This is a genomic window from Streptomyces sp. NPDC041122 (assembly GCF_055592445.1).
This window is the reverse complement of record NZ_JBVIYQ010000006.1, coordinates 436,168-491,300: the sequence shown is the minus strand read 5'-3', so window position 1 is coordinate 491,300 and position 55,133 is coordinate 436,168. Positions and strand designations below refer to the sequence as shown.

The window sequence follows — 55,133 nt, the reverse complement described above, 5'->3', positions numbered from 1 at the left end:
CCGTCGCCGTGAGGCGGCGCAGCAGGTGCCGCGCGAGGCCGCGGTGGCGCAGGTGTTCCGCGACGACGATGTCGTGCAGGTGCAGGTTGCCGGTGGGGCGGACCGGCCCCCGTTCGGTGCCGCGCAGCTCGGGGTACTCGCTCTCCGGATACGGCAGGGCCAGCAGATAGCCGGCCAACTGCCGCCCCACGTCCAGCGCGAAGCACGTATCCGGGGAGGCTTGTGCGCGGGACTCCAGCGCGGTCCGCCCCTCCGACAGGCCGAGCGGGCCGTAGGCGCGGGACTCCAGGGCCGTGATGGCGTCCCAGTCCCCCACGGCGATGGGGCGCACCCGTATCTCCTCGGTCATGCGTCCTCGCCCCGGTCGTCGACGCAGACGTACGGCAGGGGCCCGAAGCCGTTGAAGCCCTGTGTCATGTAACTGGTCGCGTAGGCCCCGCAGGAGAGCACCCAGACCGGATCGCCGGAGGCGAGCCCGGCGGGCACCCGGACCAGGCCGCCCTCGTGGGAGTACGCGTCGTCGCTGTCGCAGGTGGGTCCGGCGACGACGGCGGGCACGGACGGGGCGCCGGCGTGGGTGGGGAAGACCAGGCGGTACTGCAACTGGTCCATTTCGTAGAGGCCATTGAACTTGCCGCAGCTGAGGTAGAGCCAGTGCCGGCGTTCGCCGTCGGGGCGGCCGCGTGCGGAGAGCCGGGAGACGTGGGCGCGGATCGCGCCGTGGTCAGCGACGAGGTGACGTCCCGGTTCCACGACGAAGCCGAGCCGGTGCCCGGGGATGCCGCCGAGGCGGGCCATGCCCTCGCGGATCACGGTGAAGATCTTGTCCATCGGCGGATCGAGGGGCCTGCCGTGCTTGTCGTGGTAGCCGCGGGCGGGCAGGCCGCCGCCGAGGTTGACGTGGTCCAGGGAGATCCCGCGCGCCGCGAGCTCGGTCAGCACGTCGGCGATGCGGTCCACGGCGCCCTGCCAGGCGTCGGCGGTCATCTGCTGGGAGCCGACGTGCACGGAGAGACCGGCGGGTGTCAGGCCCAGCTCGCGGGCGGTCTCCAGGATCGCGACGGCGTCCTCGGGCGAGCAGCCGTACTTGTTGCTGAGCCCCCAGAGCGCGCCCTCGCCGGTGGTCGCGAGCCGGCAGAACACCCGGCTGCCCGGGGCGTGCGCGGCGATGGCGCGCACGTCCTCCAGGCTGTCGGTGGCGAAGTCCCTGATGCCGATCCGGAACGCGTCGGCGATGTTCCGGTCGGACTTGACGGTGTTGCCGTAGTGCATCCGCTCGATCGGCACGCCGGCCCGCAGCGCCTGTTCCACCTCGGTGGGTCCGGCCGCGTCGACGCCGCAGCCGCGTCGGGCCAGCAGGGTGAGGATCTCGTCGACGGGGCAGGCCTTCATGGCGAACCGGACGGCCACGCCCGGGAGTTCGCGGAGCAGTGCCGCGTAGGCCTCCTCGATGCCGGGGAGGTCGAAGATGATCCGGTCCTCGGGGGCCGCGGCCAGCGCGTCCAGGAGGCGGGCGCCGTCCTGCCAGGGCGCCGGGGTGCGACGGCGCTGTTCTCTCTCGTCGATCGTCGTCGCGCTCACGCCGGGTGTCCCGCCGTCAGGGTGGGTCCCGTGTCCTTGCTCGCGCGCACCAGGGGCTGCCACGCCTCGGTGAGCAGGGCGAAGTCTTCGATGTCGCGGCGCGCCTCGTCGAGCAGGCGCTCGCGCCGGGCGGCGAGGTGGTCGGCGAAGTCGGCGTACCGGCCGCCGAGCGTGCGGTAGGCGGTGTCGATCCGGTCCAGTCGGCGGTGGTTCCCGGCCTGGTCGAGCAGGGCGCTCTCGCGGGCGAACCCGGCGATGACGCCGGAGCGCACCTGCCCCTGTCCGTCCAGCAGAGCTTCGCCGGCCGCGGTCATCCGGTCGTAGATGTGGTTGAAGTAGAGCATCGACAGGAAGAACTTCACGAAGCGCGTCTGGTACGCGAGGAAGCCGGCGTCGGTCCTGCGCTCCGCGGTGTAGTAGTTGACGATGTTGCGGTTGTGCAGGACGCCGGGGAGCGCGGCGTCGTGGACCAGGTGGATGAGGAAGTAGTCGCTGCCGATGGTGTCGGTCGCGGGCGGCAGCGGCACGCTCTCCTGCACGCCGTGGAAGCTGATGTTGCACATGTCGACGCGCATCGGGTCGACCAGGCCGAGCGTCGCGTGGTCGCCGGCGAAGGGCTCCGTGCCCGCGCCCCGGAAGGAGTCCTCGACGAGGTCGCGCTTCTGGCTCTCGGACCAGTCGTCGGGCGCCCAGAGGCTGACGACATCGTGGTACACGTCCGGGTCGAGCCGGCGGATCTCGCCGATGTCGACGGAGAGTTCCCCCACGAAGGAGCTGCCGACCATAGCCACCCGCTTGTGCGCGTGGCGCGGTTCGAGGGTGTTCTCGGTGACGCCGGGGGCGGCGTCGGCCGCGGTCCTGCCGAGCGAGGCGAGTTCGTGGTGGACGGGGAAGACGGGCTCGCCGTCGACGCTCTGGTAGCAGCTGTCGGAGTCCCTGCGGTGGACGGACTCGCAGCCGAGGGCCGCGCCGATGAGGAAGGCGCGGTTGGTGCAGGCGCCGTAGGAGAGGCCGTCCGGGAGCATCAGCTCCAGCATCAGCTCCGGCTTGGCGACCTGGGCGGCGGCGATCACCCGGCGCAGGAAGGCGCGCTGCGCGGCCTCGTCCAGGTGGTGCACGACGACGCGCGGCACGTCGGGCAGCGCCTGTACGGCCCGGGCGTGCGCGGCGAACGTGGCGGGGTCGGAGGAGTCGAGGATCAGCAGGTGGGCCTCGACGTCGAAGTGCCCGGCGGCGTAGGCGGCTTCCTCGCCGATCGCCGCGATGGTGTCCGGGCAGGCCCGGTTGGTGGGCAGCGTCAGGCAGATGCGGCGCATGCGGCTTCCTCGTTCCAGGACTTGAGGCCGAGCAGCTTGGCGCCGAGGTCGTTCAGCGCGGCGGTGCCGTAGCGGAGCGACTCGGGCTTGTGCGCGTCGCCGAGCAGGGTGGCGTTCCAGTCGGGCGTGCTCAGGTCGCGCCAGGAGTCGACGCGGGAGCGGCGCAGCTCCTCGTGGCTCTCCAGCGCGGGCATCATCGAGAGGTACTGGACCGCGCGGACGCCGTTCTCGGAGGTGTTGGGGGCGACGCCGTGCGCGAGCAGGCCGTTCCAGATCAGCAGGTCACCGGCGCGCAGCTCCGGCCGTACGACGGGCATGTCGTCCCGGTCGATGGCGGGGCGGATGGGGTCGCGGTCGTCGGGCTGGAGCGCCTTCCACCGGTCGAAGCGGCGGAAGAGCTCGGGGCAGCACTGGAAGCCGCCGTGGTCCTCGCGGGTGTCGTCCAGGGCGATGATCCCCTGGACGCGCTGGGGCAGCACGCCGAGCGTGGTGTCGACGTCCCAGTGCAGGTTGATGTCGAATCCGCGTTCCGTGGGCGCGATCAGGGAACGGGAGCGGTTCTTGACGTTGGGCGGGTTGAGGTTGAGCCGGTCGAGCGTCACCCAGAGCTCTTCGCAGTCCCATACGTCGACGAACGCGTCGTAGACCCGCTGGGCCTGCCGGCTGTCCCAGATCAGCTGGTGGTGGTAGGCCTCGACGAAGCCGTAGACGTGCAGCTCACGGTCGAGGTCGGAGCGGAACTCGCGCTCCTCGTACCAGGTCTCCGGGCGGCCGCGGTCCAGGCCCTGGAACTCCCAGGCGAAGTCGAGCAGGTCCTTCGCCGCGCCGGCGGGTATCGCCTCCTTCACGACGACGTAGCCGTACGTCTGCCAGTGGGCGAAGTCCTCCTCCGAGAGGACGCGCAGGGGCCGGGTCTTCTGCAGGTCGCGCAGCTGGGTCTGCGCCAGGTACGTGTCGCCGTCGGCGCTGAAGTAGGGGACGTCGCAGGGGGCGCGGTGGAGGTAGCGGTCGCTCGCTGGCATGTGGTGCTCCAAGGTTCGGTTCTGTCGTCCGGCGGCAGGACTCCACGCCGGGTCGGGCCACGGAGGGCCCGCCGGGGCAGCGCGTTCACACCCGCCCCCTGTCGAACTTGCGTAGCACCAAAATGGACTAGACCAACTCCTCGTGTCAACAATTGAATTGGGCGCCTTGAGACCCAAAAGGGCGATATTTACCCCGCGTTCACGCGCCCGCCATAAGGGGATGTGGCGAAGATTCCGCAGCTCAACTGCGGTCTACTGGAGGGTAGTTGGTCCAGACCAGCGGAACTTGTTGAGCGATGAAGGGCATCACGAAGCGCCGTCGGGCGGGGGGCGCCTCGGCGGGAAACATGGGTGGCCGGGAGACATGGGCACGAGACGCAGAACGCCCCCTGCCGCATGCGGACGGACCGCATGCGGCAGGGGGCACGTGCGTGGGCGGCCTCCGGACGCGGTGGTGAGCACGTCCCGCGCTGCTGCGGAGCCGCCCGCTCACCACCAGTCCCGGAGGTCTGCCCCTCAGGGCATCGGCCTCACTCGTCGATCGCCGCGCCGAAGGCGGACCCGGTGGCCGGCGCCCCCAGCGAACCCGCGCCGTACGTCCACGAGCCGGAGCCGGTCACGCCGCCCGATCCGGCGGAGAGGACCCACACCACGCCGTCGCCGGCGTTCTCACCGGGCGCGGCCGCGAGAAGCCCGAAGCGGCCGTCGCGGTTCGGGTCGGAGAGCCGCACCTGCCCGCCCCACTTGTCGCCCTTCTCGGCCGCACCCGGGATGTCCGCGTCGTCCTGGTCCCACGACTTGGCGCCGGTGGCCGTCATGCCGTTCTCCGAGCCGTTCAGGACCCACACCGCGCCCGCGTCGGCGACCGTCCCGATGTCCTCGCCGGGGGCGCCGATCGCGACGTCGGCGAAGCCGTCCCCGTTGGTGTCCGCCACGGAGAGGTCGGCGCCCCAGCCGTCACCGCGCTCGGCGGTGCCGGGCACGCCGGCGGAGTCCTGCGTCCACCACTTGGCCTCCTCCAGCAGGCCGTCCTCGGTGCCGTAGCGCACGCCCACCCGGCCGCCGGTCAGCGTCGCGCCGCTGTCGTCCGGGGCGGCCGGTTCGCCGGTCACCAGGTCGTCGTAGCCGTCGTTGTCGATGTCGCCGGAGGCGGTGGCGGGGCCGCCCTTCAGGTCGTTCTTGTACGTGAGGCCGTCCGCGCCTCCCGCGAACTGCACGGACAGACCGCGGCCCGGATCGTCGCCCCCGGTCAGACCGGAGACGATGAGGTCGGCGTAGCCGTCGTTGTCGTAGTCGCCGGTGGTCAGCGCCTTGGGCTGGAAACCCTCCGCCGCGGCGGACGCGGCGAGCCGCTCGCCGGCCTGGCGGCGCAGCGGCGCCCGCTCGCCGGGCTGCGGCGCGGGCTCGTAGGCGAACAGCTGCATGTGGTCGCGGTCCAGGACGGCGAGCTCGTCGCCCGGCGTGACCCCGGAGAGGTGCCCGGCGGCGAGGGCCGAGCCGAACCGCGCATCCGCGGCGGGCTCCCCGGCCTGCAGCCAGTCGCTCGCGGCGCCGGACAGGCCCGACTTCGAGCCCCACAGGACGGCGACGCCGCCCGCGTCCGCCGTCGCGTCGAGGTCCTCGCCGGGGATGCCGATGACGGCGTCGTCGTATCCGTCGCCGTCCAGGTCGCCGGTGGCGACGGCCTTGCCGAAGGCGTCGCCCGCCTCCGCGGCGCCGGAGACGCCGGCCGTCGACTGGCTGAAGCGGGCGACGTTCGTGGTGCCGATGCCTCTGGTCGAGCCGTACTGGACCGTGACGAGTCCCGCGCCCTTGGCCCCGCTCACCGTCGCGCCGGGGGCGCCGACCAGCACGTCCTCGTACCCGTCGCCGTTGAAGTCGCTGTTGCGGTCGTCGGCGTGGGTTCCCCCAGGCGTGCCGGCGAGGGCGGAGGGGGCGGCGGCGATACCCGCCCCGGTCAGCAGGAGGAACGATGCCGCGGTGAGGGCGGCCGAACGGTTCTTGCGCACGAGCGGCTCCTGAGAATGAAGGTGGCCGGGCAGGCGCGGGGGGTGTCCGGAAAGGGCCCGTTCCTTGTCCGGCGTCCTGTTCGACACGGGATGCGGCGCGAGGGTTGTACGAAGTACCCGAGCTCCTGCCGCGCCCGGACCACGTTGATGCGGGCGCTGTACGCGCCGTACGTCATCTGCATGAGGGCGCGTGGTACGGAGCCCGGGAAGCGAGCGGGGCCGTCCCGGATCTCCGGGGGCCCTTCCCGGACGTGTGCATGGCCCGTCCCGGATGCGTGCGGGGCCCGTCCCGGATGGCGCAGTACTCGTCCTTTGCAGTGCTCTTCGGTTGAGGCGCGGACGGCTTCAGCGGTCGCGCCCGACAATCGTGCGAGCCTCCTCGACGTCTCTGTGATCACGTGAGGAGCTGATGTGCGCGTAACCTTCCCCTCCCTCATCCAGTCCGGCATGAGGTATCTGTGTCTCCTCGGCGTCGTCGCGGGCGGTGGCCTGTCGACCGTGCCCGCCGCCGCGCACTCCTCCCCGCACCCGGAGCACGCCCCGGCCGGGTCCTTCGTGGCCGCCGCCAAGCCCCTGCCGGGCGGGCTCGGCCCGTGTGTGCCGGGCACCTGCCCCGACGGCGGCTACCCGCCCGTCAACAACGACCGGATCACATACCGCGACAACGCCGTCAACATCTACGTCGGCGAGGACTTCCTGGTCCGCGGGCGGGCCGCGGAGGCCGAGGGCCGCGTGGTGGTCCTGGGCGACTTCGACATGGACAAGACGGCCGGCGCGAGCAGCATCTACAACGTCGGCGAGGCGGGCGTCGGGTCCCGGGTGGCGCCGCCCGTCGGCGCGGACTGGCTCACCACCGGCGGCGGCGTCACCGTCGCGGGCGGCCAGCGGCTCCTCGCCGAGGACGGCGTGGTGCGCCACGCGGGCGACGCCTCCGGCCGGATCCTCGGCACCCTGCGCAAGGACCCGGACGCGGCCACCCCCTACCTCCCCCTGCGGGACGAGCTGACGGCCGCGAGCCGGTGCTACGCCCACCCCGACGGCGGCACCCGCACCCCCACGGGAACGGTCCGGCACTCGGGCGGCGAGACCCTCTTCCGCGGCGACAACAGCTCGGATCTCCAGGTCTTCAACGTGGACTTCGACCTGATGGGCGGCAACGGCGGCCAGGAGGGCATCCGCTTCGAGGGGATCCCGGACGGAGCCACGGTCCTGGTCAACATCCTCGGCACGAACCGCACCATCAACACCTACAGCGGCACCATCGACGACAGCAGCGGGCTCAACAAGCTGCGCACCCGGCTGCTGTGGAACTTCCCCGACGCGACCTCGGTGGAGGTCAAGGGCACCGGCCAGTTCCAGGGCAGCCTCCTGATCGGCAACCAGGCGTCGCACACCACGGTCAGCGTGCCCGGCATCAACGGCCGGTTCTTCACCACCGGCTCGCTCACCCACACCAGTTCGGCGTCGGGCGGCGGCGGCCAGGAGTTCCACAACTACCCCTTCGACGGCGACCTGCCCGACTGCGCCACAGCGCCCACCTCGGGCCAGGTCAAGATCGTCAAGAAGGACGAGGACAGCGGTGAGCCGCTCGCGGGCGCCGAGTTCGAGCTGTGGCAGGAGTCCAACGGCGACGACGGCCTGCAGACCGGCGGAGCCGACCCGGACACCAAGGTGGGAAGCCCCTGCGTCACCGAGGAGCCGGGCGCGTGCGCGTCGAGCGTGCCGCTCGGCACGTACTACTGGCGCGAGACCAAGGCCCCGGCAGGCCACGTCCTGCCCGATCCGAACGTCTTCGGCCCCCTCGAACTGACCGCGGCCAACGCCGAGGACGGCGTGACGGTCACCGCCACCAACAAGAAGAAGCCGACCGTCGAGGACGGCACCGTCACCGTCGTCAAGAAGGACAAGAAGACGGGCAAGCCGCTGGCCGGCGCCGTCTTCCAGCTGTGGCGCGAGACCAACGGAACCCCCGGCCTCCAGCAGCGCGGTTCCGACCCGGACACCGCGACCGGCGAACCCTGCACGACGAACGCGTCCGGCGTCTGCCGCAGGACGGTCGGCGTCGGCACGTACTACTGGGTGGAGACCAAGGCCCCCGACGGCTACGAACTGCCGGACCCCGCCGTCTTCGGCCCCCTCGACCTCACCACCGCGGCCCTGGAGCGCGGGGTCTCCGTGGAGGCGCTGAACAGCAAGGAGTCCCGCCCGAACGTCACGGGCAAGATCACCGTCGTCAAGAAGGACAAGAAGACGGGCAAGCCGCTGGCCGGCGCCGTCTTCCAGCTATGGCGCGAGACCAACGGCCGCACGGGTCTCCAGACGTCCGGCACCTCCCGTGACACCCTCGTCGACGCGGGCTGCGCCACGGACGGCCGGGGCAGGTGCTCCTACCAGGGCCTCGACCTCGGCTCGTACTACCTCAGGGAGACGGACGTCCCCGACGGGTACGTCCTGCCGAGGAACAGGGTCAGCGGCCCGCACAAGGTGACCGCGGGCAACGCCGCCAAGGGCGTCACGGTGACGCTCACCAACCAGCGCGGCGGAGGCAAGAAGGGGAAGTGACGCACGCGGCCGTGGGCCGCGTGGTTCCCGCGCGCCGGGTACGGGTGGTGTCAGCCGCCCGTACCCGGTTTCGTGCCCCAGAGGTAGAGCCGGTCGCCCTTCAACAGCAGGTCGTACAGGCGTCTCGCGTCGTTCATGGCGAGGTTGACACAGCCGCCCGAGCCGGACGAGAAGAGATCCTTGCGGGTGCCGTGCAGGGCCTGGCCGCCGTTGAAGAACTGGGCGTACGGCATCTCGACGTCGTAGAGCGTCGAGTAGTGGTCGCGGTGCTTCCAGTAGATGCGCTGCCAGCCGCGGCGGGTCTCCAGGCCGTCCCGGCCGGTGCGGATCGGCACCGGGTCGAACACCAGCCTGCGGCCGCTCTGGGACCAGAGGATCTGCCGGGTGAGGTCCACACAGGTGATCCGGTACGGCCTGACGGGGCAGGCGCGCCGCGCCGCGGGGTCGCGCCGGATCCGGTCGGCGACGACCAGGCGGTACGTCCGCAGGGTCGCCCGCCCGTCCGCCGGACGGATGCCGAGCCGCTGCTGGAGCCGCCGGATGGCCGCGCAGTCGGCGGGCGACTGGCGTCCGTCGACCGGCAGCCGCAGCTCCCGCTCCAGCTCGCGTTGGTAGGGCGCGGTGCCCGCACGGCACGGCGGTTCCGCGCCGGGGACGGAGCCGGCGACCGCATGCGGGGCGGGCACGGCCAGGGACAGGACGGCGATCGAGGTCAGGAGCCAGCGCATCGCCCCAGCTTCACCGCTGCGCGGCCGCAGCCGGGGCGACACGGCTCGACAAGCCCACGATTGGTCCATCGGGGATCCTGCGCCCCCGCCGTGCAACCCTGTTGCAACGTGGCTGGAGGAAGAGTGATCCCATGGACCGTCATGAGACCAAGGACAGCGGGGGCGTTGACCCCCGGGTCGAGCTCACCCCGGCGGCCGCCCGGCTCCTGCGCCGGCTGCGCGAGCAGCACGGGCCGCTGATGTTCCACCAGTCCGGCGGCTGCTGCGACGGCAGCGCCCCCATGTGCTACCCGGACGGCGAGTTCCGCACCGGCGACTCCGACGTGCGCCTCGCGTCGCTGGCCGTCGAGGGAGTGGCCGAGCCCGTCGCGTTCTGGATGTCCAGGAGCCAGTACGCGGTGTGGAGCCACACCCGGCTGATCGTGGACGTCGTGCCGGGCCGGGGCAGCGGCTTCTCGCTGGAGGCCCCGGAAGGCGTACGTTTCCTCATCCGTTCCCGGCTGGTCGGTGCCGAGCCACCGGCGTCTGGTGAACTCCTTTGACTGCTGGGACAGTTGGTTCGCTGATCGGTCGACATCAGGGGGTACCTGTGGCACGTCGAACGCAACGGAGCGGCCGGTTCAGAACGGCCTGCACCCTCATCACGACGCTCGGCACGCTGGCCGGCGCGGCTCTTCTGGGAGCGGCTCCGGCCGGCGGTGCCGTCGGGACGGCGCAGCGCCCGGCGGAGAAGGCCGCGCCGAGCCCGATCGCGCCGGGCGTGGAGTACACGTACTTCGACATTCCCACCGCGCGCGGCACGGCCCGTGCCCACGTCCTCGACGTGGATCTGCGCGACCCGCGTACGAGCGTCGGTCTGCTCTATCCGGGCAAGGTCGCCGCACGGGCGCCCGTCTCCGCGCTCGCGGACGGCGTCGGCGCCGTCGGCGGCATCAACGGCGACTTCTTCAACATCACCGAGACCCAGCACCCCGGTGTCGAGGCGACCGGCGCGCCGGTCGGCCCCGCGGTCGCGAACGGGCGCGCCCTGAAGGCCGCCGTGCCGGACGGGCAGCGCTTCGGTCCCGCCATGCCGCCGGGCGTGACCACCAAGGCCGTACTCGGGGTCGGGACCGACCGCCGGGCGCGCCTGGACGACCTCGCCCTCGAGGGGCGGATCCGCACCCCCGGGGGCGGCCTCCCACTGGGCGGCCTCAATCAGTACGCGCTGCCGGTGGGGTCGGTGGGCGCGTTCACCGACGACTGGGGCTCCGTCTCGCGGACGCGGGCGACCTGCGGCACCGACACCAGCCGCGGCGCGCCCTGCAGCGCGGACACCCATGAGGTGACCGTCCGCGGCGGCCGGGTGGTGGCCTCGTCCGACACGCCGGGCACCGGGCCCATCGCGCGCGGCAGCACGGTCCTGGTCGGACGCGAGCAGGGCGCGCAGCAGCTGCGCAAGCTCTCGACGGGCGACCGGGTCTCGGTCAGCCACCGCCTGGTCGCGGCCGCCTCGCACGTCCCGTTCCGCTTCGCGCTCGGCGGCTTCCCCGTGCTCCGCGACGGCGTGCCCCTGCCCGGTCTGGACACCACCACCCCGGCGGTGCGCACGGCGGCCGGCATCTCCGACGACGGACGCCGGCTGCTGCTCCTCTCGCTCGACGGCGCCCCGGAGTTCCGCAGCGGTCTGACCATCGCCGAAGTGACCGACGTCTTGCGGGGGTTGGGCGCGCGGGACGGCTTCAGCCTGGACGGCGGCGGCTCCTCCACCCTCGTCTCGGCCACGTCCACGCTGGTCGCGCGGGCGCCGGGCGCCGATGCCGTGACGGTGCGCAACCACCCGAGCGGCGGTGCGGAGCGCCCGGTGCCCAACGGCATCGGCGTGTTCTCCCGGAAGTGAGCCGTGACCGGCCGGTCCGCTCCGCTCCGGGGCGGCCGGTCACCGCGTGTCGCGCACCGCGACAAGGCCGTTGAAGGCACCCACGTAGGCGGTCCCGTCGGGCCCGAGCGTCACCGGCGCCCAGTTATTGTCGTACGCGATGCCCGTGCCGGCGAGCCGCTTCCACCGGGTGTCGCCGGTGCGGAAGTCGACCGCCGTCAGGTACCAGGCGTCGACGCCGAGGCGGTTGGGCTCCTTGGTGTAGAAGTACAACAGGCCGTTGGCGGTGGAGAGTTTGGGCACCGTGGACGGTGAGCGTTCGGCGCTCTCCCAGACCGTGTCGCAGCCGCTGCCGTCCTCGCGCACATCGATCCGGCTGACGCCGCCGACGACGCTGCGCCCGAAGGTGAGCGACGTGATGTTCTCGTAGCCGTAGTTGTTCTCCACGACCAGGCTGTCGCCCCAGGTGATCAGGGAGTTGTCGGTGGTGGAGGCGCCGGAGCCGAAGACGGGGACCTTGCAGACGAGCCGCTCGTCGGCGGGCACGTCGGCGCCGCGCCGGTAGACGAGGACGTTCATGCGGTCGTCGGCGTTGTCGGTGATCGCCACGTAGTCGTCGTGCTCGCCGAAGAGGTCCGGCGTGGTGCCCGAACCCTGGTTCACCGAACCGGGCTTGGTGCCGGTGCCGCGGTCGTACGTCTGGCGCCAGATCACTTTCGGTGTGCCGTCCGGCCCGGCCCGGAAGCTGTAGAGGGCGTGGTCGGAGACGATGGAGACGCCGTCCTCGGCGACGGAGAAGGAGTTCTGGATCTCCTCGCCGTCGAGCCGGACGGAGCGGATGTCACCGCTCTTCGGATCGACGGTGCCGATGCGGCCCTGCCGGGTCACCCACCAGATGCGGCCCTCCCAGTCGGGCATCACGGAGGTGACCGGGTCACAGGTGCCGCTCGGGTAGAGGTTGGTCCAGCTGACGCAGTCGTGCGGGACGTGCGCCGTGAGGTCCCACTCCTTGTCGACGACGAAGCGCCAACTCCCGTCCGCCGTCTGCTCGTGCGCGAGCCGGACGATGTGCTGCCGGGAGTCGGCGAGGACGAGCCGGTCCTCGTCGTCGAGGTAGGAGTAGGCGCCGCCCGAGGTGTCCTTGAAGATCCTGGAGAAGTCCAGCCGGGTGATGGCCTCGATGGTGGAGGGCCGTTGCGGGAGCTTGTACTCGGCGAGGGTGTCCAGCGTCCCGGGGTCGAGCAGCTTGACCAGGAAGCCGGTGAAGGTGCCGCAGACGGTGACGATGCGCCCGGCGCGGTCGAAGGTGACGGTGGCGCACTCGCCGCCCAGCGCGGCCATCTTCTCACTGGTGACCGCGGGCCGCTGTCCGAGCGGCCCGTTCCAGGGGTACGTTCCGCTGCCCGCCGCGTCGGCGTGCATGCCGCTGCGGCCATTGGCGGCGAGATACGGGTGCTGGGGCGGCGGGGTGCCGGGCAGCGGGCGGGCGTCGGCGGGCGCGCCCTCGTAACTCTCGACGAGCCGGTGTCCGGGGGCGTTGGGGATCTCGTCGGCGTACGCGGGGACCGCGAGGGAGACGGTCAGGGCCACGGCGCTGACGGGAACGAGGCGGCGCAGTCTGCGGGACATGCGCCGAAGCTAGATCGCGGCTCGCGAAGTGTCCATGAAACGGCGTCAGTTGTTCATGAAGACGCAAAGAAGGTCATGGCTGGATTCCGCTGACGATGCCCGCGGTGGCGGTCAGCCCCTCACGGATGGTGGGGGCCATGCTGGTGCTCGCCAGGTAGAAGCCCAGCAGGCCGCAGACGATGGCGTGCGAGATCTTCAGTGCTCCGTTGCGCAGGAAGACCACCGCAAGGATCAGGAGCAGCAGTACGACAGAGATCGAAATGGCCACGGGAGTACCTCCTCCGCCACGCGACACCGCGGGCTCACGGCCGTCAGTGTGGCGTAACGGAGGGTGCGTCCGGGCGTCTGACCTGTGCTCCGAACGGGTGCTCCTTGGTGCGGTGTTGATCGGCGGGGTCAGCGGCGGTGCGCGTCGAGGAACGTCGCGAGGCCGGCGAGGTCGTCGGTGTTGAGGTGATCCACTCCGGCGGCGAGCAGCTCGCCCCAGACCGCGTCGCGCTGGGGCCCCGGCAGGTCCGGGGTCGCCCAGAACCGTACGCGCTGTCCGTGTGCGTGGGCCCCGGAGACGATACCGCGCAGCTTGTCCCGTTCGGCGGGGGGTATCGGGCCGGTACCCGTCCAGCTGAAGTTGAGGGACCAGTTGTCGCTGATCAGCGGGATGAGCGAGGCGGGTGCCGGGGTGCCGAGGTCGGTGAGCCGGCCGTCGTAGAAGGCGTACCGGACGCGCTGTGCCTCCATCGGGACGCGCGCCGCGCGGTCACCGGAGACGACGGCGGTGATCGCGCTGCGGCGCACCTTTCCGTGGACATAGGTGGTGAACAGCCGCCGGTAGGGCCGCAGATGCTCGTGGAGCGCGGTGTAGGTGGCCGCGCCCTCGGTTTTGATGTCGATGAGCAGCTGGAACGGGGTGCGGTGGTAACCCCGGTGCACGGAGCCGTGGTTGGCGCGCACCCGGGCGGCCAGCGGGTCCAGGTAGAGGGATTCGAGGGTGCGGGTGGGGTCGAGGTCGGCCGGGTCGTGGGCGACGAGCAGCCGGCCGTCGACGAGGTAGATGTCGGCCTCGACGCTGTGGAAGCGGTGGTCGAGCGCGTCGAGGAGGGGCCGCGGGTGGTCGTAGTCGTTGTGGGCGTGGGCGCGGAGCAGCGGCCGGGGGTGGTGACCGCGGTCGCTCGCGCGGGCGTAGGCGGGCGCCGCGATACCGCCGGCGAGGGCGGCTCCGAGGGTGGTGAGGGCTCTGCGACGGGTGGTGAGGGCCATGTCTGCCTCCCGGGAGGGCGGGTCGGTGCGGCGTCGGGTGTGACGGCGCGGGGGACGACGGGGCTGAGCCTCGGGGCATGAAACGCCGAGGCTCACCCCCGACCGGGCTACCACCAGGTCGCGATGGTCAACCCCCTGGAGGGAAGGTGAGTTCCCGCCGTGAACGACGGAGCGACGCTCCACAGGGAGCCCGACCGCCAGGGAAGTCTCAGCGCGTTCCTGTCGGGGACTCGTCAGGTGATCACCAGCAGGACCACCCACATAATGGCGGCGAGCGACGGCAGAACGTATACGAGCATGGCCGTAGTACCGACACCTCGTGGCGAGCAAGTGACGGTCGTCTCCGCATAATCGGGAAGAGCTCTCTTGATGCGGCGTTGAAGTGCAGCGCTGTACAAGCGGTGCCTATTGCCCACATAGACCCAGATGATGGTGAGCGCGATGCCGAACGCCGCGATGACCCGCGCGGGCCGTGTTCCACTGCCTGCAGTGAGAATCGTGCTGTAAGCCACCGCCAGCAGGGATTGTGCAACCAGAAAGAGGTTGCCTTGCTGGTAGCGCACGTTGTCCTCGTGCAGTCCGTGTTGCCAGAGCCGGTCCGCCACGGCCGCGCGTTCCTCGTCTCCGCCGGTCGAACGCCCCATGCCCCCACCTCTCCCTCCACCCATAGATGAAGGCACTACTGTCGGCGCCCCCCCTTCCGGACGGCCCCGAGCGGTGTAGCTAGATTCGATCGCGCGTATGCAGTGACGGCATGTCGTGGCCCGGCAGGACAGGTGCTCCGTAAATTTCCCTGATACGCCCGGCGATCTGTTCCTGAGCCCCTCGAAGGGCGTGCACCGCGGCCTCGTCGGACACCTTTCCCTCGACCGTTCGGTTGGTCAGGAGATGGGCGAGCTCGACCAGTCCACGGAGCTCGTCGTCCAGAACAAGTCCTTTGAGGCTCGCACACCGGAAGTTCGCCTCCCTGACGGCTTCGGTTGCGTCCTCGTCGGGCCGCCCTTCCTCCGTCAGCTGACGCAAGCGTCGGACGACGAGGTACACCTCGGAGAGGGAGGAGTGGACATCGAGCAGGTGCGTCAGCTCGAACGTCTCGCGCCGCTCCACGGAGGCCTGCCCGCGATCGAGCTCCCGGAGCTTCTGTTCACGTCTCAGTGCGGCGGCCTCCCTGCGTCCCTCACTCAACTGATTGAGCCAGGCGCCGAGCACGAGGGTGACGACAGGCAGGACAGCGGTGACCGTCCCTTCCCACTCCACGGGCGGAGCGTACGGCTGCGTCGCCGCTCTGCATAGGGGCCGACTCCGGCTACGCCGCCCTCCGGTCGAGGACCTCCGGGTCGGCGCAGTGGGCGAGCGGGTCGCCGCGCAGGAAGCGGCCGGCCCCGGCGGCGACGGTCCGGGCCGCCTTGTGCGCGACCTCCTGGCTGCCGCCCGCGATGTGCGGCGTCCTGACGATGCCGGAGGTCTTCAGCAGGCGCGATCCGGCCGGGACGGGTTCCTGCGGGCAGACGTCGAAGGCGGCGCCGACCACTGGGGAGCCGGTGGCAGATCGGCGGTCGTTCTAGCGGAGAAGCCGCTCCCGGCTCTCGCACACCAGCTCGTCCCAGTGCACCGTGCGGTCGCACCACCGCTCCAGCAGGACACGGTCGTGGCCGACCGCGAGAAGTCCCGCACCGCGCTCGGCCCGGTACTCCTCCACGACATGGACCAGGGCCGCCGTCGTCGAGGCGTCGAGCATCGCCGTCATCTCGTCGCAGATCAGCCAGCGCGGACGCAGCACCAACGCGCGTGCCAGGCAGGCGCGTTGCAGCTGGCCGTCGCTGACCTCGTGCGGGCGGCGGCCCAAGAGGTCCGCGCCGAGGCCGACGCGGGCCGCGAGCTCCGGGACAAGCGCGGCCGCCTCGGCGCCGCGGCCGACGGCCCGCAGCGGCTCCGCGATCAGCGCCGTCAGGGTCAGTCGCGGGTCCGCGGAGAGCCGCGGCTGCTGGAAGACCACGCCGAACGCGGTCCGCTGCGCGCGGGGCGCCCGGTGGCGCCACCCGGCGGCGGCCTCGCCGTCGATGACGACCTGCCCGGCGTCGGGGCGGTGCAGCAGCGCGGCGACCCGCGCCAGCGTGGATTTGCCGCAGCCGCTGGGGCCGAGCAGCCCCACGGACTCCCCGGGCGCGAGGGTGAGGTCGGCGCCGCGCACGACGGGCGCGCGCCGGTCGTAACCGGCCGTGATGGAGCGCAGTTCAAGCACGGGGCGCCTCCAGCACGTCCGCGTGAGGGTGGTGGCAGGCCGTGCCGTCCGTGAGCGCGGGCAGCGCCCGGCACGCCTCGTCGGCGCGGTCGCAGCGGGCGGCGAACGCGCAGCCCTCGGGGAGTGCGGACAGCTCGGGCGGCATGCCGGGGACGGGCGTGAACTCCCGCTCGGGCAGGGCGTTCAGGAGGCCTCGGGCGTACGGGTGGCGGGGGCCCGGGGTGCCGAAGAAGGCTGTGGCGTCGGTGAGTTCGACGATGCGGCCCGCGTACATGACGGCGACGCGGTCGGCGATCCGTTCGGCGGCGGCCAGATCGTGGGTGATCAGGAGCAGCGCGCGGTCGTCCCCGACGTGCCGGCGCAGCTCGTCCACCGTGCGGTCCACGAGGTCGCGGTCGAGTCCGGTCGTCGGTTCGTCGGCGAGCAGCAGCGGTGCGTCGCCGATGAGGGCGAGCGCGGTGGCGGCGCGCTGCGCGAGGCCGCCGGACAGCTCGTGGGGGTAGCGGTCGAGGTGGCCCGCGGGGAACGCGGCGCGCCCGGCGGCCGCCTCGGCCGCGGCCCGCAGCTGTGGCCTGCGCACCCCCGCGAGTTCACGCAGCGCCTCCTCCAGTTGGGAGCGCACCGTGCGGACCGGGGTGAGGTGGGCGGCGGGACTCTGCGGGACGAGACCGACGCGGCGGCCCCGCACGGTGCGGGCCAGGGTGCGCTCGTCGGCGGTGAGGAGGTCGACGCGGTCGCCGGCGCCGGCGGCCGGGAGGAGCGCGCCCCCGGCGGTCTCCGCGTTCTCCGGGAGCAGCCCGAGCAGCGCGGAGGCGAGCACGGACTTGCCGCAGCCGCTCTCGCCGACCAGGGCGAGGCACTCCCCCGCCGCGAGGTCGAAGGTGACGTCGGTGACGGCGCGGACATGGGTGCCGCCGCGCATGCGGAAGCGTACGGAGAGCCCCCGCACGGAGAGGACGGGGACCGTCACAGCATGAGCTCCGATCGGCGCCGGGGATTGATCCGCTCCCGCCAGGCGCCCGCGAGGCCCGCGATCGCCAGGGTGGGCACGATGATGAAGAGACCGGGGAAGAGCGTCGGCCACCAGTCGCCCGCGAGCAGCGAACCGCGCGCGCTCTGCACGAGCGTGCCGAGGCTCGCCTGGTGGGTGGGGAGTCCGAGGCCGAGGAAGGAGAGCGCGGACTCGTGCCAGATGGCGTGCGGCACCATCAGGACGGCGGCGAGCCCGGCCTGCGGCAGGACTCCCGGCAGCAGATGGCGCACGGCGACGCGGAGCCGCGAGGCGCCGCCGGATATCGCCGCGTCGACGTAGGGCCTGGCGCGCAGCGAGAGCACCTCGGCGCGCACGATGCGGGCGGTGGAGAGCCAGTGGGTGAGCGCCACGGAGACCACCACCGGCCAGACACCCGGCCGGAACATGGCGACGATGAAGATGCCGAGCAGCAGGTGCGGCACGGAGGAGAAGACGTCCACGAGCCGCATCACGAGCCGGTCCACCCACCCTCCTGAGGCGGCCGCGAGGGCGCCGACCGCCGTGCCGATGACGGTGGCGACGACAGCCGCGACGACCCCCACCAGCAGCGAGACGCGCAGTCCGTAGACACAGCGCAGCAGCAGGTCGCGCCCGACGTCGTCGGTGCCGAAGGGGTGCGCGAGCGAGGGCGCCCGCAGCTTCGCGGCCAGGTCGACGGCCTGCTCGTCGAGGTGGACGAGGGGCGGTACGAGGAGCACGGCGAGGACGACTGCGGCGACGAGCGCCGCGGAGGTGCGCACCCGCCATGCGCGCGTGGAGCGGCGCACACCGCCCCGGGCCCGCCAGACGATGTCGGTCGACCCGGTCGTCCCGGTCGTCTCAGAGGCGGCAGTGCTCTCAGCGCTCTCAGTGCTCTCAGCGGTCCGAGCGGTCTCAGCCATCGAATCCCACCCTCGGGTCGGCGAGGCCGTACAGGAGGTCGGCCACGAGGTTGCCGAGCAGCACCGCCGCCGTGGCGAGCGCGGTCAGCGCGGCGAGCAGCGGAAAGTCCACGGCGGTGGCGGCCTGCACGGTGGCCGCGGCGATGCCGGGCCAGCTGAAGACGGTCTCCACCAGAAGCGCTCCGGTGATCAGTTCGGGTACACGGGAGCCGATGAGCGTGAGCACGGGCAGCATGCCGGAGCGCAGCGCGTGCCCGAGGAGCACGGTGCGTTCGGCGAGGCCACGCGCGCGTGCGCCGCGCACGGGGTCGTCGCCCAGCGCGTCGCCGACCCCCTGGCGTACGTAGAGCACGAACCAGGGCAGCTGCGAGATCGCGAGGACGCCCGCGGGCAGCACCAGATGGCTCGCGACCTGTCCGGCGGTCACCGCCGAGCTGGCGGTGTCCGTCAGACCACCGGAGGGCAGCACGCCGAGCTTCAGGGCGAACAGCCAGACGGCGAGCAGCCCGAGCCAGAACGGCGGCGCGGCCTCCAGGGTGTACGCGAGGGACGTCACGGCGCGGTCGACCCAGCCGCCGGGGCGGCGCGCGGCGAGCACGCCGAGCGCCGTGCCGAGCAGGATCGCGACGAGGAACGCGGTCGCGGCGAGCAGCACGGACCAGCCGACCCGCTCGCCGATGACGTCGGCGACGGGCTGCCGCAGCGTGCTGGAGTCCCCGAAGTCACCACGGAGCGCGGAGGTCAGCCACGCCCACCAGCGGGCGGCCAGCGGCCGGTCGACGCCGAGGTTGGCGCGCAGCTGGTCGAGGTTCTCCTGCGAGGCGGTGAGCCCGGCCGTGCCCGCGTACGCCTTGACGGGGTCGAAGGGCGAGGCGGCGGCTACGGCGAAGACGCCGAAGGTGACGACGAGCAGCACGGGCACGGCGAACAGGGCCCGCCGTCCCGCGAGCCGGGCCATCGGCCCCCAGGGGAGGCGACGGCGTGCCGTCTTCCCCGGGGCCTCGGTCATCGCCGTGGTCACTTCTTCGGCTGCCAGTCCTCGACGTTCCACCACGGGCCGGACGCCAGGCCGTGGTCGTGCGGCTCGACCTGGGTGGTGAGGTCGCCGAACTTCTTGTCCACGACGTAGAGGTGGTCGATGTGGGTGAGGAAGGTGTAGCCCGGGTCCTTCACCAGCTCGCGCTGGATCGTGTCGTAGGCGGCCTGGCGCTCGGCGTGGTCGCCGCTCTTGCGGGCGTCCTCCAGGGCCTTGTCGACCTTGGGGTTGTCGTAGTGCGCCATGTTGTTGAAGCCGTCGCCCGCGAGGGAGGACTTCAGGAGCGTGTACTGGTCGAAGTCCGGGTCGGCCGGGGAGCCGCCGCCGGCCAGGACGGCGTCCTTGGGCATGCGGGGCTCGATGACCTCCCACGTGCCGGACTGCACCTGCACCTTGATGCCGAGCTTCTTGGCGTCGGAGGCGTAGGCGAGGGCGTGGTCCTGGCGGAGCTTGTCGCCGGAGAGGTACCAGAGCGGGAAGGCCGCCTTGATGCCGTCCTTCTCCCGGATGCCGTCCTTGCCCGGCTTCCAGCCGGCGTCGTCGAGGATCTTCTTCGCCCTGGCGGCGTCGAACGTGCGCTCGGTGCCCTTGGTGAACCACGGGCTGTCGGTCGGGACGGGCCCGTAGGCCTCCTTGCCCTCGCCGTACAGGATCGAGTCGACCATCGCCTTGCGGTCGACGCCGACGTCGAGAGCGCGGCGGACGGCGGTGTCGCCGGCGACCTTGTTGCCGGTGGGCAGGGTCACCACCCGGTAGTCGAAGGTCTTGGCGGCGTAGCTCTTCTTGCCGCTGTCGTTCTTGTACTTCTTCGCCAGGTTGGGCGGCAGGATCGCCCCGTCGAGCTCTCCGGCGTCGAGCCGGGTGGCGCGGATGTCGTCGTCCTTGATGATCGCCATGGTGAAGTTCTTGACCTTCGGCGCGCCGCCCCAGTAGTCGGGGTTGGCCTTGAAGGTCAGCTTCTCGCCCTTGGACCACTTGACCAGTTCGTAGGGTCCCGTGCCGATCGGCTTGGTGGTGAAGGCGCCGGTGTTCACGTCCTGCTTCGCCGCGATGTGCTCGGGCGCGATGGGCAGTACGGTGCGCTCGGCGAACGGCGCGTAGGGGTACTTCAGGTGGAAGACGACGGTGTCGTCGCCCTTCGCCTCGACGCTCTTGACCGCGTCGAGCTCGGTCTTGGAGGCGTTGTTGGTCTTCTTGTCGAGGATGGTCTCGTACGTGAAGACGACGTCCTTGGCCGAGAAGGGCTTGCCGTCGCTGAACTTGACGCCCTCGCGCAGCTTGTACGTGTAGGTCCTGCCGTCGTCGGCGACCTTGGGCAGCGCGGCGGCGAGGGCGGGCTTGAGCTTCATGTCGGCGTCGTGGGTGAGCAGCCCGTCGAAGATCTTCGAGTTGCCGTCCTTGCCGTAGCCGAGGAGCGGGCTGAGGGTCTCCGGCTCGTAGGCGATGCCGACGACCGCCGAGTCCTTCGCGCCGCCGCCGTCGCCCGGCGCCGAGCAGGCGGAGGCGGCGACCGCTATCGCGGCCGCCGTCGCCACCGCGCCTGCGCCCCGTGTCGATCGGGCCCTCATGCTCCACACCCCTACTGAAGATCATCTGTTATTGCGAGCAGTTCGCAATTATGCACTACGTAATGGGAGCGTAAAACGCGCAGCCCGCACCTGGTAGGTGCGGGCTGCATCGAGTTTCGCGACGGGATCTCGCGCGGGTGTGGCGGGCGAGGTCAGGGGGCCTGGAGATCCACCAGGGCGGCCAGCTCCTCGCGGTGGCGTCCGGCCGTTCCGTAGGCGATCGAGTCCGCCTTGGCACGCTTGAGGTAGAGGTGGACGGGGTGCTCCCAGGTCATGCCGATGCCACCGTGCAACTGCAGCGCCTCCTCGGCCGCGTGGACCGCCACGGCGGCCGCGTAGGCCTGGGCGAGGGCGGCCGCCACGTCCGCGTCGGCGCTGTCGGCGGCGAGGGTGTCGGCGGCGTTCCGGGCGGCGGCACGGACGCCCACGACCTCCAGCCACAGCTGGGCGAGGCGGTGCTTGAGCGCCTGGAAGGAGCCGACGGGCCGGTTGAACTGGTGCCGTTCCTTGACGTAGCGGACGGTCTCCGTCAGACACCATTCGGCGATGCCGAGCTGCTCCGAGGCGAGCAGCGCCGCGCCGGCCCGCAGCCCGCGCCGTACGGCGGCGTCCGCGTCGCGCGTCAGCTCGCGCGCGCCGGCCGCCTCGAAGGTGACCGCGGCGAGCGGGCGCGTGAGGTCGAGGGAGGTCTGCGGGGTGACGGTGACGCCGTCCTGCGCCGTGTCGACCGCGTACAGCACGCCGTCGGCGGGCACGAGCAGCACATCGGCGCCCACCGCGTCCGCGATGCCGGTCAACTCCCCGTGCAGGGCGCCCGCTTCGTGCCGTACCCCCTGGAACACGTCCCCGGGGGCGACGGCGAGCCCGACGGCGAGGGCGCCCACCGTACGGCCGGTGGCGAGCGCCGCGAGCAGCTCGGTGGCCTCGGCGCCGGCGCAGCCGAGCAGCGTCTCCGTGGCGACGACGGCGCTGGTGAGGTAGGGCACGGGTGCCACCGCGCGGCCCAACTCCTCAAGGACAACGGCGACTTCGCGGTGCGTGGCGCCCTGACCGCCCAGCTCCTCGGGCACCAGGAGGCCGGCCAGGCCCATGCCGCCGGTGAGCGCCTTCCACACTTCACGATCGTACGGGGCGTCGTGCCCGGCGGGTTCGACGCGGGCGAGGACAGTGGCGGCGTCGCAGCGGTCGGCGAGCAGGGCCCGCACGGCCGAGCGCAGCGCCTCTTCCTCTTCGGAGTAGAGCAGGTCGCGCTGTTCGCTCTGTGTCATCAACGGGCCAGGTCCTTCCAGGCGACGTCCTTGTCGGTGCGCGGCTCGGCGGGCAGGCCGAGGACACGCTCGGCGACGATGTTGAGCAGGACCTCGCTGGTCCCGCCCTCGATGCTGTTGCCCTTGGAGCGCAGATAGCGGTAGCCCGCCTCGCGGCCGGTGAAGTCGACCAGCTCGGGCCTGCGCATCGTCCAGTCGTCGTACAACAGCCCCTCCTCGCCGAGGAGTTCCACCTCCAGGCCGCTGATCTCCTGGTTGAGGCGGGCGAACCCGAGCTTCATGCCGGAGCCCTCGGGGCCGGGGTGTCCGGCGACGAGCTGCTGACGCAGCCGCTCTCCGGTGATCCGGGCGACCTCCGCCTCGACCCAGAGCTTCAACAGGCGCTGGTGGAGGTCGTGGGTGCGCAGGTCGGGCCGCTCGCGCCAGGTCGCGGTGACCGTGCCGATCATGCCGCCCTCGCGCGGGATGCGCATGCCGCCGATGGAGACGCGCTCGTTCATGAGGGTGGTCTGGGCGACCTTCCAGCCCTCGCCGACCTCGCCTAGCCGGTGGGCGTCGGGGACGCGTACGTCGCTGAGGAACACCTCGTTGAACTCGGCCTCGCCGGTGATCTGGCGCAGCGGCCGCACCTCGACGCCGGGGTCGGTCATGTCGCACACGAAGTAGGTGATGCCGCGGTGCTTGGGCAGGTCGGGGTCGGTGCGGGCGATGAGGATGGCCCAGCGGGCGCTGTGCGCGCTGGAGGTCCACACCTTCTGGCCGTTGACGATCCAGTCGCCACTCGCCTCGTCGCGGACCGCGCGGGTGCCGAGCGCGGCGAGGTCGGAGCCGGCGCCCGGCTCGCTGAAGAGCTGGCACCACACCTCCTCGCCGGTCCACAGCGGGCGCAGGAAGCGCTGTTTCTGCTCCTCCGTGCCGAAGCCGAGGACGGTCGGCGCGGCCATGCCGAGGCCGATGCCGATGCGCCGCGGGTCGTTGTCGGGCGCGCCCGCGGCCTCCAGCGCGGCGTCCACCACGGCCTGCAGGGAGCGCGGCGCACCGAGCCCGCCGAGGCCCTCGGGGTAGTGGACCCAGGCGAGGCCGGCGTCGAAGCGGGCCCTGAGGAAGTCGGCGCGGTCCGTCGTGGCGGGCGGGTGCGCGGCAAGCAACTCCTCGGTACGGGAGCGCAGTTCGGCTGCGTCGGTCATGCGGCACCTCCGTGCGGGAGGACGACGACCCGGCCGGTGGTGACGCCGTCGGCGACGCGCTGCACGGCGGAGGCGGCGCCGGCCATCGGGACGCGCTCGCTCACCAGCGGCTTGACGGCGCCCTTGGCGGCGAGCTCGGACAGCTCCTCGTGACAGCGCAGGATCAGGCTCGGGGCCTTCGTCTTGTACAGGCCCCAGTGCAGGCCCACGATCGAGTAGTTCTTCACCAGGGCGTGGTTGAGCGCGGGCGAGGGGATGGTGCCGCTGGCGAAGCCGATGACGAGGATGCGGCCCTCGAAGGCCACGCACTTCGCGGACTTGGTGTAGGCGTCGCCGCCCACCGGGTCGTAGATCACGTCGGCGCCGCGACCGCCGGTGGCCTCCTTGACCGCGCCGATCACGTCGTCCGTGCGCCGGTCGAGGACCAGGTCGCAGCCGAGCTCGCGGGCGACCGCCGCCTTGTCCGCGCCGCCGACGACGCCGATGACCTTGGCACCCGCCGCCTTGCCGAGCTGGACCGCGGCGCTGCCGACGCCACCGGCCGCGGCGTGCACCAGCAGGGTCTCGCCCGCCTGGAGGTGGGCGCGGCGGTGCAGCGCGAACCAGCCGGTCTGGTAGCCGATGTGCAGCGCGGCGGCCTCGGCGTCGTCCAGCGCGTCCGGGGCGGGCAGCAGCGCGGCGGCCTCCGCGACCGCGTACCCGGCGAGACCGCCGTGCGGCAGCACCGGGCCCGCGATCACGCGCCGCCCGTCCTCGGTCTCGCCGCAGATCTCCAGGCCCGGCGTGAACGGCAGCGGGGGCCGCACCTGGTACTGGCCCCGGCAGAGCAGCGCGTCGGGGAAGTTGATGTTCGCGGCGCGCACCTTCAGCAGCACCTGCCCCTCGCCGAGCGCGGGGCGGTCCACCTCGGCGAGGCGCATCACCTCGCCCGGCTCGCCGTTCTCGTGCACTTGCCATGCCTGCATGCGGGGCCTCCACGGGGGCTGTCGTAGACCGGGCTCGTCCGCATACTAAGCGGTCGCTTGCCCGTAAGGGAACAGTCCCGGCCACCCCCGGCCCACCGCTCAGCCGAGGTCTCCCTTACGGGTCGGCCGCGCCCGTACGTGCATGCGCTCGCCCTGCGGGCCGAAAAGGCTGATGAACTCCGCGCCGGTCTCGCTCGTGGCCCCGAACCAGTGCGGGACCCGGGTGTCGAACTCCGCCGCCTCGCCGGGGCCGAGCACCACGTCGTGGTCCCCGAGGATCAGGCGCAGCTTCCCCGAGAGCACGTACAGCCACTCGTACCCCTCATGGGTCTGCGGGTCCGGGGCGGCCGTGGCGCGGGCGGGCTCGACCACCTTGTACGCCTGGAGTCCGCCGGGCTGCCGGGTCAGCGGCAGCATGGTCCTGCCGTGCCGGACGATCGGCTTGGCCCGCACGCGCGGGTCGCCCACGGGTGGCGCGCCGACCAGTTCGTCCAGCGGCACCTGGTGGGCGCGGGCGATCGGCAGGAGGAGTTCGAGGCTGGGCCTGCGGTGGCCGGATTCCAGCCGGGACAGGGTGCTGACGGAGATGCCGGTGGCGGCGGACAGACCGGCGAGGGTGGCGCCGCGTTCCTTGCGGATGCGGCGCAGCCGGGGCCCGACCTCCGTGAGGACCTGGTCCATCGACTCCGACTCGACCGTCTCGTCTTCTCTCATGCTCCCCATGATGCCTGGTTTTGCGGTTACGGCAAGGGCGCTTGCCGTAACCGCGCGTCCGGGGCGACAGTCGGGAGACGTGGAAGGTCACTGTGCCCAACGGACGAGAGGCGAAGAGCGATGAGCGGGACGAGGAACGAAAGCGGCACCCCCGGCGAGCGGCGCGGCGACGGGCAGGACGAGCGTTACGACGCGGTGGTCATCGGCGGCGGCGCGGCCGGCCTGAGCTCGGCGCTCGCGCTCGGCCGGTCCCGCCGGCGCGTCCTGGTGGTGGACTCCGGCGAGCCCCGCAACGCTCCCGCCGCCCACATGCAGGGCTACCTCTCGCGGGACGGCATGCCCCCTGCCGAGTTCCTGGCCGAGGGGCGCGGGGAGCTGCGGCGGTACGGGGTGGAGCTGGTGAGCGGCGAGGTGTCGGACGTGACGCCGGACGGCACCGGAGAGTTCGGGGTCACCCTGGCGGACGGCGGGAGGGCGCACGCGCGGCGGGTCGTCGTGGCGACGGGCCTGAGGGACGAACTGCCCGACGTGCCGGGCATCGCCGACCGCTGGGGCCGTGACGTGCTGCACTGCCCGTACTGCCACGGCTGGGAGGTACGGGACCAGCCCTTCGGCGTGCTCGCCCCGGACCCCTTCACCAGCCATCAGGCGCTGCTCGTCACCCAGTGGTCGAAGGACGTGACGCTGTTCCTGCACACCGTGCGCGAGATCCCCGACGCGGAGTGGGAGCGTCTCGCCGCCGCCGGAGTGCGGGTCGTGGAGGGCGAGGTCGCGGGCCTCACGGTGGAGGACGACCGGCTGACGGGCGTACGCCTCGTCGACGGGCGGCACTTCGCCCGCCCGGTCCTCTTCGCGGCCCCGCGCCCGGTGCCCCGCGACGGCCTGCTGCCCGCGCTCGGCGCCGAGTTCCGTCAGACGCCGTTCGGCCCCTTCCCCACGGTCGACGAGACGGGCCGCACCAGCGTGCCGGGCATCTGGGCGGTCGGCAACGCGGCCCAGCCCATGGGACAGGTGATCAACGCGACGAGCTCGGGCTACCTCGCGGGCACGGCGATCAACGCCGAACTCGTCATGACGGACATCGAGACCACGGCGGCCCGACGCCGGGCGGGGGTCTTCACACCGGAGGCGGAGGCGGCGATAACACGGTCGAGGGCGGGCTCGCCCGCATCCGCTCCGTCCCCGTAGGCCTACGCCGCCTCACGCCGCCCCCTCGCCGAAGGTGACGGCGCAGTGGTCCTCCACCGTGTCCGCGAAGGCGCGGGCGAGTGGGGCCAGGGCGTCCCAGCGGCGTACCGCCCAGCCGGTCCACAGGGTGGGCAGGTCGGGGATCGGAATGAGGCGCAGGTCCGCGTGGGCCGGCCCGTGCCAGGCGGGCAGGTCGGGCACGATGGCGTGGCCGAGGCCCAGTTCGGCCAGCAGGATCGCGGTGTCCCAGTCGGCGACGCTGGTGTCCGACGTCGGCGCCGTGCCGGACGCGGCGAGCCAGGAGTCCAGGCGGGAGCGCGAAGTGGCGTTCTCGGGCAGCCCGATGAGGCTGATGTCCGCCAAGTCGGCGATGTCGACACGGGACTTGGCGGCCAGCGGATCGGCGGCGGCGACCGCGAGGACCCAGGGCAGTTCGACGACGGGACGCTGCTCGATGCCGCGCACGGGCTCACCCAGCGTGATCCAGGCGAGGTCGAGGCCGCCGGCGAGAAGCGCGTCGAAGCAGCTGCGCGAGGAATGGGTGGTCTGGAACTCCAGGCTGACGTTGGGGTGGTGGCGCCGGAAGTCGACCACAGCGCCGGACATGAAGTGGCGGACCGTGGTGGACCCGGTGGTGATGCGCACCGCACCGGCCTCGCCGCGCACCAGATCGCGCAGCCGGCGCAACGCGTGGTCGATGTCGCCGAGCCCCCCGGCGGCGGCGGTGTGCAGGAGTTGGCCCGCCGGAGTGGGCACCACACCGCGCGGGTGACGCTCGAGGAGCGCGATGCCCGTCTCGCGTTCCAGGCGCTTGATGTGCTGACTCACTGCGGACTGCGTGCAGGTGAGGTCGCGTGCGACGGCGCTCAGGCTGCCGGTGCGGCAGACGGCGACGAAGACGCGGAGGTCGTCGAGGGTCATGGTGAGTGAAGCTACAGCTTGGGAGTGGGCAAGGTAACCCGAGGATTGACTTGATGGTCGCCTCGGCGGGACGATCTTTCCGGGCCCAGGGCGGCAACCCGGCCGAGCCCCGGCAACCGGTCCGGACGGTGTCGGGGGGTGCGCCGGGTGCCGACCCTCCCCCGGCCCCGGGTGCCCGGACCCGGTCGGTCACCCTCCCGGAAGGCGGGCCGTGCCCATGTCGTCTCCCCCGGCCACCGATCCCCCGGCCACCGAACCCGTTCGCGCCGCACACCGGCTCCTGAGCGAACTCGGCGCCGGAACACTCGATCACCCCGGCGGCACCCTCCTGGCCCACCTCGACCGCGTCCACCTGCGCCTCGCCCAGTGGCAGGCCCGCCCCGCGCTCCGACTGGCGGGCCTCTGCCATGCGCTGTACGGCACGGACGGGTTCCCCGCGCCGCTGGTGCCGCTCCACCAGCGTGCCCCTATCGAGGGGATCATCGGCACCGAGGCCGAAGCGCTCGTGTACTTCTACGCGAGCTGCGACCGGCAGGCCACGTACCCCCAACTCGCGGGACGGGCCGCTCCCTTCCGCGACCGGTTCACCGGCCGCGTCTTCACGCCCACCGCGCCCCGGTGGGCGGACTTCGCCGAACTCACCGCCGCCAACGAACTGGACATCGTGCGCGTCGACACCGTCTTCCGCATCCGCCACGGCCCCGCCCTGTCACGCCTGCTCACCCGCATGCACCCCCTGCTGAGCCCCGCGGCCCGACGGGATCACCAGGACTTGCTGGGGAGTTCGTAGGCCAACGGGTCTGGAGGCTCCACCCGGTACGAGGCACGGAGGCTTCACCCGGGTACGAGGCCTGGAGGTTTCACCCGGTACGAGGTATCGATGTGCCCATGACGAACACAGAGGGCCTGCCCGGCCTGCCGCCGCCTCCCCCGCGGGGCGCGTCCGCGCTGCCGCCCGGGACGTACGACGGCACCGTCGTCCTGGTCACGGGCGGTGGGACGGGCCTCGGCAAGGCCGTTGCCGCGGAGTTCGCGCGCCTCGGCGCCGACCTCGTGATCGCGAGCCGCCAGGAGGACCTGCTCCTGGCCGCGCGCGACGAACTGGCCGAGCTGGGCGGGCGCGTGACCACCGCGGTCTGCGACATCCGGGACGCCGACCACGTCGCCGACGCCTTCGACGCGGCGCAGGCGGCATACGGCCTGCCGGGGGTGCTGGTCAACAACGCGGCCGCCAACTTTCCCGTGCCCGCGGAGGACATGTCACCGAACGCCTGGCGCGCGGTCGTCGACATCACCCTCACCGGCACGTTTCTGATGACGCGCGAGTTCGCCCGCCGCCATCTCGCGGCCGGCACGCCCGGCTCCGTTATCGATGTCGGCGCGTCGTACGCCTGGACCGGCGGCCCCGGTTTCGCGCACAGCGCGGCGGCCAAGGCCGGCGTGAAGAGCCTGGTGGAGACCCTCGCCGTGGAATGGGGCCCGTACGGGATCCAGGTCAACGGCCTGGTGCCGGGCCTGATGCCGCACGACGACATGACCGCGGACATCCGCGGCAACCTCGACCGGGCCCGGGACCTGGCCGCCCGCCAGCCCGCGCTCCGCACCGGCCTCCCCCATGAACTGGGCTGGGCCGCCACCTTCCTGGCCTCGCCGTACGCCCGTTTCATCACCGGCCACACACTGGTGGTGGACGGCGCGAACTGGCAGCGCAGGGGGCTGGTGAGCCCGCCGGTGGTGACGGTGCGGGAGCAGATGGGGAGGGGCGCGTACGAGGGGTGAGCCTCTCGCGCACGAGGATGGGCCCTCTCACGTATGAGGATGGGCCCTCTCACGTACGACGGGCGCTCGCCCTCTCCGCTCGCCCTGGAGGGCCGACCTCCGCGCGGCCCCTACTTCCCCTCGAACGACGCCGCCCGCCCCGCCCCCTTCGCGCCGTACCCCTCCCGCGAGTCCTCCGACGTGAGCGTGATCGCCGCGTTCATCGCGACGCGGTCGAGCGCTCCCGCCATACCCGCGTCGGCGAACGCGTCGATGCCCCGCTTGATGCCCTGCACGGCGAGCGGCCCGTTCGCGGCGATCTCCGCCGCGGTGGCCCGGGACACCGTCCCCAACTCCCCCTCCGGCACGACCTGCTGGAGGAGCCGCAGCCGCTCCGCCGTGGCGGCGCCGATGCGACGGCCGGTGAGCGCCAGCAGCTTGGCCCAGCCCGCGCCGGCCTCCCGCGCGATGCGCAGATCCCCGCCCGCGTCCACGGCGACCCCCAGCGTCGCCTCGGGCAGCGCGAAGACCGCGTCGTCCGCCGCGATCCGCACGTCGGCCATGAGCGCGAGCTCGAAGCCGAAACCCAGGCAGTACCCCTGGACCGCCGCCACGACCGGCTGCGGAAGCTCCGCGAAGGCCCGGAAGCGCTCGTGGACCCAGCGCATGCCCTCGTAGTAGTTGTGGACGCGTTCCGCTCCCGAGCGGCCCGTGATCGCGCCGTCCGGCGCCGTGATGTCGATGCCCGCGCAGAACGCCCGGCCCTCGGCGCGCAGCAGCACCACCCTGATGGAGTCGTCGAAACGGATCCGGTCGGCGAACAGGCCCAGTTGCCGCGTGGACTCCCAGCTCCACGCGTTGAGTTTGTCCGGGCGGCAGAGGGTGAGGATGCCGAGCCCGTCCTCGACGTCGAGCCGCAGCCGCTCCGCACCCTCCGGGATGTCCGTGCCGATGGTGTCGATCATCCGCGCTCCCCTGCCCCCGACACTCCTGATGGAGCGTCAGATTACGGGCGTGGGCTCACCGACTGAAGACCTGGAACGCGACCGCGGGCTTCCCGCCGAAGCGCGGCGCGAGGGCCTGCGCGTTGCCCATCAGGAACGTCCGGCAATACTTCTCCGGGTCCTCGTCCGTCAACACCTCGATGTAGGTGCGGTGTTCGAGGAGCGAGGCCACCGAGCGCTCCAGTCCGGCCGTGGCGTCCACCGCGTGGGTGGGCGTCGCCGAACCGGCGACGGCGACCCAGCGCACGCCGTTCCAGGGTTCGAGGCCCTGCTCCTCGATCAGCTCGGGGAAGATCCACCGGTTGCCCGCGTCCGCCGCGGCGTCCAGCGTGGCCCGGCCGACCGCCACGTGGTCGGGGGTGTTCCAGGCGACACCGCCCCAGGTGTCGCGGTAGTTGAGCGTGATGACCAGCTCGGGGCGGTGCCTGCGGATGGCGGCGGCGATGTCGCGGCGCAGCCCCGTGCCGTACTCGACGACGCCGTCCTTGTGGTCCAGGAACTCCACCGTCTGCACACCGACGACGGCCGCGCTCGCCCGCTGCTCCCGCTCGCGCAGCGGTCCACAGGTCGCGGGGTCGATCGTGTCGATGCCCGCCTCGCCGCGGGTCGCCAGGAGGTACGAGACCTCGCGGCCGCCGTCCGTCCAGCCGGCGATCGCCGCCGCGCACCCGTACTCCAGGTCGTCCGGGTGGGCGACGACGGCGAGCGCGCGCTGCCAGTCCTCGGGCATGGGGGCGAGCTGGTCGGGAGGCGTGGCTGCGGTCTGCTCGGTCATGCCGGGCAGCTTAACCCCGGGGTCCGACAACGAGTCGGGCAAGACCCACCGGCCCGGGGGGTGCCGCACCACACCGGCCCGGCCCCCGTCGGGATGCTGCCTCAGGCCTCGCCGCGCACCAGGGCCAGCATCCGGTCGAGGACGCGCGGCCCGCTCACCCGCAGGCCGTCGTGCTCGTATTCGTCGGTGACCCAGGTCCGCAGGCCCCGGACGGCGCGGGCGGTGCGCAGGGAGTGCTCCGTGTCGACGTACAGGTCGTCGTGGTAGATCGCCGCGGCCGCCGGCACCTCGTTCGCGGCGAGCCGTTCGGTGTCGTACAGGCGCGGCCAGTCGGTGCGCTCCGCGAGCAGCTCGGCGGTCTCGCGCAGCGGGCGCAGCGCCGGATCGGCGTCGAACATCCAGCGCTGCACGGCCTCGCCGGTGAACAGCACCGGTGCGTCGCCCGCCAGCGCCTTCTCCGCGTCGAACCGCGGGAACTCGGCGCGCATCCGCTCGGCCGACCAGGCGAGGGGCCGCCCGTCCTGGCCGTAGATCGACTCGTGCAGGACGGCGAAGAGCGGCACGCGCGCGTGCGAGAGGGCGGCCTGGACGTCCTCCCGGAAGGCGTCGGAGAGGGCCGGCCCGGACGCGGTCGTCACGAAGGCGTCCTCCAGGAGGTAGTGCAGCCGGTGGCTGCCGTCTCCGGAGCCGAGCAGCATGCCGAGGGACTGGAAAGCCGGGACGGTGAGCTTGTAGCCGTTGTCGAGGACCGGCTCGTGTTCGGCGATGTGGGCGGCGATGCGACGGGCCCGCTCGACGTCCTGCGGGTAACGGGCGTAGTGCGCGGCGGACTTGCGCGCCATGCGCGGGTAGGCGGCGCGGTAGACGTCGTCCGCGTGGCCGTCGAGGGTGGGCAGGCCGCCGGTGATGACGGCGGCGGCGAGGCCCTCGGGCGCGGCCGACAGGTAGTGCGTGGCGCAGAAGCCGCCGAAGCTCTGCCCGAGCACGGTCCACGGGGCGCCGCCCGTGACCGCGGGGCGGATCGCCTCGCAGTCACGGACGATGGAGTCCGCGCGGAAGCGGGCGAGGTAGTCGGCCTGTTCGCGGGGGCCGCCGCGCAGCGGGAGGGTCTGCCGGTTGGCGGGTGTGGAGTTGCCGGTGCCGCGCTGGTCGAGGAGGAGGACCCGGAAGTCCTGAAGGGCGCGGCCGAGCCATGACTCCGTGCCGTGGAAGCGGGTGGCCGCGCAGCCGGGGCCGCCCTGGAGGTAGACGAGCCAGGGCCGGTCGGCGCCGCCGCGGGAGGCCGACACCGCCTCACGGGCGAAGAGCTCGATGCGCTCCCCCGCCGGATCGTCGTGGTCGAGCGGCACGCTGAATCGACGGTCGGTGAAGACGACTCCCGGCTGGCGGTACGTGACGGTCAAGGCTGCTCCTGGGCGCTGCGTCGGACGGGGCACGGACGAGGTCCGGATCGGTGCACCGATCTTCTGCCCAGTCCAGCACACGCTCCGGGCGGGCCGTCTCCCCGGGGCCGCCGGGGCTCCGGTCAGCGCGGCGCCAGGCTGGAGCGCCGGACCACCAGCTCGGGCACGAGCATCACACGACGGTGCTCGTGCGCGTCCCCGCCAGCGCCCTTCGTGTGGGTCTCCTCCAGGAGGAGCTCGGCGGCCGTCGCCCCCATGGTGACGGCGGGGGGGGCGACACCGCCCCCTGGCAGGCCGCCCAGGACCGGCTCGGCGCGACGTGAGCGGCCCGGCATGATGCGCGCGGCGCCGCACGGCGTGCGGGCCCACGACTCCCGCAAGCCCGCACGCGCGCGTACGCTGCATCCATCCGATGACCGACAAGGAGGAACCCGCGATGCGCGTCGCCCTGTTCCTGACCTGTGTCAACGACACGCTCTATCCGGACACGGGGCGTGCAGTGGTGAAACTGCTGACCAGGCTGGGAGTTGACGTCGACTTCCCGATGGCGCAGACCTGCTGTGGACAGGCGCACTACAACACCGGGTACCGGCATCAAGCGGAGCCGCTGGCCCGGCATTTCTCCGATGTATTCGGGTCGGACGCGTACGACGCCGTGGTGACGCCGTCCGGCTCGTGCGGGGCGATGGTGCGCGAGCTGTACCCGCGGATGGGCGAGCGGGCGCGGGCCGAGGGCCGTGGCGAGGACCTCGCGCGCACCCTCGCGCCGGTGGTGCCCAAGACGTACGAGCTCACGGAGTTCTTGGTGGACGTCCTCGGTGTCACCGACGTCGGCGCGTACTACCCGCACAAGGTCACCTACCACCCGACCTGTCACGGCCTGCGCGCGCTCGGTCTCGGCGACCGGCCCACCCGGCTCCTGCGGGCGGTGAAGGGGCTCGACCTGGTGGAGCTGCCGGGCGCGGAGGAGTGCTGCGGCTTCGGCGGCACCTTCGCGGTGAAGAACTCCGATGTCTCGGCGGCGATGGGCACCGACAAGGCGCGCCACGCCGAGTCGACCGGCGCCGAGGTGCTCTGCGCGGCGGACAACTCCTGCCTGATGCACATCGGCGGCACGATGGCCCGGCTGCACACGGCGGTGCGCCCCGTGCACATCGCGGAGATCCTGGCGAGCACGGAAAGCGACCCCCCTCCCGGAGAACGCGAACCCGCCCGCGCGGGGCGCCGGCCCCACCGTGCGGAGAGCGAACCCGTCCACGCGGGACCAGACCCCGTACCCGCTGAAGCGGAACCAGACCCCCTCCACGCTGAAGCCGAAGATGCAGAGGAGCCCCGGTCATGAGCGGCGGCACCTTCGTGGGCATGCCCGCCTTTCCGCAGGCCGCGCGCGAGGCGGTCGGCGACACGACCCTGCGCGCCAACCTCCGGCACGCCACGCACACCATCCGCGACAAGCGGGCGCGCGCCGTCGCCGAGCTGTCCGACTGGGACGGGCTGCGCGCGGCAGGCAAGGACATCAAGGACCACACCCTGCGCCATCTCGACCGCTATCTGGTGCTGTTGGAGGAGTCGGTCGTACGGGCCGGCGGCACCGTGCACTGGGCGGCCGACGCCGAGGAGGCGAACCGTATCGTCGCGGAGTTGGTCAAGGCCACGGGCGAGACGGAGGTCGTCAAGGTCAAGTCGATGGCCACCCAGGAGATCGGCCTCAACGAAGCCCTGGAGGCCGAGGGCATCCGCGCCTACGAGACCGACCTCGCCGAGCTCATCGTGCAGCTCGGCCGGGACCGCCCCTCGCACATCCTGGTGCCGGCCATCCACCGCAACCGGGGCGAGATCCGCGACATCTTCGATAAGGAGATGGGGAGTTGGGGCCGGCCGGCCCCGGCGGGGCTCTCCGACACACCGGCCGAGCTCGCCGAGGCGGCCCGTCTGCACCTGCGGGAGAAGTTCCTGCGCGCCAAGGTCGGCGTCTCCGGGGCGAACTTCATGGTCGCCGAGACCGGCACGATGGTCGTCGTGGAGTCGGAGGGCAACGGCCGGATGTGCCTCACCCTCCCCGAGACGCTGATCTCCGTCGTCGGCATCGAGAAGGTCGTCCCGTCCTGGCGCGACCTGGAAGTCTTCCTGCAGACCCTGCCCCGCTCCTCGACGGCCGAGCGCATGAACCCCTATACGTCGATGTGGACGGGCACCGCCGACGGGGACGGACCGAGCGCCTTCCACCTGGTTCTGCTCGACAACGGCCGCACCGACACCCTCGCCGACGAGGTGGGCCGCCAGGCCCTGCGCTGCATCCGCTGCTCGGCGTGTCTCAACGTGTGCCCGGTGTACGAGCGGGCGGGCGGGCATGCGTACGGTTCGGTCTACCCGGGCCCCATCGGCGCGATCCTCAGCCCTCAGCTGCGGGGCACCCAGAGCGAGATCGACGCCTCCCTGCCGTACGCGTCCTCGCTCTGCGGGGCCTGCTACGAGGTGTGTCCCGTCGCCATCGACATCCCCGAGGTCCTCGTCCATCTGCGGGAGCGCGTCGTCCAGGGCGGTGAGGCGACCCGTGACGGGAACAGGGTGACGCTGAAGCCGGCCAAGGGGCATGCGGCGGAGCGGGCGGCGATGCGCGCGGCGGGACTGGCGTTCGCGCGGCCCGGTGCGCTGCGCGCGGGCCAGCGTCTCGCGTCGCGCACCCGCCGCTTCCATCCGCGCTCCCTGCCGGGGCCCGGGCAGGCGTGGAGCGCGACCCGCGAGCTCCCGAAGGTGCCGGCGGAGCCGTTCCGCGACTGGTGGCAGCGGACGAACGGCGGCAAGGACAACGGCGGAGTGGACAACGGGAACGGGGAGGGCGGCCAGTGAGCAGCAGGGACCGGATCCTGGGCCGGGTGCGGCGGGCGCTCGCCGACGTGCCGGCCGGCGACCCCGCGTACGGGAGCGCGGTGGACCGCGGATACGCGCGCGAGCACGGCGCCCGCAGCACCGAGGAGACCGTCGGCCTGCTCGCGGAGAACCTGGCGGACTACCGCGCGATCGTGTACCGCGCCACCCGCGCGGAGCTGCCGACGACGCTCATGCGGCTGCTCGCGGAGCGCGGCGCGGAGTCGGTGCTCGTGCCGCCGGGGCTGCCGCACGGCTGGATGGCCGAGGCGGATCCGGTGCTGGTCCACGACCGGGCCGCGCTCACGGCCGGGCAGCTCGACCGGGTCGACAGCGTGGTCACCGGCTGCGCCGTGGCGATCGCCGAGACCGGCACGCTCGTGCTCGACGGCTCCCCCGACCAGGGCCGCCGCCGCATCACGCTCGTCCCCGACCATCACATCTGTGTCGTACGCGTCCCCGACCAGGTCGTCTCCTCCGTGCCGCGGGCGCTCGAACGGCTGGATCCGGCCCGGCCGCTCACCTGGATCTCCGGACCCTCCGCGACCAGCGACATCGAGCTGGACCGGGTCGAGGGGGTCCACGGACCGCGCACCCTGGAGGTGGTGTTGATGAGCGGCGAGTGACGGGCGCGGCTAGCGTGAGGACATGATCCGGTTCGAGCAGGTGACCAAGCGCTACCCGGACGGAACGATGGCCGTGGACGACCTCTCCTTCGAGGTCGCCGAGGGTGAACTGGTCACGCTCGTCGGCCCCTCCGGCTGCGGCAAGACCACGACGATGATGATGGTGAACCGGCTCATCGAGCCGACGTCCGGCCGCATCTTCGTGAACGACGAGAACATCGCCGACGTGGACCCGGTCAAACTGCGCCGCCGCATCGGATACGTCATCCAGCAGGTCGGCCTCTTCCCGCACCGGACGATCCTCGACAACACGGCGACCGTGCCCGCCCTGATCGGCTGGAAGAAGGCGAAGGCCAGGGCCCGGGCGGCCGAGTTGCTCGACCTGGTGGGCCTGGACCCGAAGACGTTCGGCTCCCGCTACCCCGAACAGCTCTCCGGCGGCCAGCGCCAGCGCGTCGGCGTGGCCAGGGCGCTGGCGGCCGACCCGCCGGTGCTCCTGATGGACGAGCCGTTCGGCGCGGTCGACCCGGTGGTGCGCGAGCAGTTGCAGGACGAGTTCCTGCGGATGCAGGCGGCGGTGCGCAAGACGGTGCTCCTGGTGACGCACGACATCGAGGAGGCCGTCCGGCTCGGCGACCGCATCGCGGTGTACGGGCAGGGGCGGATCGAGCAGTTCGACACGCCGGGCGCGGTGCTGGGGGCGCCCGAGACGCCCTATGTCGCGGAGTTCGTGGGCGCCGACCGGGGGCTGAAGCGGCTCTCCGTCACCGAGATCCAGACGGACGACTTGGAAGAGCCGCCCATCGCCCGGCTCGACGAGCCCGCCGCGCAGGCCGCGGCCCGGATGCGCGAGGAGGAGGCGCGCTGGGCGGTCGTCCTGGACGCGGGCGGCGATCTGCACGGCTGGGTCGGCATCGACGAGGTGGCGCTGGCCGGCACGGGGGGCACGGTCGGCGACCTGGCGCACCGCATGAACTCCTGGGTGCCGGTCGGCGCCCCGCTCAAGCAGGCCTTCGGCGTGATGCTGCAGCACGACGCGGGCTGGGTCGCCGTGCTGGACGGCGCCCGCTTCCTCGGCGTCCTCACCCCGGCCAAGCTGCACGAGGCGCTGCGGCGTTCGGTGGACGCGGATGCGCAGGGGGTCGCGCGGGACGAGGTGGAGTTCGACTCGGTCGCCGATGCGTAGGCGCTCCCGCTGGGGGGGCGGTGGGGTGGGCTGGGGGGCGGTGGGGTGGAGGTGTGTTGTCTGCGGGGCGGTGGGGGTTGTTCGCGCAGTTCCCCGCGCCCCTGAGAGGCCCCTGGCGGGGCCTTCAGTGGCGACGGAAGGCTTCCCTCGGATTACAGGAGGCCCTTCTTCTCCAAGTAGGTTTTCGCCACGTCTTGCGGCAGGCGGCGCCAGCTGTCCACCTGTTCGTTCAGGGAGGCCAGGTCCTGGGTCGTCAGGACGGGGTTGAGGCGGCCGAGCGCGGTGGCCACTCCCTTGCTGCCCGCGCGGGAGCGGTTGACCACGGGCACGATGTAGTCCGCGTTCTGCAGGTGCTTGTCGTCCTTCAGGAGCACCAGGCCGAAGTCGTCGAGCGTCGCGTCCGTCGAGGTGGTGAGCACCATCTGGTCCTGCCCGCCCTGCACCGCCTTCTTGGCCTGGGTCGTTCCCACGCCCTTGGGATCCACGCCGGTGATGTCGATCCCGTACACCTTCTTCAGACCCGGCGCGCAGTAGGGGCGCTTCACGCACTCGTCGCCCGCGGCGAGGCGCACCTTCAGACCTGAAGTACCGAGGTCGCTGAGGGTCTTGAGCCGGTGCTCGCGGGCGTAGGAGGCGGCGACGGCGAAGGCGTTCTGGTCGACGGCCTTGCCGGGGTCGAGGACCGTGAGGCCGCGTGGCGTGGCGAGGCGGCGCAGGGCCCGCATCGTCGCGTCGAGGTCGGGGGAGCCCGCGGGCTCCGCGTCGGCGCCGTTCTTCTTGGCGTTGAGCCAGTCGGCGAAGGTCGCCGCGTACTCGGGGACGACGTCGATCTGGCCGGACTCCAGCGCGGGCTCGTACAGCTCGCGGTTGGCGACGGAGAGGATCTTCGTGCTGTATCCGGCCTTGTTCAGGAGCAGCGCGTACATCTGGGCGAGCAGGTCGGACTCGGTGAAGCCCGCGGAGCCGACGACGAGGTGCTTGCTGTCGCCGGGCGGCGCGGTGACCTCGCCCTGGTCCTCCAGCGAGGGTCCGGTCGCGCAGCCCGAGACGACCGCCTGGAGGAGGGCGAGGAGGACGGCCGCCGCCGCACCGGTGCGCCGCCTCATCCGGCGCTCCCCCGGCCGCGCGCCCAGGCGGGCCCGAACCGTTCGGCCACCTCGAAGACGCCCTCGACGAGCAGCGCGAACACGGCCACGAGGACGGCGCCCGCCACGACCTGCGGGGTGCTCGCCAGGTTGAAGCCCGCCGTGATGATCCGGCCGAGACCGCCGCCGCCCGCGAGCGCGGCGATGGTGGCGGTGGCGACGAGCTGCACGGCGGCGATGCGGACCCCGCTGAGCACCAGCGGGAGCGCCAGCGGCAGTTCGACCCGCCACAGCATCTGCCGCCCGGTCATCCCCATGCCGCGCGCGGCCTGGACGACGCTGCGGTCGACGCCGCGCATGCCCACGTACGCGTTGGTGAGCAGCGGCGGTACGGCGAACAGCACGAGCGCGACGACGGTCGGCCCTTCGCCCCACTTGCCCAGCGGGGTGAGGAGGAGCAGGACGAGGACGGCGAAGGTCGGTACCGCGCGCCCGACGTTGGAGATGTTCACGGCGAGCGCGCCGCCCTTGCCGAGGTGGCCGAGGACGAGCGCGACGGGCAGGGCGATGAGACAGCTCAGCACCAGGCAGACGACGGTGAGGACGAGGTGCTGGGTGAGCCGGTGCCAGATGCCGTCGTCGCCGGCCCAGTGCGCGGAGTCGGTGAGCCACGCCCAGGCGTCGCCGAGTGTCTTCATGAGCGGGCCGCCTTCGTCGCTCGTTCCCAGGGGGTGAGGACGCGCTGCACGCCGAGCAGCAGCAGGTCGGCGGCGACGGCGATGACGACGCACAGCACGGACGCGGTGAGGACCTGCGCCTTGAAGTAGGTGTTCATGCCCGTGTAGATGAGGTTGCCGAGCCCGCCGAAGCCGACGATCGCGCCGATGGTCACCAGGGAGACCGCGGAGACCGTGGCGATGCGCAGGCCGGCCATCGCGGCGGGCAGGGCGAGCGGCAGTTCGACCGTGAGCAGAAGGCGGATCGGGCCGTAGCCCATGCCGCGGGCGGCCTGCCGGGTGTCCTCGGGGACGGCGCGCAGGCCGGCGAGGATGTTCCGTACGAGCAGGGTGAGCGAGTAGAGGACCAGGCCCGCGACGACGAGTGAGGCGGAGAGCCCGTACACCGGGAGCAGCAGCGAGAACATCGCGAGCGACGGGATGGTGTACAGGACGGTGGTGAGCGCGAGGACGGGGCCCGCGGCCCACCCCCAGCGGCGCGCCACCACGGCCAGCGGCACGGCGACGGCCAGCGCGATCAGCACGGAGACGGCCGTCAGCTGCAGATGCTGGACGACCGCGTCGAGCAGGATCTGACGGCGGGTGCTCAGATACTCGCCGCAGATCCACTCGTTGCGCGCGAGGCAGTCGTCGGGGGCGGCGGTCACCTGTCCATTCAAGGCCGGGGCGGCGGGGCACGGCGCGTTCTGATGGCCCGTACGGGTCCGGGAGCGAAGGGGCAGTGCTCGTACGCAGACACCCGGGGGCCGGCTCGATATTCCCGTGCAGGTTCGCGGGGGGGGGAGGCAATGAGCCCGCACGGCCCCTGAGCGGCCCGACGGACCCGCTTTCCGAGAGGCCCTGTCCCACGGTCAGCACCGACCTCCGCCTCGCGGCGCGCCCCGTCGGGCCGTCAACTCCCCTTCGCGGGGCCCCTTTCCGCCCCCACCGCGCCCGCACCGGGGTGACAGTCGGAGGGGCGACGCCGCATGATGGGTGCGTCATGAAGACTTCGGGAGCGGCGGCACCTCGTCCTCGACCACGCGGCGGCCACGGGCCGGCCGGGCGGTCGAGGGCTGCGGCGCGGGCGTCCGTGGCGCGGGCCACGGCGTTCTCCGTCGTGGGCGCCCTCCTCGCCGTCGCCTCGTACCACTTCGTCCTCGGTCCGACGCCGTCATGGGACGTACCGGGGCTGTCATGGGACGTACGGACGGTCGCCGCCGCGATCCTGTGCCGCGCGGCGCTGTCCCGCGGCGCCGCGGCCCGGAGCGACTCCGCGGACCGGCCGCCCCACCCTTCATCCGCGCCCCATGAGGCACGCAGGCCCCAGGTGACCCTCGCCGGGCGGGCCGCAGCCCGACGGTGGACCCGCCGGGCGGTGCTCGGCGGCCGACCGAACGCCCCGGCCTCCGCGCACCAGCCCTCGACCGCCCGCCGCCACGGACACCCCGGGTGCTCCAGAGCATCCGGATCCTCCGGTCGCCCCATAAGCCCCCTGCGCCCCGTTCTCCCGCTCGTCGTCGGCCGCCTCCTCCGCCAGACCACAGGCCTCACCACGAACGACGCAGCACTCGGGAGCAACCGGGCACTCCGCAGGACGCGCGACTCCCTGTCCCGGGTCCTGCGGTTGCTGCGTCTGCTGTGCGCCCTCCTCGCCCGCGTCCTGCGCCCGGCCCGCGCGCCACGCGCGATCCCGCTGCCCCGGCCGGTTCCGGCCCCACGCCCCGGCCGGCCGGCCCGCGCGGTCTCCCCCTCCCTCCTCCTCGCGGACGCCCTCGTACGGCGCGGCCCGCCGGCCCGGCCGCCGCTCGCCGTCTGATCCGTGCCGAGGCGCGCGCACGCGCCGGGTCACGTGGACGGGAGCGGTTCCGGCACGCCCGATTCCGCCTCTTCTCCAGCTGATTTCCGGCGCGCCCCGAGCCGTGCCCACAGCACCGTGCGGGGTGGTGCCAGGAGGGACCCCCATGTCCAAGACCGTCGTCATCATCGGTGCGGGCCCGTACGGTCTGTCCGCCGCCGCTCATCTGCGGGCGCGCGGCCTGCCCGTCCGCGTCTTCGGCGCACCCGTCGCGAGCTGGTCGCGGCGCATGCCCGCCGGCATGCTGCTGCGGACCACGGCCGATGCCTCGGCACTCGCGACCCCACGAGAGGGCTTCACGCTCCGCGACTACTGCCGCGATGCGGGAGAGCGGTGGATCGACGCCGAGGCGCAGGTGCCCGTCGGGCTGTTCATGCGGTACGGCGGGTGGTTCCGGGAGCGCTTGGTGCCGCGTGTCGAGGACGAGCGGGTGGCCGCGGTCGACCGGCTCGCGGACGGGTTCCGCGTCAAGCTGTCGTCGGGGGAGGTGGTCCGGGCGGGCGCCGTGGTGGTGGCCACCGGCCTCACCGGCTTCGCCCATCTGCCGGCGCCCCTCGCGGCGGCGGCGTCCGGCGGGCCTTCGGCCCTCGGCCTCATCTCCCACAGCTCGCAGCAGACCGACCCGCGCGGTTTCGCCGGGCGCACGGTGACCGTCGTCGGAGCCGGGCAGTCCGCGCTGGAGAGCGCCGCGCTGCTGCACGAGGCGGGCGCCGACGTGCGGGTGCTGGCACGCGGCGCGGGGGTCCGGTTCGAGACGGCGCCGTCCGGCCGCCCGCACTGGCAGCCGGACACACCGACGGGCCGTTCGTGGTCCCTGTACGGCCTCACCCGCCATCCGGCTGCGTTCCGGCGGCTGCCCGCCGCCGCGCGGCTCCGGCTCGCCGAACGGGCCTCGACCCCGCGCGGGGCCTGGTGGCTCAAGGAGCGGATCGAGGGCAGAGTGCCGGTTCTCGCGGAACAGCGGATCACGGCCGCGGAGACGTACGGGGGCGGGATCGCCCTGCGCACCGTGACGCAGGACGGGCGCACGCACACCGTCGAGTCCGAACACGTCCTGGCCGCCACCGGTTTCCGGGTCCAGCTGGAGGCCCTGGACTTCCTCTCGCCCGAGATCCGTGCCGACCTGATACGCATCGGCGGATTCCCGGTCCTGGACAAGGGGTTCGCCTCCAGCGTGCCGGGCCTGTACTTCACGGGTCCGTCGGCCGCCGCGTCCTTCGGCCCCGCGCTGCGCCTCGTGACCGGCACCCGGTTCGCGGGCCCCCGCCTCTCGAAATCGGTGGCGGCGTGCTGTGACGAATGAGCGCGCGCCGAGCGCCGGTCCGGCCCCCGGAGACGGGCGCCTGTCCGCACCCCGGAAAGGAGCTGCCCCAAGATCCCCCTAGCGACAGACTGCCACCCATGACCGCCTCGGAATTCCAGTCAGCCTTCAAGAACGACCTCCGCATCAACCTCCAGGACGCCCGCGACGTCCTCCTCACGGGTCGCGACGTCCTCCTCACGGGTGAGGCCGAGACCAACGCGGATCTGTGGGCGACCCCCGACGAGACGCGGGAGGAGATCGTCGGGCGCTACCGGAAGGTGTGAGCCCACTCGGACGCCACGATCGACTCCGTGGAGCTCCACGCGCTCGGGCGCCTGCCGGACGCCGAAGACCCTGAGCTGTCGCTGCACCGGATCCTCGTCCATCTGATCGCCGAGACCCACCGGCACGCCGGACACGCCGACATCGTGCGGGAGTTGGCCGACGGCGCCGTGGGGCAGCGGGAGAAGGGCGAGAACATGCCGGACGGAACGGAGTGGCAGGCGGAGCACCGTGCCCGCGTCGAGCGCGCGGCACGGGAGGCCGGCCGGGGCACCCGTAGGTCCGGCGTCTGACCCTCGCTACGATGCGCTGCGATGAGACACACGCGGGGGACGAGAGCCGCCCGGCGCGCCTGGCGCCGCGCGGTGTCGGCCGCTGCGCTCGCGTCCCTCGTCGCCACGCTGTTGATGTGCCTCGCCGCCACCGCGCCCCACGGACCCCGCCCGGACGCGGCGTCGCTCATGGGTACGGGCACGAGTGCGAGTGCGGGTGCGGCCACGAGCGTGGGTACGGGTGCGGGTATCGGCTCCGTCCGGGATAGGGGTGCCCGGACCGGAGCGGGTACGGATCTCGGCCGGGACGCCTTCTCCGCCTCGGACTCGGCCTCGGACTCGACCTCGGATGACACGCTCTCCTTCGCCGCCGCCGAGGCCCCCGCGCTCGCCATCTGCACGGCCCCTGCCGACGACTCCGACTGCCCGCCGGCGGACCGGTGTTGCGCGTCGCTCACCCACGGCGTACGGGCCGCACCGAAGCCGGCCGGTGCGTCGCCGGCCGCCGGCCCACCGGACATCACCCACCTCCCGGTGCAGTCGGCGACGGGCCCGGCGTCCGGGCATCACTCGAACCGAGGGTCGCCCGATCTCCACATGCTCCAGGTGCAGCGGATCTAGACGGATCCCGGCAGGGCGGCCCGTGTACGGGGCCGGCCCTCGCCTCATGGCATCCACCGGACCGCAGGCACCGCCGCGCCCAGCGGCGGGGACAAGGAACACCCATGGCCAAGGCCAAGTCCCGCAAGCCGACCAGCAAGTCGACCGACAAGCCGACCACCACCAACAGCACGACCGACCGGCCCACCGGCACATCGACCACCAACTCCCCCAAGGGGCCGGGCAACAGACCGAGCAAGAAGGCGGCCGCCGCCGAACGGCAGACCAGGGTCGAAGCGATGCGCCGCGCCGAGCAGGCACGCGAGCGACGGAACCGCGTCATCACCGTCACGGCCGGCACGGTGATCGTCGCCGCCCTCATCGGTTTCGGCGCGTACGCCCTCGACAGCGCGAACGACAAGGAGGCGCGGAACTCCGCCGCCGCCAAGAAGCCCGTGCGGGGCGAGACGACGTGGGACGCGAAGAAGCTGGGCCGCGACCACGTGGCCAAGAGCGTCGACTACCCGATGACGCCACCGGTCGGCGGGGACCACCATCAGGCGTGGATGACCTGCGACGCCAGCGTCTACAAGAAGGAGATACCGAACGAGAATGCGGTGCACTCCCTCGAACACGGCGCGGTCTGGGTCACCTACAACGGCAAGGCGTCCGACGCCGACGTCAAGAAGCTGGGTGACAAGGTCTCCAGGACCCCGTACAGCCTGATGAGTCCGGTCGCGAAGCAGCGGAGCCCGCTCATGCTGTCGGCCTGGGGTCACCAGCTGGCCGTCGACAGCGCCGCGGACCCGCGGGTCGCGGAGTTCTTCGGCAAGTATGTGCAGGGGGCGCAGACACCTGAGCCCGGGGCCGCCTGCACGGGAGGCATCGGCTCGGCGTGACGACTGCCCGGGTCGGCCGGCGCGCGGCGATCAGAAGCCGCGTGACGGCCGACCCGGCTCCTCACACCATCGACCAACGGTCAGGCCGCAGCCGGCTGTCGCACCTCAGATGCCGGAGCGGACAGTCGCCCCGACCGGTGCAGTCCGTGGAGCGATGCCGAGCAACCGAGGCCGAGGAGGAGCAGCGCGAGCCAGGGGAGGGCCGGCATGCCCGCCTCCCGCGCCGCGTCGAGGGCGGCTCCCGTCAGCAGGTTGCCGACCGTGATGCCGACTCCGCAGATGGTGTTGTAGAGGCCGTAGTGGGTGGCGACCAGCCGGTCCCCCGACAGTCGGACGATCGTGTCCATCTCGAACGGGTACGCGATCATCGTGCCCAGCGCGAGCAGCAGCGCCGCCAGCATGGGCGGCAGCGCGGCGAACAGCCACCGCCCCGCTCCCCCGCCGGGCTCCGGCAACGCGGTCACCGCGAGCAGCGGCACGAAGGCGGTGGCCATGCTCAACAGACCCCAGGCGAGGGCCTGTCCGGGCGCCATCCGTTCCTTGCACCAGGCCGTCACGCGGGTCTGCCCGAGGATGGTGGTGAGCCCGGACACCGCGAAGAGCAGCGCCACGGCGACGGTACCGAACTCCCCGTCACCGCCCACCCGTCGCACCTCCAGGGGCAGCGCCAGATAGACCTGGAAGGTGAGGACGTACGAGCCGATCATCGCGGAGGAGAAGAGCAGGAAGGCACGGTTGCCCACGATGCCACGCCACTGGGCGAGGACACCGCCGCCGGGACCGGCCACTCCGGCTCCGTCCGCCCCGGCTCGATCCGCCCCGGCTCGGCCCCGCGCCCGGTCCACCGCGTCGTTCCCCCTGCGGGCGGGGAGGGCGCGGATCTGGACCACGCTGAGCAGCGCGAAGATGGCCGCGGAGGCGAGACAGGTCACCCGGAAGTCGACCCCGGTGAGCAGCATGCCCACCAACGGGCCGAGCAGGATGCCGGCTTGGTAGAAGACGTTGAACAGGGCGAAGGCCTCGACGCGGCGCTCCCCCGCGTCGGCGGCGAGGTACGCCCGCACCGCCGGGTTGAACAGCGCCCCCGCGAAGCCGGTCGCGGCCGAGGCGACCAGCAGCGCCGGCACCGAGTCGACGAGCCCGAGCGTGGCGAAGCCGATGGTACGCAGGACACATCCGGCGACGATCAGCGGCTTGTAGCCGAGCCGGTCGGCGAGGGTGCCGCCGACGAGGAACATGCCCTGCTGGCTGAAGTTCCGTACCCCGAGGACGAGTCCGACCAGCCAGCCGGCGAGGCCGAGGGTGCCGGACAGGTGCTGGGCGAGATACGGCATCAGCATGTAGAAGCCGAGGTTGATGGTGAACTGGTTGGCCAGGAGCAGTTGGACGCTCCGGTCGTAGGAGCGGTATTGGGCGAGGGTGGTCTGCGTGGTCCCCGCCGCCTTCGTCGACTGCGTCGACGTCGTCGGCTTCATCGGATTCGTCGGGTTCATCGGGCGCCGCCGTCCGCCGTCAACGAAGCTGTGTCACACGCCTGTTGCCGCCGCGAGGGCACCGGGTCGTGCACCGTGACGCAGCGCGTCCAGCGGGTGACCTCCCTTTCCTCCGGCCGGTCGAGCACGTCGGGTTCGAGGGCCGGGGTGTGGCCCAGCAGACCGCGCTCGGCGCAGTACGCGTCGTCGTACACGGTCTCCAGATAGCGCTGGGGGCCGTCGGGGAAGACCGCGACGATCCGCGATTCCCCCGGGAGCGTCCGCGCGAGCCAGCCCGCCACCAGCGCGACCGCTCCGACGCTCCATCCCCCGGTCGCGTGGTGGGAGGTCGCCAACTGGCGGCAGGCCCACACGGATTCGGCGGGGGCGACCCAGTGGACCTCCCTGAAGGCGTCGTAGGCGACGTTGCGCGGGTAGATGCTGGAGCCCAGACCGCGCATGATCCGGGGCCGGGCGGGCTGCCCGAAGATGGTCGAGCCGACGGTGTCCACGCCGACCAGACGCAGCCCGGGACAGAGCTGCCGCAGGACGCGGAAGATGCCCGCCGAGTGCCCGCCCGTGCCGACGCTGCAGACCAGTACGTCGATGTGGCCCAGTTGAGCGGCGAGTTCGAGGGCGAGGGGGGTGTAGGCGGTGATGTTGTCGGGGTTGCCGTACTGGTCGGGGCACCACGAATCCGGGTGCTGCGCGAGGAGTTCGGCGACGCGGTCGCGGCGGGCCTGCTGCCAGCCGCCCGTGGGGTGGGGCTCGGAAACGGTGTCGACGCTGACGCCGTACGCGGCCAGCAGCCGGTTCATGGACGGTTCGAGACCGGGATCGGTGACGAGGGTGACCGGGTGCCCGTGGACGGTTCCGGCCAGGGCGAGACCGAGGCCGAGGGTGCCGCTGGTGGACTCGACGATCCGGCCTCCGGGCCGCAACGCGCCCCGGGCCCTGGCTCGTTCGACCATGTGGAGTCCGGCTCGGTCCTTGATGCCGCCGGGGTTGAAGCCCTCCAGCTTGGCCCAGAACCCCCGGCCGGCCGGGGCGAAGGGCTGCGAGACGTGCAGGACGGGGGTGTTCCCGACGAGGCCCGGGAGGGTGGCGGTGGTGGGGCCGGGTTCGTACGTGCTGGAGGAGCGGGACGCGGTCGGGGGGTGGGGCGTGGTCGGGGGGTGGGGGTGCATGCTTGGGTACTCGCTCTCGTTCAGCGGGTGGACGTGGACGCGCCGGAGGCGGGCGCGTCGCAAGAGGGTGGGTGCGCCGAAAGACGGTGGGGCGGAATGTCCGCGGCTCGGTGTGCCGGTGCGCCGAGCGGCCGGCGCGTGACCGCACGACGCGGCGGGCGCGGCCGATCGGATCGGCGCCCGACGGCACGACCCCTCCGGGGGACGGCCGCCCCTTCCGCCGACGGGGTACACCGAGGGGGGTACGCCGACGGAAGACACACCGACAGAAGGCGTCTGCGCAAGGCGCCGCCACGAGGCGTCGGCACAAGGTGCCGACAGCAGTCGGCGGTGAGGCGCGGACCGGTGCGGAGAACCCCGCGGCCTAGATGCGCAGAATCGTGGAGTCGGCCGCGTGCGCTATCGGGACCACGAAGTCCCGGCCCGCGATCCGGTGGGCGGCGTGCGTCGAGGCCGGCGCGCCGGGCCGCCACCGTGAACCCAGCGGCGAGAGACAGGGCAGGTCCACGTCGGGCCCCTGCGGAGGCTGGCTCAGCGCGCACTCCTCGACGGTGTGCTGCTGACGGTGGTCATGGCGCGAGTCTCCGGGCGCCCCGGCCAGGACGGGGACGTCGGCCAGGACGGGGGCGTCGGCCGCGGCCCCGCCCGGCGATGCGGCGCGTACCACCGCACCGGCCCCCGGCGCGCCGATGCCACCGAAAACGGTGAGGTGACGACTGGTCGCCTCCGGGCTGGCCACATGCACGAACACCAGACCGAAGAGAAAGAGCCCCAGCCCCACCACCCGCCACAGCACCGCCATCGAGCGGTTCCGCCGGGCACCGGAGGGAGACCAGGCCGTCATCACGCCGCGATCCTAGCCCGCCCGACCGCCCCCGGCCTCCCACGACCCGGCGACGCGGAGCGTGCGCCTCCGCCAGGCTCGTCGAGCAGGGCCCCGCCCCGACCCACCCCCCTCAGGAGCGGTCGTCACCCCTCCCGCCGCGACGTCGCCGCCAGTGAGCCGAGCAGTGCGAGTGCCTCGCTGCTGGGGGAGGCCGGGTCCGCGTGGTGGACGACCAGTTCCTGCCCCGGGGCCGAGCGCACGTCGAAGGTCTGCATGGTCAGCGTCAGCGGGCCGACGTCGCGGTGCTCGAAGGACTTGCGCTCCAGCGCCTTGCCGCGGGCGTCGTGGCGCTTCCACAGTTCGACGAACTCGGGGCTCGTGTCCAGGAGTTCGGTGAGGACCTCACGTATCCGGGGATCGTTCGGCGCCGCGCCGAGGCCGAGCCGGAAGCCGGCCACGGAGTTGCGCGCCACGTCGTGCCAGTCGCGGTAGAAGGTGCGGGCCGCCGGGTCGGTGAAGACGACGTGCATGAGGTTGCGCGAGTGGGTCCAGCCGTGGAAGAGCGCGTCGGCGATGGCGTTGGACGCCAGGACGTCGTACGCGCGGTTGTAGACGATCGCCGGATTGTGCGGCCAGGCGTCCATGAGCGCGAGCAGGCTCGGCTCGACCCGGTCGGGCGCGGTCGCGGACTTCGCCCGGGGGCCGAGGCCGGCGAGCCGGAACATATGGTGGCGGCCGTCCTCGTCCAGGCGCAGGGCCGCCGCCAGGGCGTCGAGCACCTGCGCGGAGGGCGTCCGTTCCCGGCCCTGCTCCAGACGTACGTAGTAGTCGGCGCTGACCCCGGCCAGCAGGACGACCTCCTCACGCCGCAGGCCCGGCACCCGGCGGTGCCCGGTGACCGGGAGGTTCACGTCGGCCGGGGTGACGCGGGCCCGCCGGGCGCTGAGGTAGGCGCCGAGTTCGGTGCTTGGCATGGCGCCAGGGTAGGGCGCGCACCGGCCGCTCTGCCTGGGTGCGCCGCACCCAGGAGGACCTCACCTCTCCCCCGGCCGCTCAGGCCGGGCCAGCCTCGACGCATGACCACACACGGCATGACCACACCCACCCTGACCACCGAGCGAGCCGAACCCGTCGAGCCCACCCCCTCCTGCAAGGTCGTCCTCGTCACCGGCGCGAGCAGCGGCATCGGAGAAGCCGTCGCCGCGCATTTGGCGGCACAGGGGCATGTGGTGGTGGCCGGCGCCCGGCGCACCGACCGGCTGGCGGCGCTGGCCGAGCGCACCGCCGAGGCCGCAGGCCGCTTCGGCGGCTTCCTTGAACCGGCACGGCTGGACGTGACGGACCGCGCGGACACGGCGGCCTTCGTACGGGACGCCCGCGACCGCCACGGACGCGTGGATGTCCTCGTCAACAACGCCGGCGTCATGCCGCTGTCCCGCCTGGACTCCCTCCTGGTCGAGGAGTGGGACCGGATGATCGACGTGAACGTGCGCGGGCTGCTGCACGGCATCGCCGCCGCGCTGCCCGTGTTCGCCGCGCAGGGTTCGGGACACTTCGTGACCGTCGCGAGCATCGGCGCGCACGAGGTGGTGCCCACGGGGTCGGTCTACTGCGCCACCAAGTACGCCGCCTGGGCGATCACGGAAGGGCTGCGCCAGGAGTCCGACCCGTCGATCCGGGTCACGACCGTCTCGCCCGGCGTCGTCGACTCCGCGCTCGCCGACACCATCACCGACCCGGCCGCCGCCGAGGCCATGCGCGGCTACCGCGCCCATGCGATCAGCCCCGACGCCATCGCCTCCGCCGTCTCCTACGCCCTCGCGCAGCCGCCCGAGGTCGACGTCAACGAAATCGTCGTACGCCCCGCACGCCAGCGCTGAACCTACCCACCGGAGGCCCGCCACCGGAAAGGCGACGGATGTGGCGGCCGTGCTGGGCGTGCTGGGCGTGCTGGCCGTCGTCGCCATCACGCCCAGCACGCATGCCGTATTGCTCGCTCACTCGACCATGTACCACTTGTGCCACTTGCCGCTGCTGAAGATCGAGACCCAGATGTGGCCCCCGACTTTCACCCGGACGTACCGCCCGTTTCCGGTGCGACCAATGTTCAGAGTGTCATCAGCGCGCCCGTTGTTCGGCATTTCGACCCACCGTCCGGCGTTCTTCCAGTCGTGCCAGATGGTGCGGTCGGGGGCGATGCCGAAGTATTCGTCCGGCGTACCGTTGTTGTCCCAGTCGGCGCGGAGCACATGGGAGCCGCACTTGAACTTGCCGGTGTGACCCCAAGGAGACGTGAAGGTCCAGTAGTTGGTGCACGCCAGGGCGTTGCCTTCCTCATTTCCCCCGGCCTGGACCCTGCTTGCCGTCGGTCGCTTTCCGGTGTCCGTACCGGACGGCTCCGCATGAGCGACCTGGCCGGCGAGGAGCAGGCTGGCGACGGCCGACACTCCTGTCGCCCACTTCATCGTTGACTTCACCTGCGAGCCTTTCTCTCGTCCCGATCGGGATCGTGCATGGCTGCCCGAGGCAGCCGTCGTGCTCGATGGAGAAGCTAGCGATGCATGCGATTCCGGGTCGTCCCACGCGAGTTTGGTCTGGAAGTAAACTTTGGCGGTAGGTTCATGAATTGCTGCGACTCTCGCGGTGTGGAATGCGCAAGAAACAGCGCCCTGCCGCCCGCGCATACCTGTCGGCTGCGTCAACCGAATCCAACTACCGCTGTAACACCCAGGTTTACCCCACTCATGCGCTGGTTCGGCCCGCACCTCAAACCACCGGTTGACGCGTGAAGGTGCCCGGCCCCCGTAGCGTCCTGCCTCGACCACACAGCGCACCCACACACAACACAGGGGGAAACACATGCGCACCATTCCGAATGCAGGGCTCGCGGCAGCGGGCGTATCGGTCGCCGTGGGCCTGTTGCTGGCCGCTCAGCCGGCCAGCGCCGCTCCGACCGGGGACAACTCCGCGGCGAAGCAGCCGGTGTTCAGCACGATCCAGGTCGGAACGGCCGGGCAGGCAGGAGTCTCCGGAGCGCGGGACTGCAGGGTGACGTCTCCGTGGGGCCACGTCGGCTACCTCAAGTGCGGCTCCCACGCCCAGGCCGCCGACTGGGACGGCAACGGATCCGTCGACGAAGTGTTCGGCGTGACCGGCAACCGCCACATCTGGCACGACTGGAAGAACGCCGGCAAGTGGGTCGAGATGCCCAACTCAGGACGTGCCGACGACACCTACGACTGGGGTTGGAGCCACAACGCCACCCGACGCGCCATCGACGTCAAGGTCGGCAGTTCCCAGGTGTGGCGTTCGGAGTTCTACTCCAGCAAGTGGCACGCCTGGACCAGGGTCCGCTGAGCGGCGGCGACTGACGGCCCGGCCCGACCCTCGCCTGCGCCGGGGCGTGTCCGACGGATCACGTATCCCGTCGGGCACGCCTTGCCCTCTGCGGGGCCGGGCAGGCTGCGGGACGTCGGTCACCCACCCTCTCCACGGTCCGGATCAAGGTCCGGATCACGGTCTCGGCCCGTTGTGGGAAGCAACATTTCGTGCCTTCCCCATGGGGTCGCTACGTTCGCCCGCATGGACTCGAACCTTTCGACGGCCGTGGAACTCATGGCCGCGCTGCGCGCCGGCGACGTGACCTCGGCAGAGCTGACCGACGAGGCGATCGCCCGTATCGAACGGGACGACAAGGAGATCAACTCCGTCTGCGTGCCGGACTTCGACCGTGCGCGGGAAGCCGCGCACGCCGCCGACCGGGCACGGTCCCGCGGCGAGGACCGGCCGCTGCTCGGCCTCCCGATGACGGTCAAGGAGTCGTACGACATCGCGGGCCTGCCCACGACGTGGGGCATGCCGCCGCACCGGGACCACGTGCCGGCCGAGGACGCGGTCCAGGTGTCGCGCGTCAAGGCCGCGGGCGCGGTGGTGCTCGGCAAGACCAACGTCCCGCTGGGGCTCCAGGACATCCAGAGCTTCAACGAGATCTACGGCACCACCAACAACCCCTGGAACCACGCCCGCACCTCGGGCGGATCCTCCGGCGGCTCCGCCGCGGCCCTCGCCGTCGGCTTCGGTGCGCTCTCCCTCGGCTCCGACCTCGCCGGATCGTTGCGCACTCCCGCCCACTTCTGTGGCGTCTACTCGCACAAGCCGACGCTCGGACTGGCGGCGATCCGCGGCATGGTGCCGCCGGCCACCCCCACCCTGCCACCCGAGCCCGACCTCGCCGTCGTCGGCCCGATGGCGCGCAGCGCGCGCGACCTCTCGCTCCTTCTCGACGTCATGGCAGGACCGGACCCGCTCACCCTCGGCCTCTCCCACACCGTGGCGCTGCCGCCCGCTCGCCACGAGCGGCTCAGCGACTTCCGGGTCCTGGTCCTCGACGACCACCCGCTGCTTCCTTCCGGGGCCGCCGTGCGGGCGGGCGTGCGCAGGGTGGCCGACGGGCTCACCGAGGGCGGCGCCCGAGTCGCGTGGCACAGCCCGCTCCTTCCCGACCTGACCGAAGCCGCGACGCTCTACATGCACCTGCTGTTCTCCGGCTCCACGGCCCGTTTCCCCATGGAGACGTACGAGCAACTACGCTCCTTCGTGGGCGAGTTGAGCCCCGACGACCACAGTCTCACCGCGGCGCGACTGCGCGGCATGGTCTTCAGCCACCGCGACTGGATGGAGGCGAACACCCTCCGCGAGGCCCACCGCCACGGTTGGCGGCAACTGTTCGAGGAGTTCGACGCGGTGGTGTGTCCCATCACGCCGACGCCCGCGTTCCCGCACGACCACGACCCCGACCTCCTGGGACGCCGGATCGACATCGACGGTGCCGAGTACCCGTACTTCGACCAACTGGCCTGGGCCGGTCTGGCGACCATGCCGGGGCTCCCCGCCACCGCGATTCCGACGGGCCCGTCCCCGGAGGGTCTCCCGGTGGGAGTGCAGCTCATCGGTCCGATGCACGAGGACCGCACCCCGTTGCGGCTCGCCGAACTGCTGGAGCGGCAGATCGGCGGCTTCCGGGCTCCTCCTCGGTAAGGCCCCTCCTGCGCCGGCAGTGGTACCGGTACCCGACGTCGCCGTCACCCGCCCCGCCGGTCCTCCGTCCGGGCCGCGCGGCGCGGGTACCAGGCGACCACCAGTACCCCGACCGCCACCACCAGGACGGCGAGCACCCGCATCGACGTGTCCAAGGCGTCGGTGAAGTCAGTGAGAACGGCGTGCCGCAGGCCCGGCGAGGTCAACCCCTGCTCCGCCAAGCGCTGTTCGGCGGCGGGAACGGTGGTCGGCACACCGGGCCCACCACGCAGCACCTCCGGGAGGCCCGCGGTGAACACCCCGGCGACCACGCTGCCGCTGACCGCCACACCCAGCGCGCTGCCCAGCTCCCGCGCCAGGCTCTGCAACCCCGAGCCGACCCCGGCCCGGCCCGGCGGCAGCGCGGACATCATGCCGTGCGACAGCAGCGGCGTGGCCAGGCCGCACCCGGCCGCGGTGAGCGTCGCCCCGAGCGCGTACAACGAGTACGGGGTGCTCGGGCCGACCCACGACACCGTGCCCAGACCGGCCGCCAGCACCGCGAGCCCCGTACCGAGCGTGGTCCGCGGCCCGGTGCGCCGTTCGAGCGCGACCGCGCAGCGCGGTGCGAGCAGCAGCGCCCCCGCCATCGGCAGCAGCCGCACCCCCGCCCCGAGCGGCGAGTAACCCTTGGCGTACTGCAGATACTGCCCGTTGACGTAGAACAGGCCGAACATCCCGACGAACACGAGCGCCATGCCCAGCGCACCCGCCCGCACGGCTGGGACCGTGAAGAGCCGCGGGTCCAGCATCGGGTGCTCACGCCGCAGCTCCCAGCAGACCCAGGCCACCAGCAGCACCGCCGCCGCGCCGAACCCACCGAGCACGCGCACGCTGCCCCAACCGGCCTGCGGCCCGGAGACGATGCCCGACAGGAGCGCGAGGAAGCCGACCGTCAGCAGCCCCGCGGACACCGCCGACACCGGCCGGTCGAGCCGGGGTGGCGCCGGAGCGAAAGCCATCACCAGGACGAGTGCCGCCAACGACAACGGCACCACGCACCAGAACAGCGCACGCCACGAACCGATCTGTAGCGCCGCGCCGCCGCCGACGTTGCCCAGCACGGCCGCCAGACCCGTCATCGACGCCCACGCCGCCACGAGCCGTGGCCTACGGTGCGCCGGGGCGCCGCCCACCATCAGCGCCAGCGTCGTCGGCAGCACCGCCGCGGCTCCCACGCCGCTGACGATCCGGCCCGCGATCACCGTGCCGATCCCCGACGCCACGGCGCAGAGCGCGCATCCGGCGGTGAACAGGCCCATGCCCGCGGTCAGTACGCGTCTGCGGCCGAGGCGGTCGGCGAGCGCGCCGCCCGGAATGAGCAGGCAGGCGAAGACCACGACGTAACCGTCGACCACCCACATCACCGACTCGGCCGACGGGCGCAGCGGGCTGCGCGACAGCGCGGGGATGGCGAGGTTCACCGCGGAGACCATGCCGACCACGAGGGTGACGCACAGACACATGACGGCAACCGTCAACGGGCCGGGCCCTTCAGGGCGTTGGGGGCGTCGCGTGTGCTGGGGGTGTTGGGTCACTTGCCGGTCCTGGGCTGCACGTGCGCACGGGCCGCCTGTCGCTGATCCGCCCTTGGTCCTGGGCTCGGGTTCCACCGTTCACCTCCCGTCCGTCGCGCGCACGAGTTCCGCGTGGAACGCCAGCCGGTCGCCGCGGATCCGCAGGAACTCCAGGTCCACCGGGCGTCCGTCGGGCATTCTGGTCAGCCGTTCCACGGTGAACAGCGCCGAGCCCGGCGGGATGTCGAGCAGCGCGCACGTGTGCGGATCACCGCCCACCGCGTGCACGGTGACGCTCGCCGAGCCGAGGGGCTGTCCGGTGGACTGCTCGATGAGTCCGAACAGGTCCCGGCCGGCCAGGTCCGCGGTCAGCAGCGGCTCCCCGATGTCGGCGGCCAGATAGGTCAGGTCGAGGGAGAGCGGTACGCCGTCCAGAAACCGCAGCCGTTCGATGTGGACCACCCGCCCGCCGTCGGGGACGTGCAGCTTGCGCGCCACCTCGCCGGGCGGGCGCACCACGTCCGCGACCCACACCTGATTGACCACCTCGCCGTGCGTGCCCAGCGTTTCGGCGAGGCCGGTCAGCCGGTCCAGGGTGTGTGCGTAGGGCCGCCGCACGATCACCGTGCCCACGCCCTGACGCCTCTCGACCACGCCTTCGTCGCGCAGCACGCCCAGCGCCTCGCGAACCGTGTTCCGCGACACCGCGAAGTCGGCGATCAGCACCCGCTCGTCGGGCAGTACGTCCGAGGCGAACGCCCCGGAGGCGATCTGGCGGCGCAGCACCTCGGCGACCTGCCGCGCCCGGTCCGCCCGCGTCCACCTGCGTCCTTCCGACGCCGCGCCGTACGCACCCGGCGCGGCGGCCGGTCCCGTGCCGGCGAGCGGGAGTGCGGGGTCGGTGGGCGAGGCGTTCATGGGACCTCCGCTGCGCGTCGGTACGGATACGGATGCGGATACGAATACGGCTCCGCTACGGGTACGGGTACGGGTCGGATACGGATAGGGGTCGGACACGGGCACGGGTGCGCGAGGGAACGGGGGCGCCCTCGCGTACGCCTTTGCTCGGTGGGCCGAGTGGGAGGCGGCCCCGCCCGCGCGGCGCTCACCGAAGGGGTCCGGTCCGGTCGGCAACAGGATCGACCGGTTGGCAACGGGATCGACCGCCGTGCGCACCTCGCGCACCGCCCGGCAACGACCCGTACGTCACCCGCAAACCTACGGCGCCGAGGTTTCCGGCACGTTACGCCACCTACCCTGACCTGCTATGACGCCCCTGACGTGCGGTGCAGTGCGGGGCGCGGACGAGTTGCGCCACCTAGCCGCCGCGACGGGTCCGTGAGGGGGAACGGTCGCCGCCCTGCCTCCGAACCCCCCGCTCCACTTCCGGCTGTCGAAACCCTTGTTCCGCCCTCCGGAGTCGCTTAAGGTCGGCGCCCACGGCTCGGCCGCCCC

General features: G+C 72.5%; 52 protein-coding genes and 3 pseudogenes (1 of these 55 running past the window's edge). 19 read left to right on the top strand and 36 right to left on the bottom strand.

Going from position 1 to position 55,133, the window contains the following annotated elements; translation table 11 throughout:
• The 5 genes from ACZ6B8_RS24095 to ACZ6B8_RS24075 all read right to left on the bottom strand — a co-directional run.
• Nucleotides 1–349, bottom strand: partial view of a GNAT family N-acetyltransferase gene (locus tag ACZ6B8_RS24095; protein WP_471608553.1) — the 5' portion only. Its footprint begins 230 nt before the window's first position; only the first 349 of its 579 coding nucleotides appear in the window; its start codon is at nt 347–349; its stop codon lies off the left edge, out of view.
• The gene (locus ACZ6B8_RS24090) at nt 346–1,566 is read right to left on the bottom strand and encodes a type III PLP-dependent enzyme (RefSeq protein WP_471082634.1); all 1,221 of its coding nucleotides are present in this window, start codon (nt 1,564–1,566) and stop codon (nt 346–348) included. Before ACZ6B8_RS24090 ends, ACZ6B8_RS24095 begins: the two co-directional genes overlap by 4 nt.
• Nucleotides 1,567–1,577: 11 nt before the next feature.
• Nucleotides 1,578–2,897 (bottom strand): DUF6271 family protein, encoded by a 1,320-nt coding sequence (locus tag ACZ6B8_RS24085; protein ID WP_471608552.1) that lies wholly within the window; start codon nt 2,895–2,897, stop codon nt 1,578–1,580.
• Nucleotides 2,879–3,919 carry a phytanoyl-CoA dioxygenase family protein gene (locus tag ACZ6B8_RS24080; RefSeq protein WP_471608551.1) on the bottom strand — a complete coding sequence of 347 codons (1,041 nt, stop codon included), beginning with the start codon at nt 3,917–3,919 and terminating at the stop codon, nt 2,879–2,881. Before ACZ6B8_RS24080 ends, ACZ6B8_RS24085 begins: the two co-directional genes overlap by 19 nt.
• 530 nt (nt 3,920–4,449) lie before the next feature.
• Entirely contained in the window at nt 4,450–5,928 is a 1,479-nt protein-coding gene (locus ACZ6B8_RS24075) for an esterase (protein WP_471081577.1), read from the bottom strand.
• Nucleotides 5,929–6,339: 411 nt separating this feature from the next.
• On the opposite strand from ACZ6B8_RS24075, the gene ACZ6B8_RS24070 reads away from it, so the two are divergent.
• Nucleotides 6,340–8,490 (top strand): choice-of-anchor A family protein, encoded by a 2,151-nt coding sequence (locus tag ACZ6B8_RS24070; RefSeq protein ID WP_471608550.1) that lies wholly within the window; start codon nt 6,340–6,342, stop codon nt 8,488–8,490.
• A gap of 50 nt (nt 8,491–8,540) precedes the next feature.
• Here the strand turns inward: ACZ6B8_RS24070 and ACZ6B8_RS24065 are convergent, their stop codons facing one another.
• Nucleotides 8,541–9,218 (bottom strand): L,D-transpeptidase, encoded by a 678-nt coding sequence (locus tag ACZ6B8_RS24065; RefSeq protein ID WP_471081583.1) that lies wholly within the window; start codon nt 9,216–9,218, stop codon nt 8,541–8,543.
• Nucleotides 9,219–9,349: 131 nt separating this feature from the next.
• Here ACZ6B8_RS24065 and ACZ6B8_RS24060 point away from each other — a divergent pair, with 131 nt between their 5' ends.
• Together ACZ6B8_RS24060 and ACZ6B8_RS24055 are read left to right on the top strand one after the other, a co-directional pair.
• On the top strand, nt 9,350–9,760 hold the full coding sequence (locus ACZ6B8_RS24060) for a DUF779 domain-containing protein (protein WP_471081586.1): 411 nt from the start codon (nt 9,350–9,352) through the stop codon (nt 9,758–9,760).
• Nucleotides 9,761–9,807: 47 nt separating this feature from the next.
• Complete coding sequence (locus ACZ6B8_RS24055; RefSeq protein WP_471608549.1) at nt 9,808–11,097, top strand: phosphodiester glycosidase family protein; 1,290 nt, start codon at nt 9,808–9,810, stop codon at nt 11,095–11,097.
• Nucleotides 11,098–11,136: 39 nt separating this feature from the next.
• Here the strand turns inward: ACZ6B8_RS24055 and ACZ6B8_RS24050 are convergent, their stop codons facing one another.
• The 15 genes from ACZ6B8_RS24050 to ACZ6B8_RS23980 form a co-directional block, all read right to left on the bottom strand.
• The gene (locus tag ACZ6B8_RS24050; protein ID WP_471081592.1) at nt 11,137–12,705 is read right to left on the bottom strand and encodes a hypothetical protein; all 1,569 of its coding nucleotides are present in this window, start codon (nt 12,703–12,705) and stop codon (nt 11,137–11,139) included.
• A 73-nt stretch (nt 12,706–12,778) separates the two neighbouring features.
• Nucleotides 12,779–12,973, bottom strand: coding sequence for a hypothetical protein (locus ACZ6B8_RS24045; protein ID WP_471081595.1), 195 nt, complete (start codon nt 12,971–12,973; stop codon nt 12,779–12,781).
• A 128-nt stretch (nt 12,974–13,101) separates the two neighbouring features.
• Entirely contained in the window at nt 13,102–13,962 is an 861-nt protein-coding gene (locus tag ACZ6B8_RS24040; protein WP_471081598.1) for a phosphatidylinositol-specific phospholipase C/glycerophosphodiester phosphodiesterase family protein, read from the bottom strand.
• Nucleotides 13,963–14,195: 233 nt separating this feature from the next.
• A complete protein-coding gene (locus ACZ6B8_RS24035; RefSeq protein WP_471081601.1) occupies nt 14,196–14,606 on the bottom strand; it encodes a hypothetical protein in 411 nt (136 codons plus the stop codon).
• Between the two features lie 79 nt (nt 14,607–14,685).
• Nucleotides 14,686–15,219: a hypothetical protein gene (locus tag ACZ6B8_RS24030; RefSeq protein ID WP_471608548.1), complete on the bottom strand. Its 534-nt coding sequence runs from the start codon at nt 15,217–15,219 to the stop codon at nt 14,686–14,688.
• A 49-nt stretch (nt 15,220–15,268) separates the two neighbouring features.
• The gene (locus ACZ6B8_RS24025) at nt 15,269–15,493 is read right to left on the bottom strand and encodes a hypothetical protein (RefSeq protein ID WP_471081607.1); all 225 of its coding nucleotides are present in this window, start codon (nt 15,491–15,493) and stop codon (nt 15,269–15,271) included.
• Nucleotides 15,494–15,523: 30 nt separating this feature from the next.
• Complete coding sequence (locus ACZ6B8_RS24020; protein ID WP_471608547.1) at nt 15,524–16,204, bottom strand: ABC transporter ATP-binding protein; 681 nt, start codon at nt 16,202–16,204, stop codon at nt 15,524–15,526.
• Nucleotides 16,197–17,126 (bottom strand): ABC transporter ATP-binding protein, encoded by a 930-nt coding sequence (locus tag ACZ6B8_RS24015; RefSeq protein ID WP_471608609.1) that lies wholly within the window; start codon nt 17,124–17,126, stop codon nt 16,197–16,199. The genes ACZ6B8_RS24020 and ACZ6B8_RS24015 overlap by 8 nt, the downstream gene beginning before the upstream one ends.
• A gap of 44 nt (nt 17,127–17,170) precedes the next feature.
• Nucleotides 17,171–18,118 carry an ABC transporter permease gene (locus tag ACZ6B8_RS24010; RefSeq protein WP_471608546.1) on the bottom strand — a complete coding sequence of 316 codons (948 nt, stop codon included), beginning with the start codon at nt 18,116–18,118 and terminating at the stop codon, nt 17,171–17,173.
• Nucleotides 18,111–19,076: an ABC transporter permease gene (locus ACZ6B8_RS24005; protein ID WP_471082640.1), complete on the bottom strand. Its 966-nt coding sequence runs from the start codon at nt 19,074–19,076 to the stop codon at nt 18,111–18,113. The genes ACZ6B8_RS24010 and ACZ6B8_RS24005 overlap by 8 nt, the downstream gene beginning before the upstream one ends.
• Nucleotides 19,077–19,135: 59 nt before the next feature.
• Nucleotides 19,136–20,722, bottom strand: a complete 1,587-nt coding sequence (locus ACZ6B8_RS24000) for an ABC transporter substrate-binding protein (protein ID WP_471608545.1) — start codon at nt 20,720–20,722, stop codon at nt 19,136–19,138.
• A gap of 152 nt (nt 20,723–20,874) precedes the next feature.
• On the bottom strand, nt 20,875–21,990 hold the full coding sequence (locus ACZ6B8_RS23995) for an acyl-CoA dehydrogenase family protein (RefSeq protein WP_471608544.1): 1,116 nt from the start codon (nt 21,988–21,990) through the stop codon (nt 20,875–20,877).
• Nucleotides 21,990–23,177 carry an acyl-CoA dehydrogenase family protein gene (locus ACZ6B8_RS23990; protein ID WP_471608543.1) on the bottom strand — a complete coding sequence of 396 codons (1,188 nt, stop codon included), beginning with the start codon at nt 23,175–23,177 and terminating at the stop codon, nt 21,990–21,992. The genes ACZ6B8_RS23995 and ACZ6B8_RS23990 overlap by 1 nt, the downstream gene beginning before the upstream one ends.
• The gene (locus ACZ6B8_RS23985) at nt 23,174–24,142 is read right to left on the bottom strand and encodes an NADPH:quinone oxidoreductase family protein (protein ID WP_471608542.1); all 969 of its coding nucleotides are present in this window, start codon (nt 24,140–24,142) and stop codon (nt 23,174–23,176) included. Before ACZ6B8_RS23985 ends, ACZ6B8_RS23990 begins: the two co-directional genes overlap by 4 nt.
• Before the next feature lie 99 nt (nt 24,143–24,241).
• Nucleotides 24,242–24,856: a helix-turn-helix domain-containing protein gene (locus ACZ6B8_RS23980; protein ID WP_471608541.1), complete on the bottom strand. Its 615-nt coding sequence runs from the start codon at nt 24,854–24,856 to the stop codon at nt 24,242–24,244.
• A gap of 120 nt (nt 24,857–24,976) precedes the next feature.
• On the opposite strand from ACZ6B8_RS23980, the gene ACZ6B8_RS23975 reads away from it, so the two are divergent.
• Nucleotides 24,977–26,044 (top strand): NAD(P)/FAD-dependent oxidoreductase, encoded by a 1,068-nt coding sequence (locus ACZ6B8_RS23975; RefSeq protein ID WP_471608540.1) that lies wholly within the window; start codon nt 24,977–24,979, stop codon nt 26,042–26,044.
• A gap of 12 nt (nt 26,045–26,056) precedes the next feature.
• On the opposite strand, the gene ACZ6B8_RS23970 is transcribed toward ACZ6B8_RS23975, so the two are convergent.
• Nucleotides 26,057–26,965, bottom strand: a complete 909-nt coding sequence (locus ACZ6B8_RS23970; protein WP_471608539.1) for a LysR family transcriptional regulator — start codon at nt 26,963–26,965, stop codon at nt 26,057–26,059.
• A 217-nt stretch (nt 26,966–27,182) separates the two neighbouring features.
• Between ACZ6B8_RS23970 and ACZ6B8_RS23965 the strand changes: the two genes are divergently transcribed.
• Both ACZ6B8_RS23965 and ACZ6B8_RS23960 read left to right on the top strand, forming a co-directional pair.
• Nucleotides 27,183–27,755 carry a DUF6817 domain-containing protein gene (locus ACZ6B8_RS23965; RefSeq protein WP_471608538.1) on the top strand — a complete coding sequence of 191 codons (573 nt, stop codon included), beginning with the start codon at nt 27,183–27,185 and terminating at the stop codon, nt 27,753–27,755.
• 98 nt (nt 27,756–27,853) lie between these two features.
• A complete protein-coding gene (locus ACZ6B8_RS23960; RefSeq protein ID WP_471608537.1) occupies nt 27,854–28,744 on the top strand; it encodes an SDR family oxidoreductase in 891 nt (296 codons plus the stop codon).
• A 110-nt stretch (nt 28,745–28,854) separates the two neighbouring features.
• Here the strand turns inward: ACZ6B8_RS23960 and ACZ6B8_RS23955 are convergent, their stop codons facing one another.
• The 4 genes and pseudogenes from ACZ6B8_RS23955 to ACZ6B8_RS23940 form a co-directional block, all read right to left on the bottom strand.
• A complete protein-coding gene (locus ACZ6B8_RS23955) occupies nt 28,855–29,688 on the bottom strand; it encodes an enoyl-CoA hydratase/isomerase family protein (protein ID WP_471608536.1) in 834 nt (277 codons plus the stop codon).
• A gap of 55 nt (nt 29,689–29,743) precedes the next feature.
• Entirely contained in the window at nt 29,744–30,502 is a 759-nt protein-coding gene (locus ACZ6B8_RS23950; RefSeq protein WP_471081646.1) for a PIG-L deacetylase family protein, read from the bottom strand.
• Between the two features lie 101 nt (nt 30,503–30,603).
• Nucleotides 30,604–31,905, bottom strand: coding sequence for an alpha/beta fold hydrolase (locus tag ACZ6B8_RS23945; RefSeq protein WP_471608535.1), 1,302 nt, complete (start codon nt 31,903–31,905; stop codon nt 30,604–30,606).
• Nucleotides 31,906–32,027: 122 nt separating this feature from the next.
• Nucleotides 32,028–32,183, bottom strand: a pseudogene (locus ACZ6B8_RS23940) (LacI family transcriptional regulator); the annotation flags it as partial.
• A 158-nt stretch (nt 32,184–32,341) separates the two neighbouring features.
• Between ACZ6B8_RS23940 and ACZ6B8_RS23935 the strand changes: the two are divergent.
• The 4 genes and pseudogenes from ACZ6B8_RS23935 to ACZ6B8_RS23920 form a co-directional block, all read left to right on the top strand.
• A pseudogene (locus ACZ6B8_RS23935) lies at nt 32,342–33,094 on the top strand ((Fe-S)-binding protein); the annotation flags it as partial.
• A 149-nt stretch (nt 33,095–33,243) separates the two neighbouring features.
• Nucleotides 33,244–34,755, top strand: coding sequence for a lactate utilization protein B (locus ACZ6B8_RS23930; protein WP_471081652.1), 1,512 nt, complete (start codon nt 33,244–33,246; stop codon nt 34,753–34,755).
• Complete coding sequence (locus ACZ6B8_RS23925) at nt 34,752–35,399, top strand: LutC/YkgG family protein (protein WP_471608534.1); 648 nt, start codon at nt 34,752–34,754, stop codon at nt 35,397–35,399. Before ACZ6B8_RS23930 ends, ACZ6B8_RS23925 begins: the two co-directional genes overlap by 4 nt.
• 22 nt (nt 35,400–35,421) lie before the next feature.
• Complete coding sequence (locus tag ACZ6B8_RS23920) at nt 35,422–36,585, top strand: ABC transporter ATP-binding protein (RefSeq protein WP_471081658.1); 1,164 nt, start codon at nt 35,422–35,424, stop codon at nt 36,583–36,585.
• 152 nt (nt 36,586–36,737) lie between these two features.
• On the opposite strand, the gene ACZ6B8_RS23915 is transcribed toward ACZ6B8_RS23920, so the two are convergent.
• Genes ACZ6B8_RS23915 through ACZ6B8_RS23905 form a run of 3 tightly spaced genes read right to left on the bottom strand, consistent with a single transcriptional unit; the run spans nt 36,738 to nt 39,054 of the window.
• Nucleotides 36,738–37,691, bottom strand: a complete 954-nt coding sequence (locus tag ACZ6B8_RS23915; RefSeq protein WP_471081661.1) for an ABC transporter substrate-binding protein — start codon at nt 37,689–37,691, stop codon at nt 36,738–36,740.
• Complete coding sequence (locus tag ACZ6B8_RS23910; RefSeq protein WP_362369760.1) at nt 37,688–38,368, bottom strand: ABC transporter permease; 681 nt, start codon at nt 38,366–38,368, stop codon at nt 37,688–37,690. The genes ACZ6B8_RS23915 and ACZ6B8_RS23910 overlap by 4 nt, the downstream gene beginning before the upstream one ends.
• The gene (locus tag ACZ6B8_RS23905; RefSeq protein ID WP_471608533.1) at nt 38,365–39,054 is read right to left on the bottom strand and encodes an ABC transporter permease; all 690 of its coding nucleotides are present in this window, start codon (nt 39,052–39,054) and stop codon (nt 38,365–38,367) included. The genes ACZ6B8_RS23910 and ACZ6B8_RS23905 overlap by 4 nt, the downstream gene beginning before the upstream one ends.
• Nucleotides 39,055–39,479: 425 nt before the next feature.
• On the opposite strand from ACZ6B8_RS23905, the gene ACZ6B8_RS23900 reads away from it, so the two are divergent.
• The 6 genes and pseudogenes from ACZ6B8_RS23900 (at nt 39,480) to ACZ6B8_RS23875 (ending at nt 43,600) form a co-directional block, all read left to right on the top strand.
• Nucleotides 39,480–40,205, top strand: a complete 726-nt coding sequence (locus ACZ6B8_RS23900; RefSeq protein WP_471608532.1) for a hypothetical protein — start codon at nt 39,480–39,482, stop codon at nt 40,203–40,205.
• A gap of 145 nt (nt 40,206–40,350) precedes the next feature.
• Nucleotides 40,351–41,547, top strand: a complete 1,197-nt coding sequence (locus ACZ6B8_RS23895; RefSeq protein WP_471081672.1) for an NAD(P)-binding domain-containing protein — start codon at nt 40,351–40,353, stop codon at nt 41,545–41,547.
• A gap of 98 nt (nt 41,548–41,645) precedes the next feature.
• Nucleotides 41,646–41,831, top strand: a complete 186-nt coding sequence (locus tag ACZ6B8_RS23890) for a hypothetical protein (RefSeq protein ID WP_471608531.1) — start codon at nt 41,646–41,648, stop codon at nt 41,829–41,831.
• Nucleotides 41,832–41,843: 12 nt separating this feature from the next.
• A pseudogene (locus ACZ6B8_RS23885) lies at nt 41,844–42,122 on the top strand (mycothiol transferase); the annotation flags it as partial.
• Between the two features lie 21 nt (nt 42,123–42,143).
• Nucleotides 42,144–42,722: a hypothetical protein gene (locus tag ACZ6B8_RS23880; protein WP_471608530.1), complete on the top strand. Its 579-nt coding sequence runs from the start codon at nt 42,144–42,146 to the stop codon at nt 42,720–42,722.
• A gap of 278 nt (nt 42,723–43,000) precedes the next feature.
• Nucleotides 43,001–43,600: a DUF3105 domain-containing protein gene (locus ACZ6B8_RS23875; protein ID WP_471608608.1), complete on the top strand. Its 600-nt coding sequence runs from the start codon at nt 43,001–43,003 to the stop codon at nt 43,598–43,600.
• Nucleotides 43,601–43,680: 80 nt separating this feature from the next.
• On the opposite strand, the gene ACZ6B8_RS23870 is transcribed toward ACZ6B8_RS23875, so the two are convergent.
• From ACZ6B8_RS23870 to ACZ6B8_RS23855, 4 genes are all read right to left on the bottom strand, one after another.
• Nucleotides 43,681–45,075, bottom strand: a complete 1,395-nt coding sequence (locus ACZ6B8_RS23870) for an MFS transporter (RefSeq protein WP_471608607.1) — start codon at nt 45,073–45,075, stop codon at nt 43,681–43,683.
• A gap of 14 nt (nt 45,076–45,089) precedes the next feature.
• A complete protein-coding gene (locus ACZ6B8_RS23865) occupies nt 45,090–46,259 on the bottom strand; it encodes a PLP-dependent cysteine synthase family protein (protein WP_471608529.1) in 1,170 nt (389 codons plus the stop codon).
• 364 nt (nt 46,260–46,623) lie between these two features.
• A complete protein-coding gene (locus tag ACZ6B8_RS23860) occupies nt 46,624–47,103 on the bottom strand; it encodes a hypothetical protein (RefSeq protein ID WP_471608528.1) in 480 nt (159 codons plus the stop codon).
• Between the two features lie 125 nt (nt 47,104–47,228).
• Nucleotides 47,229–48,059: an MmyB family transcriptional regulator gene (locus ACZ6B8_RS23855; protein WP_471608527.1), complete on the bottom strand. Its 831-nt coding sequence runs from the start codon at nt 48,057–48,059 to the stop codon at nt 47,229–47,231.
• 117 nt (nt 48,060–48,176) lie between these two features.
• On the opposite strand from ACZ6B8_RS23855, the gene ACZ6B8_RS23850 reads away from it, so the two are divergent.
• Nucleotides 48,177–48,965 (top strand): SDR family oxidoreductase, encoded by a 789-nt coding sequence (locus tag ACZ6B8_RS23850; protein WP_471608606.1) that lies wholly within the window; start codon nt 48,177–48,179, stop codon nt 48,963–48,965.
• Nucleotides 48,966–49,082: 117 nt separating this feature from the next.
• On the opposite strand, the gene ACZ6B8_RS23845 is transcribed toward ACZ6B8_RS23850, so the two are convergent.
• Nucleotides 49,083–49,550: a hypothetical protein gene (locus ACZ6B8_RS23845; protein ID WP_471608526.1), complete on the bottom strand. Its 468-nt coding sequence runs from the start codon at nt 49,548–49,550 to the stop codon at nt 49,083–49,085.
• Between the two features lie 394 nt (nt 49,551–49,944).
• On the opposite strand from ACZ6B8_RS23845, the gene ACZ6B8_RS23840 reads away from it, so the two are divergent.
• Nucleotides 49,945–50,442: a hypothetical protein gene (locus ACZ6B8_RS23840; protein ID WP_471081703.1), complete on the top strand. Its 498-nt coding sequence runs from the start codon at nt 49,945–49,947 to the stop codon at nt 50,440–50,442.
• A gap of 225 nt (nt 50,443–50,667) precedes the next feature.
• Nucleotides 50,668–52,122, top strand: a complete 1,455-nt coding sequence (locus ACZ6B8_RS23835) for an amidase (protein ID WP_471608525.1) — start codon at nt 50,668–50,670, stop codon at nt 52,120–52,122.
• A 44-nt stretch (nt 52,123–52,166) separates the two neighbouring features.
• Here the strand turns inward: ACZ6B8_RS23835 and ACZ6B8_RS23830 are convergent, their stop codons facing one another.
• Together ACZ6B8_RS23830 and ACZ6B8_RS23825 are read right to left on the bottom strand one after the other, a co-directional pair.
• Nucleotides 52,167–53,627, bottom strand: coding sequence for an MFS transporter (locus ACZ6B8_RS23830; protein ID WP_471608524.1), 1,461 nt, complete (start codon nt 53,625–53,627; stop codon nt 52,167–52,169).
• 150 nt (nt 53,628–53,777) lie between these two features.
• A complete protein-coding gene (locus ACZ6B8_RS23825; RefSeq protein ID WP_471608523.1) occupies nt 53,778–54,596 on the bottom strand; it encodes a GntR family transcriptional regulator in 819 nt (272 codons plus the stop codon).
• Between the last annotated feature and the right edge of the window lie 537 nt (nt 54,597–55,133).

Excerpts from the sequence above, each read along its gene's own strand:
- ACZ6B8_RS24085 (WP_471608552.1), bottom strand. The coding sequence starts at position 2,897 with ATGCGCCGCATCTGCCTGACGCTGCCCACCAACCGGGCCTGCCCGGAC.
- ACZ6B8_RS24080 (WP_471608551.1), bottom strand. The coding sequence starts at position 3,919 with ATGCCAGCGAGCGACCGCTACCTCCACCGCGCCCCCTGCGACGTCCCC.
- ACZ6B8_RS24065 (WP_471081583.1), bottom strand. The coding sequence starts at position 9,218 with ATGCGCTGGCTCCTGACCTCGATCGCCGTCCTGTCCCTGGCCGTGCCC.
- ACZ6B8_RS24060 (WP_471081586.1), top strand. The coding sequence starts at position 9,350 with ATGGACCGTCATGAGACCAAGGACAGCGGGGGCGTTGACCCCCGGGTC.
- ACZ6B8_RS24050 (WP_471081592.1), bottom strand. The coding sequence starts at position 12,705 with ATGTCCCGCAGACTGCGCCGCCTCGTTCCCGTCAGCGCCGTGGCCCTG.
- ACZ6B8_RS24040 (WP_471081598.1), bottom strand. The coding sequence starts at position 13,962 with ATGGCCCTCACCACCCGTCGCAGAGCCCTCACCACCCTCGGAGCCGCC.
- ACZ6B8_RS24035 (WP_471081601.1), bottom strand. The coding sequence starts at position 14,606 with ATGGGGCGTTCGACCGGCGGAGACGAGGAACGCGCGGCCGTGGCGGAC.
- ACZ6B8_RS24015 (WP_471608609.1), bottom strand. The coding sequence starts at position 17,126 with ATGCGCGGCGGCACCCATGTCCGCGCCGTCACCGACGTCACCTTCGAC.
- ACZ6B8_RS24010 (WP_471608546.1), bottom strand. The coding sequence starts at position 18,118 with ATGGCTGAGACCGCTCGGACCGCTGAGAGCACTGAGAGCGCTGAGAGC.
- ACZ6B8_RS24005 (WP_471082640.1), bottom strand. The coding sequence starts at position 19,076 with ATGGCCCGGCTCGCGGGACGGCGGGCCCTGTTCGCCGTGCCCGTGCTG.
- ACZ6B8_RS24000 (WP_471608545.1), bottom strand. The coding sequence starts at position 20,722 with ATGAGGGCCCGATCGACACGGGGCGCAGGCGCGGTGGCGACGGCGGCC.
- ACZ6B8_RS23995 (WP_471608544.1), bottom strand. The coding sequence starts at position 21,990 with ATGACACAGAGCGAACAGCGCGACCTGCTCTACTCCGAAGAGGAAGAG.
- ACZ6B8_RS23990 (WP_471608543.1), bottom strand. The coding sequence starts at position 23,177 with ATGACCGACGCAGCCGAACTGCGCTCCCGTACCGAGGAGTTGCTTGCC.
- ACZ6B8_RS23985 (WP_471608542.1), bottom strand. The coding sequence starts at position 24,142 with ATGCAGGCATGGCAAGTGCACGAGAACGGCGAGCCGGGCGAGGTGATG.
- ACZ6B8_RS23980 (WP_471608541.1), bottom strand. The coding sequence starts at position 24,856 with ATGAGAGAAGACGAGACGGTCGAGTCGGAGTCGATGGACCAGGTCCTC.
- ACZ6B8_RS23975 (WP_471608540.1), top strand. The coding sequence starts at position 24,977 with ATGAGCGGGACGAGGAACGAAAGCGGCACCCCCGGCGAGCGGCGCGGC.
- ACZ6B8_RS23970 (WP_471608539.1), bottom strand. The coding sequence starts at position 26,965 with ATGACCCTCGACGACCTCCGCGTCTTCGTCGCCGTCTGCCGCACCGGC.
- ACZ6B8_RS23965 (WP_471608538.1), top strand. The coding sequence starts at position 27,183 with ATGTCGTCTCCCCCGGCCACCGATCCCCCGGCCACCGAACCCGTTCGC.
- ACZ6B8_RS23960 (WP_471608537.1), top strand. The coding sequence starts at position 27,854 with ATGACGAACACAGAGGGCCTGCCCGGCCTGCCGCCGCCTCCCCCGCGG.
- ACZ6B8_RS23955 (WP_471608536.1), bottom strand. The coding sequence starts at position 29,688 with ATGATCGACACCATCGGCACGGACATCCCGGAGGGTGCGGAGCGGCTG.
- ACZ6B8_RS23950 (WP_471081646.1), bottom strand. The coding sequence starts at position 30,502 with ATGACCGAGCAGACCGCAGCCACGCCTCCCGACCAGCTCGCCCCCATG.
- ACZ6B8_RS23930 (WP_471081652.1), top strand. The coding sequence starts at position 33,244 with ATGAGCGGCGGCACCTTCGTGGGCATGCCCGCCTTTCCGCAGGCCGCG.
- ACZ6B8_RS23920 (WP_471081658.1), top strand. The coding sequence starts at position 35,422 with ATGATCCGGTTCGAGCAGGTGACCAAGCGCTACCCGGACGGAACGATG.
- ACZ6B8_RS23915 (WP_471081661.1), bottom strand. The coding sequence starts at position 37,691 with ATGAGGCGGCGCACCGGTGCGGCGGCGGCCGTCCTCCTCGCCCTCCTC.
- ACZ6B8_RS23910 (WP_362369760.1), bottom strand. The coding sequence starts at position 38,368 with ATGAAGACACTCGGCGACGCCTGGGCGTGGCTCACCGACTCCGCGCAC.
- ACZ6B8_RS23895 (WP_471081672.1), top strand. The coding sequence starts at position 40,351 with ATGTCCAAGACCGTCGTCATCATCGGTGCGGGCCCGTACGGTCTGTCC.
- ACZ6B8_RS23890 (WP_471608531.1), top strand. The coding sequence starts at position 41,646 with ATGACCGCCTCGGAATTCCAGTCAGCCTTCAAGAACGACCTCCGCATC.
- ACZ6B8_RS23880 (WP_471608530.1), top strand. The coding sequence starts at position 42,144 with ATGAGACACACGCGGGGGACGAGAGCCGCCCGGCGCGCCTGGCGCCGC.
- ACZ6B8_RS23875 (WP_471608608.1), top strand. The coding sequence starts at position 43,001 with ATGCGCCGCGCCGAGCAGGCACGCGAGCGACGGAACCGCGTCATCACC.
- ACZ6B8_RS23870 (WP_471608607.1), bottom strand. The coding sequence starts at position 45,075 with ATGAAGCCGACGACGTCGACGCAGTCGACGAAGGCGGCGGGGACCACG.
- ACZ6B8_RS23865 (WP_471608529.1), bottom strand. The coding sequence starts at position 46,259 with ATGCACCCCCACCCCCCGACCACGCCCCACCCCCCGACCGCGTCCCGC.
- ACZ6B8_RS23860 (WP_471608528.1), bottom strand. The coding sequence starts at position 47,103 with ATGACGGCCTGGTCTCCCTCCGGTGCCCGGCGGAACCGCTCGATGGCG.
- ACZ6B8_RS23855 (WP_471608527.1), bottom strand. The coding sequence starts at position 48,059 with ATGCCAAGCACCGAACTCGGCGCCTACCTCAGCGCCCGGCGGGCCCGC.
- ACZ6B8_RS23850 (WP_471608606.1), top strand. The coding sequence starts at position 48,177 with ATGACCACACCCACCCTGACCACCGAGCGAGCCGAACCCGTCGAGCCC.
- ACZ6B8_RS23845 (WP_471608526.1), bottom strand. The coding sequence starts at position 49,550 with ATGAAGTGGGCGACAGGAGTGTCGGCCGTCGCCAGCCTGCTCCTCGCC.
- ACZ6B8_RS23840 (WP_471081703.1), top strand. The coding sequence starts at position 49,945 with ATGCGCACCATTCCGAATGCAGGGCTCGCGGCAGCGGGCGTATCGGTC.
- ACZ6B8_RS23835 (WP_471608525.1), top strand. The coding sequence starts at position 50,668 with ATGGACTCGAACCTTTCGACGGCCGTGGAACTCATGGCCGCGCTGCGC.
- ACZ6B8_RS23830 (WP_471608524.1), bottom strand. The coding sequence starts at position 53,627 with ATGTGTCTGTGCGTCACCCTCGTGGTCGGCATGGTCTCCGCGGTGAAC.
- ACZ6B8_RS23825 (WP_471608523.1), bottom strand. The coding sequence starts at position 54,596 with ATGAACGCCTCGCCCACCGACCCCGCACTCCCGCTCGCCGGCACGGGA.